Here is a 57417-nt window from a genome sequence, read left to right as displayed (position 1 = left end):
TTGACCGCACCGCAATCAACGGAAACAATATCTCCATCCTTTAAGAGATCATTACCGGGTATTCCGTGCACCACTTGTGCGTTAGGGCTCCAATTTAAGGTGTTGGGAAAGTCGTACATACCCAAAAAGCCTGGTTCAGCTCCTTGTTCCCGAATAAATTCCTCGGCCATTTTATCCAATTTCAGTGGATTGGCACCGGGTTTTATTTCCTTGGCCAACATGCCCAAGGTTTTGGATACTACCAAAGCGTTCTCACGCATCAACTCGATTTCCTCAGCTGTTTTTACTTTAATCATGCCCGCAAAGATAGATTGATTCAAGGGATTTTAGGGAATGTTTGTTTATATCAATGGTTTTTGGGTCATTAATTCCGGTTGTGGAACGCCCAATAATTTGAGGATGGTAGGGGCAATGTCGCCCAATACACCACTTTTCACTTCTTTTATATCATTGTCCACCAAAATCAGTGGAACTGGGTTGGTGGTGTGTGCTGTGTTGGGGCTACCGTCTGGATTGACCATAGTATCACAGTTGCCATGGTCGGCAATTACAATAGTGGAATAGCCGTTCTCCAAACCAGCGGTTATCACATCCTTGGCACATTCGTCCACCGTTTCGCAAGCTTTTATGGCCGCTTCCATTACACCTGTATGCCCAACCATATCTGGGTTGGCAAAATTGAGGCAGACAAAATCGGCATTACCTTTTTTCAATTCTGGGATAATGGCATCGCGAATATCGTAGGCACTCATCTCGGGCTGAAGATCATAAGTGGCCACTTTGGGGGATGGGCAAAGAATGCGTTGCTCGCCTTCAAAAGGTTCTTCACGTCCTCCATTGAAGAAAAAGGTAACGTGGGGGTACTTTTCGGTTTCGGCGATTCTGATTTGTTTCTTGCCGTTTTTGGCAAGGGTCTCGCCCAAAGTGTCCTTGATATTTTCTTTGTTGAATATGATTTTGATGTCCTTGAAGGATTCATCATAATTTGTCATGGTAACGTAATACAGGTCCAGTTTGTGCATATTCTGCTCATGGAAATCCTGTTGGCTCAAAGCTTGGGTCAATTCACGGCCACGGTCGGTCCTGAAATTGAAGAAGATGATCACGTCGCCATCTTTGATTTTAGCGACCGGTTCGTTATTGGTATCCGTTAAAACCAAAGGTTTGATGAACTCATCGGTAACGCCACCATCATAACTTTTTTGCATGGCCTCTCCGATATTCTGGGTTTTCTCGCCTTCGGCATTCACTACAACATCGTAGGCCATTTTAACCCGCTCCCATCGCTTGTCACGATCCATGGCGTAATATCTTCCGATCACGGTTGCCAATTTGGTCTTTTTGTCGGCACAATAGTTGTCAAGATCTACCAAAAAGCCTTTGCCGCTTTTGGGATCAACGTCCCGACCATCAGTAAACGCGTGGACAAAGGAATTTTCCACCCCGCTTTCATCAGCGGCTTTGACCAATGCCTTGAGATGGTCAATGTGACTGTGCACACCGCCATCACTTACCAAACCTAAAAAATGGACGGGTTTATGGTTTGCTTTGGCGTATTCAAATGCTTCTTGAAGCACTTTCTCGTTTCTTAAGGTATCCTCTTTTACTGCTTTATTGATTTTTGCCAAGTCTTGGTACACGATTCTTCCCGCACCCAAGTTCATGTGGCCCACTTCACTGTTTCCCATTTGTCCTTCGGGCAGACCAACGTTCATTCCGTCCGTGTGTAGATCGGCATCGGGATATTTGGTATATAGCGAGTCAATAAATGGGGTGTTGGCTTTTTCAATTGCCGAAACCTTTGGATCTGGGGATTTTCCCCAACCATCCAAAATCATTAGAATAACCTTTTTGTCCATAGTGAAATATTGTACTGCAAAAATAAAATGATCTCGTTGGATGCCCTAGTTTTTCTTTAAAATTCTAATTATGAATCTGTTAATAATTTTATGTTAATATTGAAAAGTTGTTAAAATTTAGTTATTTATCTGTTAATCATGTAACGCATAAGGTTTTGAGAAGTCTATTTTTATAACAAGTAAATTCATTAATCAAAAACAATTCATCATGAAAAAAACAATCTTCACAGTGGCCGCTGTATGTCTGTTGGCCCTAAGCGGTGTTTCTGCCAATGAGCTGAAAGCCAACGAAACAGAATCAACCATTGAAATGGTTTCCCCAGATGCCTTAAGTGCTTTTTGTAAAGCCGTAATGCAAGGCGATGTGGAGACCGTAAAAAAATTCATTGAACTTGGAGAGGATGTCAACCAAAAATCCTTGGGCAAGGCACCTATCCATTATGCTGCCCGTTACAACAAGGCTGAAGTGCTCAAAGTGCTTATTGCCAATGGTGCGGACCTTAAAAAACGTTGTGATGGTGGAATGACCGCCATGAAATATGCCAAACTATCCAATGCTACCGAAGCACAGGCCGTGTTGGAAGCTGCTATGAAAAAATAGAAAAGGAGTTTATTCGTCCAAGAACGAAAAGGGCCCAATCCAATCGGATGGGCCCTTTGCTCATTTTACATATTCAGTGTTCTTGCAAAAGAGTGTATCTCTTAGAATTCAAAACCTGTGAAAGCTCTGTACAAAAATGCATAAAAAGCCATGAATAGCATGACCGCGCAAAATATGGAATATCCTTTCAAAAAGAATACCACAAAGCTAGGTTTGCAATCGTCAAATGCCTCTAAATAGAGATCTTTAAAGTGTACTAGTGTTCCCATGTGTTCTCTCTTTTTTACAGCATAAAAGGATTAAGAGAACTTATGGTTGATTTGGGGTTACTTCAAAGATAAGGAAATAAAGTCGGAATGCCTTTTTTATCGATAAACCGTCAATTCTATCGACCTGAATATTTTTCTATGGCTTCCTTAATTTTTTCAATACGGTTTTCAGGGTCAGGGTGGGTGCTCTGAAATTCGGGAACTCTATCGGGGCCCGCTGCTGCCTTCAATACTTCCATGACCGTGATCATCTCATTGGGATCGTATCCGGATTGAATCATGAACAGGACACCGAGTTCGTCACTTTCCAGTTCGTCTCCTCTTCCGTTTTTAAGTAGTGTATTTTGTCCAATACCTGCTACTACGCTACCCATATCGCCACCTACGGACGCACCTGTGGCCAAGGTCTGCCAAAAATTGCTCTCCGCGATCCGTTCGGCGGAATGTCTTCCGATCACATGACCTATCTCGTGCCCCAAAACCCCGGCAAGTTGGGGTTCGTTGAGTTGGGAGAATAAAGCATAGGTAATGAAAATTTGTCCCCCGGGCAGAGCAAAAGCATTGATGGTACGGTCGTCCGCCAAAAGATGAAATTCATATTGATAAGGGGTTTCCCGAGCTACGCTGCTCTGTACCAATTTGTTGCCCACGGCATCCACCAAGGCCTGCATGCGTTGATCGGGATATAGGCCACCATGTTGTTGCGCCATTTCTGGTGCACTCTGTAGTCCGATCGCGATTTCCTGCTCTGCGGTCATGTTGATGTTCTGGGTTCGTCCAGTGTATGGATTCTCTTCTTGGTTGCTGCATCGGCGGATAAAAGCAAAAGCAACAATGGCCAAACCGATGAGGATGCGTATCCTCCAACTTCCTCTTCTCATGGGTAAGTGTTCTTGATAGTTGAAGATACGAAAAAACCGTTATAGCAGTACAGGGTTGATATCCAAAATATTGTCCTGCACATAAGTTTTTATGAAACCTGTGGTAAAATGTTCGCTTCCCAAAAAATTCTCTTTTTGCATCAACTTTAAAATGTTGAGTTTTCGATACTCCGTAAGCATGGGGATGGATATGGAGGCATAGCTGTAATGCCACGGTTCGTATTTGAACCCTCTCCGTCTTGGGTTGTTGGTGTACACGAGGTAGAATCCATATTTGGTCGAATTTTCATCGAGCCAGCCTTTAAATTCTTCAAAAGGACCGCCTGCTTCAAATTTATCAGGGTCAAGTACCCCGCCCGTTACTTTGGGATTCCCATCGATAATATCGATGTCGGTGCCCCAGTGGTGCCTGCTTGTTCCAGGAATGGTGGAATATTCTATGATTTTATCGATAGCCTCCAATGGGGACATTCCATCTTCGGTAAAGCGGACATATTTGCGTTCCCAAATACGTTCCTGATGGTAAAAATCACGGTAGCTGGATACCATTTGAATGTCAAACCCATCAGCATAGGCAGCTTTTTTCATTTCCAAAAAGGACTCGTATGCTTCTTTTTTCAGGTTGATGCCCTCCCCAAAAAGTTCAATATCTGCCTTGCCCATCAACTCTGCAGTGGAGTAATCCGGGTCATACATGTTTGGAAGAATGGGAGGTAAGGTGCAGGCCAAGCCTGATGCAGAAGCAGTTTTGATGAAAGTCCTTCTTTTCATGGAATGAATTTTGCCCCCAAGTTAAGAAGTATTTTTAATAGAAAAAGATTTACCCGATAGACACTATCGGGGATTCAGTTATAATTGTCATTCCCGTGAAAACGGGAATCCAAACAATTGACTTTTTGGTTTTAGGTGTAAAAAGGAAATAATTATTTATCCAAAAACAAAAAACCCGAATATTCCAGTTCCAAATCATCCAAGGTAACCAGGTAAAAATAGACACCCTCGGGCAGGCCGGCTGCTTGATTGGGAATCATGCTTCCCGTGTTGGCCACTCCCCTGAACTCATTGGTGTAGTTGATTTTCTCAAAAACCTTCTGTCCGTATCGGTTAAAGATCCTCAAACTATTGTTTGGCGATTCCTCCATGCCGTCAATAACCAAAAAATCGTTGGTGCCATCCCCGTTCGGACTCAAAAAGTAATTGCCCAATGTGGGGTTGTCCACAGCAAATGTATCGGTGGGCAGAGGTAGGGTGCCAAAGGTAATGGCGGCATAATCGCTGGGCACAAATGTTTGGGATGTAATAACCCCCAATGAAAGGTCGCCACCAATAGCTGAGTTGCCGATGATTACCCATTGGTTGGACGATTTGTTCCACCCAACCACGATAATGGATTCCAAAGTTGCATTGGGGATATCTCCCAAAGCACTTCTGCTGTTCCAAGAAATCGTTACCTGTGCGGGCACATCACTTTCCACGATCCAAAACTCTTGGTCGGATACGGTGCCAATATCCTTTACTTTTTCTTCGGTGTCAAAGGCTTGTAAAATGGATGATGGGTTCGACGGGTCTTCATAGAAATAGGCACATACGGCCAAAGGGGGCGCGCTTTGCGAATTCAGTGTCAAAGGTCGGAGCTGTTCCGAATCCCCCACCGGAAATGAAAACACCTCACGGTTGTTGATGGCGGCAAAGCCGGTTACTTTGGAAGCATTGCTCTCGCCTGTGAAAAAACCTTGATCCATAAAGTTCAGGTTTATCGTAGGGATGTTGGTGGGGCTTAAGAAATCTCCCAGTATAAAATTGACATTGTTCTGAACCAAGATAGGATTTTGCAAAAAGACATTGCCATCCGCCATGATCTCGGTATCCCAAAACGCAGGGGATACATTCCCGGAAACGATAATGGGGCGGTTTCCGTAAAAACCGACCAATCCCGAAGATGGTTCAAAATTGGCATCGTTGATAAAATCAGTATGCAGGCCTATCTGTGCATTGTGTTGCACGGCAAAGTTGCCACTGTTGTACAGCGCACTTTGGGCTACAGCAAAGCTGACCGATAACAAAAATGCTATGTGGAGGAGGGGTTTCATGGAGTGAATTGAATTACCATGAATTGCCAAGCTGAATTTTGAGGATTACCACTTGTGTCGAAAATGTGTACTTCAAATGAATTGGCTCCTTGGTTCGCTACTTGAATAATCCCTGAGGTAGTGCCATTAACGGTTAATTGAACTATATAATCAGTAGATATTGATGTGTTAAAGGTTACTGTATATACTCCGGGATCTGAAATCCGAGATACATTATTAATAAAACTTGATAGGGTATTTGAGCTTGCATCCGCATTAACATGTCCCATGCCAATCACAATTGAAGTCAAAGGACTTTGCCAAGAAACATTTGCTCCAAGTGTTGTTAGAACCTGTCCGTTTGTTGTGGAAGGTTTTACCCTTAATTGGTCTGTATTAACTTCTATTGTTGAATCATCGACATTTACATCAAGGGCGCCTGTCGTTCCGTTCTGTACGAGCCCGTCCCCTGCAATGTTGCCGTTTATTTCATCGACACCAACGCTGTCATCAATGATCTCATTGGTGCCCACCGAGTTGTCGTCCATCTTTGCATTGTTGATCGCATCATCGACAATTGTGAGTGCTCCCGCATTGTCGATTGTTGCATCCCCGCTTATGGCCACGCCCGTTGCAATGTTAGAAGCGTCTCCCACTAGAATCTGTCCATCATTGAGGGAGGATGATGCGAAGGTTGTTCCATCCACTAGAATCCAGTTTGTTCCGTTCCACTGCATGAGCTGTCCGTTGGTTGTCCCATCGGCAAGTTTGTCTAGGGTTACATTGCCCCCTGCTATTTTGGTTGTGGTCACGGCATTGTTCGCAATATCTGTTTCGGCAATGCCACCGTCAATTATTTCATTGGTGCCTACAGAGTTGTTGTCCATCTTTGCATTGTTGATCGCATCATCGACAATTGTGAGTGCTCCCGTATTGTCGATTGTTGCATCCCCGCTTATGGCCACGCCCGTTGCGATGTTAGAAGCGTCTCCCACTAGAATCTGTCCATCATTGAGGGAGGATGATGCGAAGGTTGTTCCATCCACTAGAATCCAGTTTGTTCCGTTCCACTGCATGAGCTGTCCGTTGGTTGTCCCATCGGCAAGTTTGTCTAGGGTTACATTGCCCCCTGCTATTTTGGTTGTGGTCACGGCATTGTTCGCAATATCCTCCTCACGGATGGTTTGGTTCAATATTTCATCAGTGGTAACCGCGCCTGTTGCAATCTCATAGTCTGTGATTCCATCTTCGGAAACGTCCAAAGTGTAGGGATTAATTTCATCGCCGTCTCCTTCCAGTTTCAAAGTTGAGTCAAAAGGTCCAACTACCTCATTGCCCACAATACTGTCCAGTTGGGTGTTCAGTAGGTCCGAGCGGTTGACATAGTTCCAAGCACTGCCATTGTACATAAAAATGTCACCTGCATTGGTAGCTCCCTCAAGATTGTCCAAGGCAACGGCTTCATCCGCCAGTTTACGATTGGTAACCGATTCATCTTGGAGCTTGGAATCCCCATTTATGGTCGTATTGGCAATATTGGCCCCTCTGATGAGTCCTACCTCATAATTGTAATTGATGCTACCATCGGCATTCTCAGTTTGTGAGATGACAACGGTGCTGTCTTTTGACTGTGCTGGATTGATGGTGCTGAAATAATCCGGTCGGGTACTCACCGTAAACGAATTGTCCAGCTCTTCGCAGATATTGATCCATTCCGTACCGTTATAATAATGCAAACATTCTTGGTCCGTATTGTACACCACGGCGCCCTGTAGCGGGCTAATATTGCTCATTTGGGCGTCAGTTACCCGGGTGATGACCAAAACAAGGTTGTTGCTTTGCAATTCCAATAGGGAAGCTGTGTCCAGATTCTGTGGGTTATCGCCGATTTTAACCTGTGCGTTCAGCGAGTTGATCACAAGTAGGCCCATGATCAAATAGAGTATTGAAGTTTTCACAGTGTTCAGTATTTGAGGATTTTCCAAACGTGAAAAGCAAAACTAAACTTAAGTTTGAATAATCATAATAAATACCGTCAAAACACCCAATTCACGGGTGAATGGAATTCCCTTTGGTATATTTGTGGGAACAGAATTAACAAAAGTTTAGAACGGCTTAATTTTTTATCCCGTCTCCAAGAGTTTTCTTTAACTTGTAATAAAAACACAGAAATGAAAAATGCTTTTTTGATATTGTTCTCTTTATTGGTATCGGGCTGGTCCCTAGCACAGGATTCACGTCAAATGCTCAGGGGGAAAGTACTTTACCGAAGTTCCAATGTGCCCAACGAGAACGTTATCAATTCCACGAGCGGCCAAGCTACCATAACCGACGAAAACGGGGAATTTATGATAAAAGTGAAGGAAGGTGATCAATTGGTGTTTACCGCGATCAACTACCAGTTGGAGGTCATTACCATTTCCCCTGAAATATTGGCCAACAACCGCTTGGTGGTAGAGGTTGACGAAAAAGTGCAGGAGCTGGAAGAGGTGGTGGTAACGCCTGAAAACCAAGAGCGGTTCCTTGAGGTAAAGAATGAGGATTTCAAGGAGTTCGATTACGGTATAGATAGGGGAACCGAAGTGGAGAATGTGGCCAATTCCCAGATTACCCGAGGTATGAAGGATGGACTCAACTTTGTGAACATCTTTAAGGCATTGTTCAAACCACAAGAAGCCAATAATGGGCTACAACGGGCTCCATTAAAAGTAAGCGAAGTGCTACGCCATGTGTACGATGACGAATTTTTCGTGGTCGACCTACGATTGCCCCAGGACAAAATAGATGCTTTTCTATTGTATTGCGATGACAAAATACCTTCCCAGACCTTGCTGAGAAAGGAAAACGAATTTCAGTTGATCGATTTTTTGGTTACCCAGAGCAAGGAGTATTTGGCAACTTTGGATGAGGAATGAGAAAATGCCTGTTCGTATTGGTGATTTTTGCCACCCAATGGGCTTTTGCCCAAGAATGGGATAGTAAAATCTTGCAAGGTAGGGTAACCAGTACGGATAAGGACGTTGTGGGGGTCGTAGTCCAGAATACGACCACACGGGATGCCGTAATTACCGATTTAGAAGGCAACTTTTCGATACGGGTTCGAGTAAACGACACCTTGGTGTTCTCCGCAGTGCATTTTTTAAGGAAATCGCTTCCCGTTACCCAAGCATTGTATCAATCCAGCTTTGTTGAGGTTCCCATGCAGGAATTTGTGAATCAGCTAAGGGAAGTTGTTGTGAGTCCTTATGATTTAACAGGTGACCTCGCCAAGGATATAGACCGGGTAACCTTGGAACAAGATGTGAGCGCAGAAGCATTGAATTTGCCCAATGCCCATCAGCACATACCCACACAGAGCGAGAGAAGATTGGAGCAGGCAACGGCTGGAAAGTTCAATGTGGGAATGTTGTTGAACCCACCAATCGATCCATTGATCAATGCCATTACAGGACGCACCAAAATGTTGAAAAAAAGGGTGGAAGTTGACAAAACGTATGCCCAAACCCAACAGGTGCAGGGCTTTTATGCCGATTCGCTGTTCGTGTCCACACTTAAAATACCCATGCAGAAAATAAATGACTTTATGTATTTCTGTGAAGTGGACGAAGCTTTTCAGGCGGCGGTGGAATCCCAAGATAAGCTTAGGATATGGGATATCATGCTTCAAAAAAGCAGAGCTTATCGGGAAAACAACGATTTGGATTGATTTTTTAGGAGTTAGGAGTTAGGAGTTAGGAGTCATTGGTGGTCTTGCTTTTTTGCTGTAAGTTTTTGGTTTTTAAACTTGATGTTTGAGCCTGAAATTGGGTTTGTCCGAAGGTTGATACCAGAAGTCGGTTCGCAGTAAGTCATATAACTGAATAACAAAATAACCGAAGAACGCAGTCAAAAAGTCTGAAAATAGTTTGGCAGGTAAATTGCAGAAAGTTCCCTAAAACTGTAACATTGTAGCACAATTAAAGTCTATTACCACATGATGAAGCTAAAAAGAGTAAAAATGATGGTCTTGCCCTTGGCAATACTTATGTTTTTGTCGTTCTCATCCACTCATAAATTCTACGTTAGTGTTACCAATATTGTCTATTCCGAAGATGATAGCGCATTTCAGATAACCAGTCGCATTTTTATAGATGACTTGGATAAGCTCCTCAAGGAACGCTATGGTGTTGAAGCCAAACTGGCCACCCCGAACGAATCCAAGATTGCCGACGAGTACATCGGGAAATATTTCAGGTCAAAATTTTTGGTGCAACTGGATGGAGAGGTAGTGTCCTATAACTTTTTGGGAAAGCGCTACGATAACGATGTGGTCATCTGTTATCTGGAAATACCCAACGTGAAATTATCCGAAGTAAAAACCATGTCCATCCAGAACGAGGTACTTATGGATTTGTTCGATGAACAGAAAAATGTGGTGCACATAAAATGGAAGGGAAACAAAAGGAGTTTTGTCCTCATTAGGGAGAATAATAAAGGAATGTTAAATTTGTGATGTATTCTTAACAATTGGTTAAAATATGTTACTTTTCAAAGCTATAAAACCAGATAGAAAATGAACAGAATCAAGTATTGCTTCGCTTCCGTGTTGTTCCTTTTTGGAGCCGTGGTCATGGCACAAGAAGAGGGCGACGTAAAGGAAGAACGTGAGCCCGGTCACTACAACCAGAGTAAATTTAAACAACTTTACGAGGAATTTTCCACTCCCAACACATACCGGTCTGCTTCCGGGGCACCCGGTCCCGATTATTACCAGCAACAGGCAGATTATGTTATGGACATTTACCTGGATGATAAAAATGCAAAGATCAATGGCGAGGAAACCATTACTTATCACAATAATTCGCCGGACGATCTAGAGTTCCTCTGGATACAATTGGATCAGAATGTTCGTGCCAAGGACTCCAAATCGCCATTGCGTAATGGAAATGGTGTAAATATGGCCTATACGGCAGGTAATTTTGCCCAAACCTATATCAGCGAACCATTTGATGGAGGTTTTAATATTGAGTCGGTAACGGACAATAGCGGAAAACCGTTGTCCTATACCATCAATCAAACCATGATGCGTGTCAATATCCCAGAAGCACTGAAAAGTGGGGAGAAGGTTTCTTTCTCGATCAAGTGGTGGTACAATATCCCTGATCATACCGTGAACAGAGCACGTTCTGGATACGAATATTTCCCTGAAGATGGGAACCGTGCCTATGTAATTGCACAATTCTTCCCAAGAATGGCCGTTTACAGCGATGTGGAAGGATGGCAAAACCATCAGTTCTGGGGAAGCGGTGAGTTCGCTTTGCCATTTGGTAACTACGATGTGAGCATTACCGTTCCTGCGGATCACGTGTTGGATGGAACAGGTGTGCTTCAGAACCGTGACGATGTATTCTCAAAAGATATGATGAAGCGTTACAAGAAGGCCCAAAAGTCGTATGACGAGCCTGTGATCATTGTAACCCAAGAAGAAGCGGAAGCTGCTGAAAAAGGTTTCTCCACCGATACCAAAACTTGGAAGTTCAAGGCGACCAACGTTAGGGATTATGCATTCGCTACCTCCAGAAAATTCATCTGGGACATGCAAGCCGTAAAAATCGGAAGCAAAGATGTAATGGCGGTATCGCTATATCCAAAAGAAGGTAACCCGCTTTGGGAAGAGCAGTCCACAAAAGCCGTGGCACAGACCTTGGAAACATACTCAAAACACACTTTTGATTACCCATACCACAAGGCAATCTCCGTTCATGCGAAGAACCAAGGTATGGAGTATCCAATGATTTGCTGGAACTACGGTCGTCCAAACGAGGATGGTACTTACTCAGATAGGGTTAAGTATGGAATGATCAGTGTGATCATCCATGAAGTAGGGCACAACTTCTTCCCAATGATCGTAAACTCCGATGAGCGTCAGTGGGGATGGATGGATGAAGGTTTGGATACCTTTATGCAGTATTTGGCAGAGCAGGATTTCGGGAAAAACTACCCAGAGGTTATTGCCCCAAATGATAAGTACCCATCAAGAAGAGGCGAGCCTTCAAAAATAGTTCCTTACATGGCCGGCGATCAAAGTCATATTTCACCGATTATGTCAAACCCTGAAAACGTGTATCAGCTAGGGCCTAACGCTTATGCAAAACCAGCAACAGCCCTTAATATTCTTAGGGAAACGGTAATGGGCGAGGAATTGTTCGATCATGCGTTCAAAACCTATGCACAGCGTTGGATGTTCAAGCACCCAACCCCTGAGGATTTCTTCCGTACCATGGAAGATGCTTCCGCTGTTGATTTGGATTGGTACTGGAGGGGATGGTTCTACACCACCGATAATGTGGATATAGGCGTGAAAGGCGTTAAAAAGTACTACGTGTCCAACAAGCCTACCAAGGAAATGGAAAAATACATGGCCGATAGAAACCTTACAGAGGCCGACCTTCCACCATTGGTGTACTTGGCCGAAGAGGAGAGCGAGGACTTTTCCCCTGAGTTGAAAGGGAAATCCCCAACAGAGACTTCCCAAAACCTTAAGGAATTTATGATGGATAATATGACCGAGGCCGAGAGAGGCCAGGTCAAAGAGCCCAAGTATTTCTATGAAATCACTTTTGATAAGCCAGGAGGTATCCCAATGCCATTGATCGTGGAATACACCTACGCAGATGGTACCACGGAGAATGTTACCTATCCTCCAGAAATCTGGAGAAAGAACGATGCCGAGGTAAAAAGAGTGATGGCCACTGAGAAGGAATTGGTTGGAATCGTGGTAGATCCAAAAATGGAAACCGCCGATATTGATACCACCAATAACTCATGGCCCAAGAAAGAAGAGAAGTCAGACTTTGATAAATTCAAGGAAAACATCAAAGGAGACAAATAGTATTGAAAACTATGTTAAGAGCCTCGTGATTTCACGGGGCTTTTTTTATTTTGAACCTAAGTTCTGATTATATTTGTGGCATGCAATTTCTATTCATAAGCGGAGCTGAGATTTTTTTCATCCTATTCATAGTGGTGATGGTGTTCGGTGCGGATAAGATTCCCGGAATCGCCCGGGGGCTCGGCAAAGGAATGCGTCAACTCAAAGACGCCACGGATGATATTAAACGTGAAATCCAGAAAACCGCGGATGTGGACACCGACTTTACCAAGAATATCCGTAAGGAAATCGATGACGTAAAGAAGAATGTGGACGAAGTCTCCGGCTCCATCAAAAGAGATCTCAACAAGTAAATTCCTCCTATGTTGGAAAAATTGCTCAAATGGGATAGGGACACTTTTGTTTATCTCAATGGTTTGGGCATAGAGGATTATGATGTGTTTTGGTCAATCGTGACCAGTTTTGCCACTTGGATTCCCCTTTTTATTCTTTTCCTGATATTATTTTACCTTAAGTTTTCAAAGAAAGAGGCCTTGTATAAATTTTTGACCGTCCTCGGTTTGGCGATTTTCATTACCCTGATTACACATATCACAAAAATTTCGGTAGCCAGATTAAGGCCAAATAACACGGAGGAAATCAACACTCTTATCCGTATTCTAAAAACCCCAACGGACTATAGTTTTTTCTCAGGACATGCCTCCAGTTCGTTTTCCATAACCATGTTGGTGTTCCTTTTCTTAAGGCATAAAGTGAAATGGGCGATTTTGTTTTTCATCTGGCCTATCCTATTTGCCTTGAGCCGCATTTATGTAGGGGTTCACTTTCCTATTGATATTCTAGTGGGCATGGTGGTGGGATTATTGTCAGGATGGCTTTTTTATGGACTCTACCAGCGTTTTATAGCACCCTGCTCAACGTTAGCCCGTCCCTGATTGGCAGTAAAACCGTTTCTATCCGCGGGTCTTCTTTCAATTTTTGATTGTATTGCAGTAGCGCAATTGTGGCCTTGTCCGATTTTTGTATAGGCTCCACTACTTTTCCTGACCAAAGCACATTGTCCGATAGAATAACACTGCCCGGTTTGGCTTTTTGGATCACAGCTTCAAAATAGGCATCGTAGTTTACCTTTTGTGCATCAATGAAAACAAGGTCAAAAGTATGGTCCAAGCCGGGAACAATGTCCAGGGCATCCCCAATATGCTGTTTGATTTGAGAACCCAATCCGCTTTTGTCAAAATACTTGCGCTGCATTTCATGAAGTTCCTCGTTTACCTCAATAGTGTGTAGTTCCCCATCTGTTTGAAGCCCTTCCGCCAAACACAATGCTGAATAACCCGTATACGTTCCAATCTCTAAAATGTATTCGGGGTTGATGATTTTGGACAACATACTCAACACCCTACCCTGAAAATGTCCTGTGATCATTCGGGGCTGAATCACTTTTAAGTGTGTTTCTCGAGTAAGCTCCTGTAGCAACGTGGGTTCATCCTCCGAACTGTTGGCAATGTAACTCTCCAAAATGGGCGATAGGAAATGCATGATATATTTTTCGCAAAAATATAGAAAAGAACTACATTGGAACAGTTGATAAACCAAAACCATTCCATGGCATTACCAAAGGTAAACATACGAACGGCAACACTGGGCGATCTTCAAGTGCTGCTACATTTTGAACAAGAGATCATAAAGGCCGAACGACCGTTCGATGTCACTATAAAAGAAGGCCCCATCAGCTACTACGATATTGGCGAAATGATCAAAGACCTTAAATCCCATGTGGTGGTCGCAGAGGTAAACCATAAGATAGTCGCTTCGGGCTATGCCATTTCCAAAAAGGCCAGACATTATCTGGATCATGAGCTGTATGCTTACCTAGGGTTTATGTATACCGACGAGAATTATCGTGGGATGGGCATCAATGCCTTAATTGTTGATGAACTCAAGCAATGGTCACAGCAAGAAGGTTATAAAGAAATCAGACTGACTGTGTACAATGAAAACCTGCCCGCCATCAAGGCCTATGAAAAAGTGGGTTTTAAAAAGCACATCATCGAAATGCGGTTGGTATGATTTTCATTACATTACTTCCACAAATCGTATTTTTGATGCAAACCTAAAGAGAATGACCTTCGAGAATACGCTTGAATTTGCCAAAAAGCTCGATGCTTCCGATGCATTGGCTCCTTATAGAAATGAATTTCACTACCCACAGGTCAACGGAAAGGATGTGATCTACTTTACAGGGAATTCCCTTGGGCTTCAGCCCAAACGGACCCAAAAATTCGTGGATGATGTGATGAAGGATTGGCGGGAATTGGCTGTGGAAGGTCACTTTTATGCCGATAAACCTTGGTGGGACTACCACGAAAGACTTGCCGAAGGGTTGGGCAAAGTAGTCGGGGCCAAGCCCAAGGAAATTTCAGTGATGAACACGCTTACGGTCAATCTTCATTTGTTGATGGTATCGTTCTACCGACCCACCGAAAAACGTTTCAAGATCATCTGTGAGGAAAAAGCATTTCCCTCAGACCAATATATGCTGCAAAGTCAGGTCCGTTACCATGGGTTGGACCCCAAAGATGCCATTGTGGAAGTGAAAAAACGAGAAGGGGAACATGCCTGGCGCACGGAAGACATCATTCAAAAAATAAATGAGGTAGGGGATGAGCTGGCCCTTGTGCTGATGGGTGGCGTCAACTACTACAATGGTCAGGTGCTTGACATGGAGGCCATTACCAAAGCAGGAAAAGGAGTTGGTGCCTTTGTTGGTTGGGATTTGGCACATGGAGCAGGAAACATCAAACTGGACCTGCATGATTGGGGTGCTGATTTCGCCGCATGGTGCAGTTACAAATATATGAACAGCGGTCCTGGCAATGCATCCGGAATCTTTGTTCACGAAAAGCATTTGGGCAAAGATGATATTCCCCGTTTTGAAGGCTGGTGGGGCACCAAAAAGGAAACCCGTTTTTTAATGAAATCCGAGTTCGATCCTATTAAAAGTGCCGATGCATGGCAATTGAGCAATCCACCAATACTGTCCATTGCACCTTACTTGGCATCCTTGGAAATATTTGATGAAGTGGGAATGGATGCCCTGATCGAAAAACAAAAGACCATTGTGTCCTATTTGGAGTTTGTGCTTCATGAAATCGATAAGGAGGTGGACAGTACATTTGAGATCATTACCCCGGAGGCCAGAGGTTGTCAGCTTTCGGTGTTTTTGCATGGAGAGGGCAAGACCATCTTTGATTATTTAATGAAAAACGGTGTGATCACCGATTGGAGGGAGCCCAACGTCATTCGATTGGCCCCTGCGCCCCTATATTGTTCATACGAGGATATGTACCGCTTTGGGCAGATTTTAAAAGAAGGAATACAGGGCAAATAAGCAGCACTAAAATGAACCAACTAAACACGACCATTCAATGAAATCCTTATGGCTTATTCTGTCCAATCCAAGGTATTTTGGAGTGGCATGGGTCTTTACCAGTATCAATATTTGGTTTGGTACCTGGGCTATCTATATTCCCACCGTGAAGGAAAAACTGCATATAAACAAAGCCGATTTGGGGATAGCCCTATTTTGTTTGTCGTTGGGTGTTTTTACTATTTTCCCGGTAGCCTCCAAGATCATCAATAAACTTGGGGTGGGAAGGGCCTCTTGGTATGGAGTGGTGTTTGCCTCCGTAACGGCCATGTTGCCGCTTATGGCGCCCAATTATTATTTGTTGATGGCGGCCCTCTATCTTTTTGGTGCCAGTAATGGGTTTATCGATATTGCCATAAACACCTTGGTCACGGAGATTGAAAAGGAGGACAAGCAAAACTTTATGTCCGCGGCCCATGGCTTCTTTAGTTTGGGCGGTATTTTGGTGGGACTGGGGAGTTTCTTGATTCCCGTCATTGGAAACCCGGTACTGCATATGGGTATTACGGTGGTTTTGGTGTTCATCATCAATTTTTTTCTGAAGAAACATTACATCCACGTAGTGGCCGCACCAGTGGAAAAAGAACCCTTTAGTCTAAAATTGTTTAAGCCTTTATTGTTATTGGGCATTATCGGTTTTGTGTCCTTCGGGAGTGAGGGCGCCATTATCGATTGGAGTGCACTTTACCTTAAGGAAATGACCATGGCCCCGGAGTTGCTCATTGGAGCTGGATTTTTGGCATTTTCCACAACCATGACCCTGGGACGATTTCTAGGGGATGGGATCAGTGCCAAAATAGGACCCATTAAAATAGTGGGACTGGGTGCGCTTATTGCCGCAGTTGGTTTTGTTTTGGTGTTGACCCAGCACACGGTATGGTCCATTGTTGGATTTGCCTTTAACGGTCTTGGCTTTTCCGTGATCGTACCTGAATTGTTTCGAATTGGGGGCAATGTAAAGGGAGTGGATTCTTCCCAAGGAGTTGCCTTTATCGCAGGGGCAGGGTATATGGGGTTTTTGTTGGGCCCGGTAATCCTTGGGTTTATTGCCGAAAGTGCCTCACTGAACTATAGCTTTATCTTGTTGTTGTGCATGGCCCTCTTGGTTTTTGGGATTACGTTTTTCTTGCGTAGGAGGAAAAACAGTTAGGGTGCAATCGTTTTTTATGGAATACGATTTTTATTGATTGGCCATTAATTTTTCCAATTGCATTTTTGCCCCTTGACCGGGTCGTTTTGCATAACCGTTGACTAAGTCTCCTTCATCATTGTAAATCAAATAATGTGGAATTGTTTTGATTCCCAAATCTTCTATGACCATAGAAGTATTTCCGTTTTCTATAAAATAGTTTTGGCTATCTGAGATTTCGTGGTGTTCTATCGCTTTTTTCCATTTTTCTTTTTTATCGTTCACACTCAAATACACAAACTCGATATTTTCTTTTTCCAGCTCGGATTTCAGAATTTTGGACTCAGGCATTGTTTCACGGCAAGGTTTGCACCAACTGGCCCAGAAATCAACATAAAGCCACTTCCCTTTGTTGTTGTTTAAAACTTCGGAAAATGTAAGTGTATCATTTTTCAAAGTGGTCAAAACCAATTTGTCCGATTTGCTAAAATCAATTTTATATGCTTCGACCACTTGGTTCAGCTTCTCCAAATTGGAGGTGTTCTCTTGTAATTTTTTAAAATAGCGTTCTTTGTCCTTTACCCTAAAATTTCTACCTATTCCATCATATGCATCAAACAATAGATAGTTCTTTGCAGTGTGGTTGAATCTTTTGTCCTGCAGAATTGAGTCGAACCTTATTCGTGAATCAATATAAAATGCTCCGGAATTTCCATTGTTTTCTTCGATCATATCCAAATCATATTTTGAAATTTGGATTAAATAATCCCTGAAGAAGGAAAACTTCATCAAAGAATCGGTTTTGGATAAATCAAATCCATATACCTGCTCGATAATTTCCTCATTTTCCAACGACTTTTGTCGTGCTAGCCAATTTTTAATGTTTTTCAGCTTTTTATGTTTTTCCATTAACATGTTTAAGGCGTCTTTGCGATAGTGGTAGTTTATTGGAGAAATGATGTTGTTGCGTTTTAAAGAATCCAAAAGGTCAATTTCCTTCTCAAAGTCCTTGTTTGCCTGTAGATAGTATTCAATTGAATTTTTCTCATAATTTTCTCCACCAGAAATAAACAAATTACCAAATACCAAGTAGTGACTGGTATATTTGTTGTCAAATAGCTTCTTTAGTCTAAAACCATTGTAATTTAATTCGACATCATTCACATTTCGATTTGTGATTTTTGCTTTGGGAATATTGTCCTCAAAATCAAATATGATGGTGTCTCCATTTTTTACCAGAAAACTTTTCTTGATACGTGTAAAGAAATCATTAGTGGATAATTCAAGATAGTCGCTATAACACTCTATTGCCAATGTATCGTTTACCTTGGGTTTTGGAAGCCAGGTCTGTACATTGTTCATATAATCTAAGTATGTAAAACCATTGTTTTGGTAGAAAGCCTTTCTTCCCGAACTGTCTTTTACTACTTTACCAACACTGTCCTGTTTCATTAAATGCATATATGTTTTTGGTGCATTTACGCTAATCAGTACAATCTTGTTTGGTTTTGATTTCTTGGGTTCAACAATTTCATTTTTACAGGAAAATAAAACGATAAGGATGATGAATGGAAGTGTATGTTTATGGGGTTTCATTCTTTAGCTTTTTTTTTCAAATTCTTGAGGTTAGAAAAATATTTAGTTAGCACTAAAGGGGATAAAAATGATCGCAGATTAAATTTTTGATGCCATTGATTAGTGCCTTGTGAAAACTCAATCACGCTTGGTCAGTTCCACATCAATCAAAGTCAGGATGTAATCGATTATTTTGGACATTCATTTCTGCCTGGAACGTGTACTATCGTTGTTTTTCCAATTCCTTTTCAATTTTAGATAAAATTGTACTGATTTTTTTTATTCTTCCCCAAAAAAAGGTCACTATTTGCTTGTTCTTTACTATGCTGAACGAGTCTATTTTTATATTATTCAAAGGTATCAATCTCGTTGACCACACTTTGCCCCAGTAGTTTTAATTGATTGTACTGTGCAACCATGGCATCAAATTGCCATGCTGCTAAACTGATCACATTCCTATAGGTTGCAGATTGAGTGTACTCCTTAAAGACCGCCACATAATCGGATTGTGGTGTTCGATAAGTATTGAGTGAATCTTGTGGCAAGAAAGCAGATGCCAAGATCAAAGACCTATCAAATTGGGTTGAAAGGTAGGCCTCTTGGTTGATCACGTACTCATTGTAACTGTTCTCATTTTCAGCAATATCATCCAATAAATTATGGTATTTAGTCAAGAGCGAATCTAAAGTGGTGTTATTGATCTTTCCAAAATAGGAGGAATTTCTCAAAGCTTCATATCCGCTTATATTGGGTTTGAATGCATAATCTGCAAAAGCAGCCCCACATTGCATAAATAGGCTTAAATCCTCGTCTTCTGTTTTATTTAGGATTCGTACACGAGCTTGTTTGCATAGTTCGCCAATATATGTTCTACCATAGGTGATCTCTTCCAATTGTTTCAAATCTTCATTGGTGTGGGCTTTGACTTTCACCAAATACTCTTTTAAGGCTTTTTTGTCCTTATTGGCCTGGTTCCAGTTGTTTATTTGCAAAGCAATCAAAATCCCAATGACCACCAGTACAATTTCACCAATGGCGTATTTAAAGTACTGTGTGGTTTTACCTTCTGATAGTAGGGCTCGCCTTATTTTTCTAAAGAATGTTGCCATGGGTTTAAGATTGGTGATCAAGTCTATGTGGCTTAACTACGTAAAAAGAGAACGAACATTTTTTTGGAGCCATTTTGCACATAGTGTTTTTTATAGTTCCTGAACTAATTGAATGTTATTCCCGCAGGTGTCATTGAAGATCGCATATTTTACATTTCCCATTTCAGTGGGTTTTACACTGAACTCCACACCTAGCTTGGTCAACCGTTCATATTCAGAGTCTACGTTTTCAACGTCAAATTGCGTCCATGGAATGCCAGCTTCCATCAACGCATCTTGATACACCTTGGATGGTTCAAAATGGTTTGGGGCTGGTTCCAGTAATACTTCCGGTCCATCCTGCCAGTCTTTCGATACTAGGGTCAACCATCTGTTTCCACCTCCCAAAGGTTTGTCTTTCTTTTTAATGAAACCCAACTTCTCCGTATAAAACTGCATAGCCCTTTCTTGGTCTCGAACGGGAATGCTGATCAATGTTACTTTCATTTTCCATGCTTTTTATATTGCTGCTAACATGTTTATCTCGATACCAAAAAATAAAAAAATAAGATTATAGCCGATGCATCATATCATCTTTTAATATGTCTGGGGGAATTTAAATGCCTCTTTTCCAGTTTTACCAACTCTACTAGCTAATACTTTATTCCTTGCTTACCGTAAGCCCGGTAAAATATAAATTACTGCCACCATCGGGTCGGTTGTGCTGTTGGGCCAGTTGTAGGCCTTCCATGGCCACATAGTCTTCCCAAGTGGAGACCAAACTGGGCTCTTCTTGATTGGATTTTCTATAAGCCCACTCCCGGATAATATAATCGTCTTTAAAATAAAAGTCATACGCATCGCCAGGGGTGTAGCCTCCTTCGTTGGCATACACAATGGTAAGTTTTTGCATGGGCTCTTCGCTAATGGGCGCTGTGGCCTCTTCGGTATGCTCGTAGGTATAATTGTTGGAGTCCCATATCAAATTAAAGGGTGCCATCAACCAATACCTGTCATTGATGAAACCGCTATTGGTCCTTAAGGCAATGCTGTCCATGGAATTTCGGTTGTAGGTAAGGGTGTCGGGTCCAGAAATGGCAGTGACCGTATTGCTCTTGGGCTCCCAGTTCCAGCTACGCTCAAAATGCATGGAATCCCTGTCCACATTAAAGGTAAAAGTGATTTCCGTCACATCTGACCAGTTGTCGAAACCGTGCGCTTCCGCTACACGTTCAGGAATGGATTTTTCAATTTCGGATGGCTCGGCAGCTTCTTCGGTTTTTTTTGGCTCGGTTTTGCAGGCAGTAAAAAATATGAAAGTTAGCAGTGCAACGAGGTAATTGGTCTTCATGACTGGTTTTTAACCAAATATACTAGGAAAATCTCTTATTTTGCGCCCCGTTTTAAAAAGCCTGACCAAATAAATCTGTTTCCGGAGTGACTTTTTTTAAAAACTTGTTTCTAATACTTGTAAGTAACCCCGACAAAGCGTTTTTGGAAAAGGAAGACTTATACGTACAACTTTCTGATGAGGAATTAGTGAAACAGATTGTGGCGGACAACGACCCTATGCTCTTTGGGAAGTTGTATGACCGTTATGCAAAATTGGTGTACAACAAATGCTACGGATTCGCAAAATCCGAGGATGAGGCGGAGGATTTAATGCAGGATGTGTTCCTCCAACTTTTTATCAAACTTCGCACTTTTAAGGGGAAATCGAAGTTTTCTACTTGGCTGTATTCTTTTACCTATAATTTTTGTGTCAATTATGTCAACCGGAACAAACAACGAAAAATACGGGACAAGTCCGTACAGGTTGAAAACTCCGAATATAAGCTTACCGAAGAGGTGCCCGATGAGAGTCTATACGAAATGAAGGCGGATAAGCTCAAAAAGGCATTGGAACAGATATCCCCAGAAGAGAAATCCATTTTGTTGCTCAAATACCAAGATGGAGCTAGTATTAAAGAACTGGTAACTTTAATGGAACTAGGGGAGAGTGCAGTGAAAATGCGGCTCAAAAGAGCGAAAGAAAGATTATTGGAAATCTATAATACCCTGGAATAGATGGCAAAGAAACACAAAAACCCATTTAAAGAGCTGGAGGCCTCCCTGCACGAGGCACCGCCCGAAATGAAGCAAAAAGTCATGAACGATATTGCTGCGGCAAAGTTGATCATGGACATGGCTTCATTGTTCTCGATCAATTTGGGAAGTGCCTTGCGTAAACTGTTCCGAACCATGGGAGACAACTAATCAACTAACAGAACACTATAAATAAACAACAACTATGGAGACTATTAATGAATGGAAAAATGTGACCCTGGAGTCCCTATCCGGTATGGGCAAAGAGATAGCTTTGGCCTTTCCCAAAATCTTGGGTGCTATCGTTATTTTAATTTTAGGTTGGATCGTCATCAAAATTGTACTTTTTCTCCTCAAGAAAATTCTGAAGCTGGCCAAAGTGGATATGCTCAATGATAAGATCAATGGTATGGATGTAACGGGCAAGGGCGACCTTAATGTAGATGTCATAAAGATCATACTGGGTTTTGTTCGGTGGTTTTTGATCTTGGTCTTTCTGATCGTGGCCGCGGATATTTTGGATTGGAAGATTATTTCACAGGAAATCGGTAACCTTTTGCATTACCTTCCTAAATTCTTTAGTGCATTGGCACTGCTGATGCTTGGGTTCTATATCGGGAACTTTGTGAAGAAGACCATCAAACGGTTGTTCGATTCATTGGAGTTCGGTGGTTCCAATATTGTGAGCAACCTGTTTTTCTACGTGATCGTGATCTTTATGTCCATTACTGCATTGAACCAAGCAGGGGTGGACACAACCATCATTACCAATAACATTACCTTGATTTTGGGCTCTTTCCTTTTGGCATTCGCCTTGGGAGTTGGTCTGGGATCCCGCGAAATCGTTGCGGATATCCTCAGGGCATTTTACACCCGAAAAACCTATGTGGTAGGTGATAAAATTGTAATCGATGGGAATGAGGGAACCATAAAAGCCATTGAGAACAATAGCCTTACCCTTGAAACACAAGAGGGCAAGTTCGTGATACCGATCAAGGATGTGGTATCTCAAAAAGTACAGATAAAACCATAATGGAACTATTGTGAAAAACAAGTGCGGAAACTTCCTTGGAATTTGATTATTTTTGAAGTCTTACAACACGTAAAAAATGAGTTCAAAAAAAGGAAAAGTTCAGGAATTGATCCAAGAAAAACTGTTAGAAGACCGCAAAGTGTTTTTGTGGGGCCAAGTAGATGATGATTCTGCGAAGCACGTAATCGACAGGTTACTGTATTTGGATATGTTGAACAATAAAGAGATTCAATTGATCATCAATAGCCCAGGTGGGTACGTAACCTCTGGTTTTGCTATTTACGATACCATTAAACAGATAAAAAGCCCCGTATCCACGGTGTGTTCCGGCTTGGCGGCCTCTATGGGTTCCATCCTTCTATCCGTAGGGGAAAAGGGCAGAAGATTCATTCAGCCGCACGCCCGTGTAATGATCCACCAACCAAGCGGTGGAGCAAGGGGGCAGGCTTCCAATATTGAAATCCAGGCAAGGGAAATCATCAAGACCAAGGAATTGGGTGCCAAAATCCTATCAGAGAATTGTGGACAGGACTACGATAAGGTTATGAAGGATTTTGATCGTGACTACTGGATGAGTGCAGAGGAATCCGTGGAATACGGTATCGTCGATGAAATCTTGAAATAGGACAGCGATATTTCTAAAAAGTGAAAAGTCCTTCGCAAGTGTTTGTGAAGGACTTTTTATATATAGGCGCCGTAGCGGAATATTTTAGAATATATACGTCGAAAATCAGAGCTATGGATTACACTAGAAACAAAAAGAGTGGAATGGGGGTGTAAATACCACTTTGAGGGATGTGTGTGTCTCTTATGGTTGAACCAAAAAAAATTAAAATTCCGTATTTTAGCTGTTTAACTTGAATTGGCCCAGAGGGCATTTATGGCACAGACTCCAAAAAATATAGCCATCATCGGTTCCGGATTGGTGGGTTCCCTATTAGCAATATATCTTCGAAGAATTGGGCATACGGTTACCGTCTTTGATAGAAGACCGGATATTAGGACCATCAAGTTTTCGGGAAGGTCTATCAACCTTGCCATGAGCAATAGGGGCTGGCGTTCCTTGGATGAGGTGGGCATTGGTGGTAAAATCAAGGATTTGGCCATACCCTTGGATAAACGAGCCATGCATGTGAACGGTAAACCCATGTATTTTCAGAAATATGGAAAGGATGGAGAGGCTATTTGGTCCATTTCTAGGGGGGTCCTGAACAAACGAATGATCGATTTGGCAGAGGAGGAAGGTGCAGAGTTTCGATTTAATGAAAAAGTCTGGGACGTGAATTTGCCCGAGGCCAAAATCTATACAGGAGAAACGGAAAAAAGTGAGTGGAAGGAATATCAGTATGACCTAATTTTTGGCTGCGATGGTGCTTTTTCACGTGTCCGCCATAAAATGCAACGTCGCAGTAGGTTCAATTATTCCCAAAACTTTATCGATGTGGGGTATAAGGAGCTTACCATACCCGCCAACGAGGACGGAACCCATAAGTTGGACAAAAACTCGTTTCATATTTGGCCACGTGGGGAGTTTATGCTCATTGCCATGCCCAATATTGACGGTAGTTTTACCTGTACCTTGTTCTTGCCATTTGAGGGAGAGGTTTCTTTCGAGAGCATAACTTCGGTGGATGATGCCAAGGAGTTTTTCAAAAAGTATTTCCCGAACGTTCGTAAGGAAATAGAAGATTTGACCAAAGACTTTTTTAATAATCCGACCAGTGCCATGGTTACCATGAAGTGTTACCCATGGACGTATTGGAACAAAGTGGCTCTTGTGGGCGATTCGGCCCACGCTATCGTCCCATTTTATGGACAAGGAATGAACGCCGGTTTTGAGGATATCTACGTGCTAAACCAATTAATGGAGAAGCATGGGGATGATTGGGATACCATTTTCTCCGAATACCAAGAAGAACGGAAGCCAAATGCTGACGCCATTGCAGAGCTGAGTTATAGAAACTTTATGGAAATGAGCAGTAAAACGGCTGACCCAAAATTTTTGTTACAGAAAAAGATAGAAAAGCAGTTTGCTGCCAAGCATCCAGAAAAGTGGGTGCCCGTGTACAGTCGTGTCACTTTTTCGGATAGACCTTATTCAGAAGCATTGGCGATTGGTGATAGGCAGGAAGAAATTATGCGACGGGTAATGCAAATGCCTGATATTGAGAAAAAATGGAACTCCATAGAAGTGGAAGAAATGATTCTTGGATTATTGGATGATAAATAATATGTGCCATTTCGACCGAATGGGAGAAATCTTTTTTCAGGGTTTCCAGGATAACACTAATTTCCCGAATTATCTCTGAGAAAATGATTTCAAAAGGTCACTGAGCGTAGTCGAAGTAGACCTTTGCACTTTATATATAAATTAACTTACTTCTGGGAATAAGCTAGGTTGTCATGTCGAGCGTAATTGAGACATCTTAAGTAGGAAAAGATTTCTCAATCGCTTTGCCCAATTGGAAATGACAACATAAAAAAAGCCACCTTTTAAGGTGGCTTCTAATTCTTAACCTGAGCTATTGGATTAAAGCTTGGCAAAAAGTTTTTCCATTCTTTCCTGCTCTTCTTCAGCCAAAAGAGGATCCACCAAAATTCTTCCACTGTGCTCGTCGGTAATGATTTTTTTGCGGGATGCAATCTCAACCTGTACCTGTGGAGGAATTGTAAAGAACGAACCACCGGAAGCACCACGTTCTACAGGAACCACGGCCAAACCGTTTTTCACATTGAGACGGATTCTTTTGTAAGCTTTGACCAATCGCTCTTCGATTTTGTCTTCGTATTCCTCGGATTTTTTCAAAAGGGCTTTCTCCTCTTTTTCAGTTTCTGAAAGAATAGCGTCCAATTCCCCTTTCTTGTGCTTCAAGTGACCTTCACGCTCGGATAATTTCTCCTTGGTCTGTGCAATCACTTCTTTTTTCTGCTCAATCTGGGCTTTGAACTCTTTGATGTTCTTTTCGGCCAATTGAATCTCCAACTCTTGGAACTCCACTTCCTTGCTCAAGGAATTGAACTCGCGGCTGTTCCTTACATTTTTTTGTTGCTCGCTGTATTTTTTGATAAGCGTTTTGGACTCATCGATGAGATTTTTTTTGGCAGTAATCTCAAAGTTGATGGTCTCAACATCCGTTTTCAATTTGTCCATTCTGGTTTTAAGACCAAGAACTTCGTCTTCCAAGTCCTCTACTTCCAAAGGCAATTCGCCTCTAACGTTGCGGATTTCATCCACTCTGGAATCAATGAGTTGTAAATCGTACAATGCTCTCAACTTGTCTTCCACAGTGCTTTCTTTCTTATTCGCCATATATTTTATAAATACTTGATGGGATTCGTTATACTCTCCGATAAAGAGACTGCAAAATTAGGAATTTTTTTCGTAAGATAATCAACCAATAAATCTTTTGTAAATTGCTCAGTTTCAAAGTGCCCAATATCAGCGATCACCAGTTGGTTTTCGGCTTGGTAAAAATCATGGTATTTTAGGTCTGCGGTAACAAGAATATCTGCTCCCGCCTTCTTGGCAGCACCTATGGCAAAAGCTCCGCTCCCCCCTAAAACAGCTACTTTACTTACCTTCCTGCCCAGTAGTTCGGAATGCCGTACGGTGGAGGCCTTCATTCGCTCTTTGACCATGAGCAGAAACTCTTTTTCTTCCATTTCAATATCAAGGTGGCCCACCATGCCCATGCCCAAATCCTGATTGGTGTTTTCAAGAGTGAGCACTTCGTAAGCCACTTCTTCGTAGGGGTGGGCATCAAAAAGGGCTTTTAAAATGGGTTTTTCCTTCTCAAAGGAGTAGATGACGTTGATCATGGTCTCTTTTTCAAAATGAACCTCGCCCACTTTTCCGACAGCAGGATTGGCGCCGTCTTCTGCCTTGAAACTTCCTACACCTTCCAAACTGTAGCTGCAATTGCTGTATTTGCCAATTTCCCCGGCACCTGCTGCAAAGAGGGCCATTTTTATATTTTCTGCAGTGGCATTCGGGGCATAGGTGGTCAATTTTTTAATGCTTTTTGTCCTCGGAATCAGGATTTCTGGATTTTTGAGTCCCAAAACATCACAGATTTTGGCATTTACCCCAATTTTGCTGTTGTCCAATGCGGTATGCATACTGTAAATGGCAATGTTATTGGTAATGGCTTTGAGTACCACACGTTCCACATAGTTGCTTCCTGTCAACTTTTTTAAGCCTTTGAAAATGATGGGATGAAAACTCACGATGAGGTTGCACTTTTTTTCAATGGCTTCGTCCATTACGTTTTCCAGTGTGTCGAGGGTGACCAGGACACCTTTTACCTTCATATTGGGGTCGCCCACCAACAGGCCTACGTTGTCAAAGCTCTCTGCGTGTTCCAAAGGTGCCAATTCTTCCAGCGTTTTTGCTATCTTGTTAACGGTCATTTTAAAAATGTTAAGTGGGCTAAAGATAAAATATTATATTTTCGTTCAATGCTTCAATTGCTTCGGAAAATAGCGTTCCCCATTTCGTTGATCTATGCCTTGGTGGTCTATGTTCGAAACTTCTTGTTCGATATAGGTGTTTTTTCATCCAAATCGTACCAAACACCGACCATTTGTGTGGGAAACTTGAGTGTTGGTGGTACGGGCAAGACACCGATGACGGAATATTTGTTGCGAATATTATCTGATCGAGATGTGGCGGTGCTGAGCAGGGGATATAAGCGTAAATCCAAAGGGTTCTATTTGGCCAATGCCAAAAGCACTGTTTTGGAATTAGGGGATGAACCTTATCAAATCCATCAAAAGTTTCCAGAAGTAGCCGTTGCTGTTGATGCCGATAGGCGAAAAGGCATAGAGAAATTGGAAAGTTTGATCAAACCGGATGTCATTGTTTTGGATGATGCCTTTCAACATAGAAAAGTAAAGCCGAGTTTTTCAATTTTGCTTACCACTTATCGTAATTTATATGTGGATGATTGGTATTTGCCCACGGGTAGCCTTCGGGATGCCAAGAAAGAGGCAAAACGTGCCGATTTGATCATTGTGACCAAATGTCCCAAGGAGTTGCTGGAGGATGAAAAGCATGCGATTACTGCAAAACTAAAGCCAAGAAAGCATCAAAAGGTGTTGTTTGCTTCATTGCGGTATCATGATTGTGTGACTGATGGAGGAGAGGAGAAAATACAATTATCCCAATTAAAGAACAAACAAGTGGCTTTGGTAACAGGAATTGCTTCGCCTGAACCTTTGGTTGAGCATTTAAAAACCGTAGGAGTGGACTTTGAGCATTTTGAGTTTGGGGATCACCATCACTTTACCCATAAGGAAATTGAACAGTTCCAAGGATATGAAATGGTGCTGACGACTGAAAAGGATTTTGTTAGATTGAAGGGGAGGGCGGAAAATCTGTATTTTTTGGAAATTGCGCATAGCTTCTCCAGTGATGATGAGGTGGTTTTGAAAAATGCTGTTGAAGGATCGCTTTAGACGGAACCTTCCATTTTGCTCCTAAAAATGTTTTCCCCGATTTTTTGGTAGAACACTTCTGGTTTAAATGGCTTGGTGACCACATCGTTGCATCCTGCTTCGTAGAAACTGTCCAGACTATCGTCCAATGAAATGGCCGTAAGTGCGATAATGGGGATGTTCTGGTCGAATTTGCGTATTTGTCGAGTGGCTTCCTCGCCGCTTATACCTGGCATGTGGATGTCCATTAAAATGGCATCGTAGGTGTTGTTTTTGGCCAAATCAATGGCTTCGTTCCCATTGTTGGCTATATCGCAGGTAATCTCTTTTTTGGTAAGCATTTTTTTGGTGATCACCTGATTGATTTTGTTGTCTTCCACAATCAAAATGTGCAGCCCTTTAAATTGGAATTCTTCTGGATTGAGTTCAAAGGCGATATCTTCCCCCTCTTTGCTTTCATAATCCATATCCATTTCAAAGTAGAAGGAGCTTCCGTGGTCCAGTTCGCTTTCCAAGTGGATGGAACTTCCAAATAGGCCCACTAGGCTTTTTACAATGGTCAGTCCAAGTCCTGTTCCCCCATACTCCCTATTGATCTGAATAGATCCCTGCTCAAAGCTGTCAAAAATGTTTTTCTGTTGTTCCTCGGAAATTCCAATTCCGTTATCCCTTACTTCAAAATAGAGCTTTACCTGATCTTCATCTTTTTTCAGCATCTTGGCTATGACCTCTACTTTACCGTTTTTAGTGAATTTAAGGGCATTGCCAACAAGGTTCATGAATATTTGGGATAGCTTGATGGGGTCTCCCAATAATTTTTTCGGAATGGTCGGGTCATAATCCAAGACCAATTGCGTCTTTTTCTCGTTTGCATTTTGCTGGAGCGATTCCACCACGTCTTCCAGTACCTTGTGCAATTTGAATTCTATACTGAGCGGCTCCAGTTTTTCGGCATCGATTTTGTTGATTTGAAGAATATCATTGATGAAATTAAGCAGGTATTCCCCTGAAAATTTCAATGATTTCAAATGCTCCTTCTGGTGTTCTGACGGATTTTCCTCCAACAAAAGGTGTGTGAGCCCCGTGACGGCATACAATGGTGTTCGCAGTTCGTGGGTTACCGTGGACAGGAAATTGGTTTTTGCTTCCATGGCCGAAACCGCAGCATCCCTTGCCAGCTCCAATTCCTTGTTTTTGGTATAGAGAAGATCGTTGGTTTTAAGTTTGATTTGGTTGTTCCTGAACAAGGATACCGCCAATAGCGAGATAATGGTCAAAAAGGCCGATGTTAAAATGGCCGTGATCTCTGAGCGGTTTTTGGATTCGCTCAACTCCTCATTCTTGGCTTGGAGCTTGTTCATTTCGTTCATTTGGTGCTCATTGCGTACCCTTGCGCCTATATCCACATCCAATTTGGCCTTTTCTGTATTGAACACGGAATCCTTGATTTGAGCCAACTGTTTGGCATAGCCCAATGATTCCTTATAATTTCCGTTGGCTTCATAAATAGTGGCCAATTGTTCATAGGAGTTTTTGATCTCTTTGGCAAAACCATGTTTTTGTGCCAGCTCCAAAGAAGCTTTGGAGTGTATGATGCCCTCCTCCAAATCGTCCAATGTCACACTTATTTTGGCCAATTGCAGATTGGCCTTGGTTGCTAGGAAAGCTCGTTCCTTGTCATCTGCGTTCACAATAAGTGCGTGCAGGTTTTTTACCGCATCATCGTATTTCTCGATATTGGTGTAAATGTTGGCCTCCAACAATAGTATATTGTTGGTAAGGTTTCTATTATTGCTAAGTTTCCTGGATTCTTCCAGCTGTTTCAATGCTTGGAAGTTGTTGCCTTCGTCATACCTGAGTGCGGCATCCAAATACAAATGGAATGCTTCCCCGTATGGGTAGGAGGTGTCTTTTAGTAGAATACTGGCCCTGTCCCAGTAAAATGTTGCTGATTTGCGATCACCTTCCTCTAGAAACAATCTTGCATATTGATGATACGTATCCAATAAAAGTTTGGAGTCTTCATTGGTTTCGGCAATATTGGCGGCTTCTTTCAGGGTTTCCAAAGCCTTGTCCACTTTGTTTTCGTGGCGATATTGCATGAATTCATCAAAAACGGCCTTGACCTTGGAGGTTGAATTCCCTTCGTTTTGAGCAAAAGCGAGTTGTGTGCATATGGCCATGCACAAGAGTAGCAGCAAATTTTTGCCTATCCTTTTGTTTGTCGGTTTTAAGGTCAAACGTAATTTTTCTTTATCAGCAAAGCTATTAAATCAATGATTCTGGAGCAATATCCAGTTTCGTTATCGTACCATCCAATGATTTTCACCATTTTACCGATCACGGAGGTCATCAATGAATCAAACGTACAAGAGTAAGAACTATTGTTTATATCGATAGAAACAATGGGGTCTTCGGTGTAGCTTAATATGCCTTTTAGATTACTGTCCGCTTGCTTCTTAAAGGTAGCATTTATTTCTTCAATGGAGGTTTCTTGGGTAACATTGAAGGTAATATCCGTAAGTGAACCATTGGGTACGGGCACTCGGATACCACATCCTCCTATCACATCGGACAATTCGGGGAAAATACTTGTGAGTGCCTTTGCCGCTCCTGTTGTGGTGGGAATTATGGATTGACCTGCTGCCCGGGACCTTCTTAGGTCGCGGTGGGGGCTATCGTGCAAACTTTGGTCGGAGGTGTAGGAGTGCACCGTGGTAATGTAGGCTTGCTCTATCCCACAGAGATCATTGACTGTTTTGATCATTGGGGCGGCATTGTTGGTAGTGCAGGATGCATTGGAAATGATTTGGTCCCCACGTTCGATAATTTCCTCATTGACACCCAAAACCACCATTTTGATGGAATCGTCCAGTGGAGGAACGGAGAGAATCACTTTTTTTGCTCCATTTTTCACATGGTATTGCAAATCTTCCCTTGTCTTGAATTTTCCGGTGGATTCGACTACAATATCAACATCATGCGATTTCCAGTCAATTTCTTTGGGATAGGTGTGGTTGAGAACGGGTATTTCCCTGTCATCGACCAGAATCAGATTGTCCTTGTGGGATATATTATTGTTCAATACCCCATGAATGCTGTCATATTTGAGCAGATGGGCCAAAGTTTCTGCATTGGCCAAATCGTTTATGGCCACGATCTTGATGTTCGGATGATTCAGCAAAAGTCTGAAAAGGGTTCTACCGATACGGCCAAAGCCATTGATACCAACAGTGATGTTTTTCATAATCTGGGGGAGAGGTGGATGGTTGTGGTGTTAGTGTATATGCTTGTGCGCTTTGTACGATGAGCGGACCAAAGCTCCACTTTCCACGTGCCTAAAGCCCATTTTCAACCCTATTTCCTCATATTTTTTGAACTGTTCCGGCAAAATAAACTGTTTCACGGGAAGGTGTTTTTTGGAAGGTTGCAGATACTGCCCAATGGTGACCACATCCACATCTGCCTTTCTGAGGTCTTCCATGGTGGCTATGACCTCGTTTTCTTCTTCCCCCAAACCTAGCATGATTCCTGATTTGGTCCTTTTTGCCCCATTTTTCTTTAAATAGTCCAGTACTTCAAGACTTCTTTCATATTTTGCCTGAATCCTGACTTCGCGAGTGAGTCGTTTCACGGTTTCCATATTATGGGAAATCACTTCAGGAGCCACGTTTATGATTCTATCCAAATGGGTGGGGATTCCCTGAAAATCGGGAATCAAGGTCTCCATGGTGGTCTCAGGGTTCATCCGTCTAACGGCTTTTACCGTCTCCGCCCAAATTATGGAGCCCATGTCCTTGAGATCGTCACGGTCTACGGATGTGAGCACGGCATGCTTAATGTTCATGATTTTTATGGAACGAGCCACTTTTTCGGGCTCTGCCCAGTCCACGGTTTCCGGACGACCTGTTTTTACGCCGCAAAACCCACAGGAACGGGTGCAGATGTTTCCTAAAATCATGAATGTTGCGGTACCTTCTCCCCAGCATTCGCCCATATTCGGGCAACTACCAGAGGTGCAAATGGTATTTAGGTCGTATTTATCCACAAGCCCCCTTAACTGTGTGTATTTTTTGCCCGTTGGGAGCTTTACCCTTAGCCATTTTGGCTTTCCTTTGGGTGGAATTACGTTTTCTGCTACGCTTGTGCTCATACAACAAATTTATGATTTACAAAGATACGAAACTGGTAAGGAAAGTTTGTGCCTTGGAGCGGGTCACTTTTTTTTGATGATTTCGGCCAAAAGTTTTTTCGCCCGAAGCAGTTTTACCTTCACATTGTTCACAGGTTCATTGAGTTCTTTGGCAATGTCGGCATAACTCATTTCCTGAAAATAGCGCAGGTTGATGACCTTTTGGTAATGGGGCTTCAATTTTTTGATGTCTTGAAGAAGGTGGGCAAGGTTCTGCTCAGTGATCAATCGATCTTCTACCGTGGGGGTTTCATCCAGAACCCTTTTCACTTCGTCACTGCGTGATTCCATTTCGTTCATGAGGCTTCTCTTGCGTTTTCGGAGAAGGTCTACATGGAGGTTTTTGGAAATAGTGATGAGCCAAGTCTTGAACTCGTAGTTTTCGTCGTAGGTGTCGATTTTATCAAACGCCTTTGAAAAGGTTCGTATGGTGATATCCTCTGCGTCATTCTCATTTTTTGTGCGAAGTACCTGAAAACCGTAAACATCGTTCCAAAAAGTGTCCAAGAGTGTACTGAAGGCAATTTGGTTTCCTGCTTTTGCCTTTTGTATAATCTCCTTGATGGAATCTTCGGTTTTTTCCAAAAAATGAGTCTTACCTAAAAATTAAGGGTTATTGGGTATTTGTAACTGTGTCTTTTTTGCAATCTTGTTCTTCAGGGAGTTTACCGCAAAAACCGCAAGCTTCCCCATTTTTGTTCAAAAACGGACTTTGACTTGCACAGGTTCCGGCGAACTCACCGTTCTTTTTTCCCCAGATTTTAATGGCGATTCCTGCAAATGCAAGTGCCAACAATCCAATGGTGACTAATGCTAACTTCATATTCCAACTTTTGTACAAAGGTACAAAATACCTTGCTAAAGGATGGGGTGTTTAAGGTTTCTTTAAAGTAAACCTTAATATTTGATGTTGGCAACGATATTGTCCACCGAAGGTGTATTGTTTCCACCTTCAGGTTCTATGGTAATGTAACCCACGGCGTTGTCGGCATAAGGCAATGCGAGAAGCTTGTCCTTTTCGTCAAAGTTTTTGATTATGCCCAAGTTGACCAATTCCCCATTTACTTCGGCCCACATCTGGAAACACTTGTTCTCGGGAAGTTCGGGAACATTGCTCACATTGATATATGAAAGTTTTTTCACAGGGTTGATATAGGCAATGGCCTTGAGTTCCTTGGCTTCACGTTCGCCTTTTACCTGGTGTTTTTTTGTAGCAGGGTTGTTGAGAACGATAAACTGGTTTCTCATGTCGGCCAACTGGTCTTTCATGTTATCCTCCAAATATTTGATTTGGTTGGTTACCATGGTGTTTTCCTGTTGTAACGTCTGGTTCTGATTCCAGAAGAAAAGGGAGGAGCCGGCAAAAATCATTATGGCAATACTTGCTGCAACGGCGTATCTCATGAATCTTTTGCTAACCATGGTTTCCTTTTTGGCACTGGCAAGTATGATCTCTTTAAGGCCTTCAGGGGTTTTTCTGGCGTACAAATTGGCGAAGGTCTCCAGATTTTTCTGGAGCGTATCGTATGTTTCCCTTACCTCGGGGTACATGGCAATGTACCTTTCGGCTTTTTGTGACTCTTCTTTGGTGGTATCTCCCAAAAGATACTTTTCCAAGATGTCCGATTCTAAAAATATTTTAACTTTCTCCTTCATGATAATAGATTTAATAACAGGAGCAAAGACATGGAGGTGCCGTAAATCTTTCCAAGTTCCCTAAGTCCGATTTTCAATCTGGACTTTATGGTTCCCAAGGGAATATCCAATTCATCGCTTGCCTCCTGCTGTGTCATTCCCTCAAAAAACAGGGCTTCAAGAACAATCCTATACTTATCCTCAATCTTGTCCAAGTTTTCCTGGATGTCCAGATGTTCGGGGTTTATGCTCTTTACTCCTACATTATATACGTCCGAAACGTCGATTTGGATCTCTTTGTCCGATTTATTGTTAACACTTCTTAACTTGTCTATGGCGGTGTTGCGTACTATTCGGAACAACCAAGTAAAAAGCTTGGCTTTTGAAGCATCATAAGTGTCCGCTTTTTTCCAAATTTTGATGAAACTTTCCTGAAGCACATCTTGGGCCAAATCTTCATCTTTTACCACCTTGTGAGCAACTCCAAAGAGCGTATCACCATAATTTTCATAAAGTAGAGAAATAGCCTTGTCGTCTTTTTCTGCAAGGAGTGAAACAATATGTCTCTCGATCAATGTGCTCATTTATGATGCTTTTGGTAAAATTTTTTAGGGGGCCAAAATCTAAAATAGGATTTATCTCGTATATAAGACAAAGCTAAGACAGAAAAAGCATTTTGTGTTAGTTGATTTTGAAAAGAAACAAGGGGTGTGATAACCCTGACAATATATTATAAATTTGGTTAGTTTGGTTTGGTATAACCCTCGTTATTGGTTTCAATGCGAGGGTTATTTTATTATGTTCACCTCTGGTTGAATCTTTATTTTGAAGGTTTTTTGTACCTCTTCCTGAATTTTTTGGGCCAATTCCAAAATTTCCTTACCCGATGCATTCCCGTGATTTACCAAAACCAAGGCCTGTTTCTCGTGTACACCGGCATCTCCGAAACGCTTTCCTTTAAAACCACATTGCTCTATGAGCCAACCAGCTGGGATTTTATAGTGATTCTCATCCATCTCATAAGAAGGGGCATTGGGATTTTTTTTGATGAACTTGTCAAAGGCCTTTTTGGAAATGATCGGGTTTTTGAAAAAACTGCCACTGTTTCCAATTTCCTTGGGGTCGGGCAATTTACTTTTTCGAATGGCGATTACAGCATCTGAAATATCCTGAATGGTCGGATGAACGATTCCTCTGTTCTTCAGTTCATTTTCAATGGAACCGTAGCCTGTATGGAGCACATGATTTTTTTTGGTCAGCTTTAAGACCACTGATGTAATAATGTATTTCCCTTTGGCCTTGTTTTTGAAAATGGAATCCCTATAGCCAAACTCGCAGGCTTCGTTGTCAAAACCTTCCAGTTCCCCTGTTTTCACATCCATGGCGGCGCAGCTCACAAAAACATCTTTGAGTTCCACACCGTAGGCGCCAATGTTTTGGATGGGGGCCGTACCCACATTACCGGGAATCAAAGAAAGATTTTCCAGACCACCATAACCATGTTTCAAACTCCACATGACCAGTTCGTGCCAATTCTCGCCGGCCATTACCTTGACTTCAACGTTATCCTCATCTTCCTCGACAACGGTAATGCCTTTCAGTTGGATGTGCATTACCAGCGCATCAATATCTTGGGTAAGTAGCATATTGCTTCCTCCGCTGATGATGAACTTTTTGGGATATGCCTTGAGTTCCAGTGCTTTTTGGAGTTGGACCAATCCGGTAATCTCAACAAAAAACCTTGCCTTTACATCAATACCAAAGGTATTGTGGCTTTTTAAGGATATGTTTTCCTGAATGTTCACTGGGCGTTGTACTTGGTTAAGGCCTTGCCCAAAATTTGGACGGCCTTTACAAGTTGCTCTTTTTCGAGCACATAGGCAATTCTTATTTGATTTTTTCCCAATCCAGGCGTAGCGTAAAAACCTGCTGCTGGGGCTACCATTACGGTTTTTTCATCAACTTCAAAACTTTCCAGTAACCATTGTGCAAAGTGGTCCGCATCTTCAACGGGAAGTTCGACGACACAGTAAAAGGCACCTTGCGGGGTGGCTACTTTTACGCCTTCCAACTTGTTCAGCTCTGTTATAAGGAGATTCCTTCGGGCAACATATTCCTCGATTACATTGTCAAAATACTCCTGAGGTGTTTCCAAAGCAGCTTCGCTTGCAATCTGGGCAAAGGTCGGAGGGGACAATCGGGCCTGGGCAAATTTCATGGCAGTATTGATCACTTGTTTGTTCTTGGAGATCAAACAACCGATTCGAGCGCCGCACATGCTGTATCTTTTGGAAACGGAGTCAACTACAATGGCATGTTCTTCGAGTCCATCAACCTGAAGAATGGAGTAGTGTTCCCTTCCATCATAGGTAAATTCCCTATACACTTCGTCGGCAACAAGAAAAAGATCGTGTTTTTTGACCAAATCCGCCAATTGATGAATCTCTTCTTTGCTGTACAGGTATCCCGTGGGATTTCCAGGGTTGCAAATTAGAATAGCCTTGGTTTTTGGGGTAATGAGTTCCTCGAACTTGGAAATGGGAGGGAGCGCAAAATTATTGTCAATGGAGGATGCTATGGGTTTTACGTTTACTCCCGCTGCAGTGGCAAAACCATTGTAGTTGGCGTAAAATGGCTCTGGAATTATGATCTCATCCCCATTGTCCATTATGGTTCCCATGGTAAAAGACAGTGCTTCCGATCCCCCTGTGGTCACGATAATATCTTCCGCATCAACCAAAATGTCCTGTTTGGCGTAGTAAGCGGCAATTTTTTGACGATACATCTCTGAGCCCTGGGTCATGCTGTACTCAAGTACTTCGATATTGTGGTTGCGAACAGCATCCAAAGCCACTTTAGGTGTCTTTATATCGGGCTGTCCAATATTAAGGTGTATTACCTGGGTTCCCCGTTTTTTGGCATCCTCTGCGTAGGGCACCAATTTACGGATGGGCGATGCGGGCATTAGTGTCCCTTTCTTGGAGATACTTGGCATGTACTAAAGTTTTGGCAAAAATGAGAAAACCAATTATTGAAAACAACAACTTTATTGAATAATTATGCGGTTGTCGAAATGTTAAAATACTATCTGGTATACAGCTTAATTTGTATATTTAATAAGTATGACTAGCTGAAATTTGGTATGTTGAGGAAAAATGTCATCTTTTTTGCACTTCTTTTAATTGTGCCGCTTATGGTTATGGCACAAGGGTACAAACTGCCAAAAGGTGAAAAACACCAGAAGATTAGGTTTGAGTTGATCAACAACCTTATTATTATTCCGGTGGAGATCAATGGTACGGAATTGACTTTTATTTTGGATTCCGGGGTCAGTAAGCCTATCCTTTTCAATTTGTCCAAGTCGGATTCCATTTCCATCAACAATGTAACCGAAGTGACGGTGCAAGGTCTAGGGGGCGGAGAGCCTATGAAGGCATTGAGTTCCAAAGGAAACATATTTGAACTCGGGGACGCCAAGAATTTTTCCCAAGACCTTTATGTGGTCTTGGACAGGGATATAAACTTTTCCACCTCTTTGGGTATTCCCGTTCATGGAATCATGGGATATGATTTGTTTAGGGATTTTATTGTTGAAGTGAATTATGCTTCAAAAAGAATAATACTGCACAACCCAGAACGATATACATACAGGGATAGACGAAAAACACAGACCATTCCCTTAATGGTCGAAGGGCGGAAGGCGTATATGCAAGCCACCGTCTTAATGAAGGATACTGCAAATGTCCCGGTCAAATTATTGGTTGATACCGGGAGTAGTGATGCCTTGTGGTTGTTTCATCAGCCCACCAAAGGACTTGAGGTACCGGAAAAAAATTACGAAGATCTTTTGGGGCATGGCCTCAGTGGGGATATTTTTGGAAAACGCAGCAAGATCAATGGGATTCGGATAGGGGATTTTGAATTGAATGAAGCTAAAGTGGCTTTTCCCTACCGTGAATCTTTTAAGGGCCTGGACAGCCTGAGTGATCGTAACGGAAGTGTTGGGGGAGAGTTGTTGAAACGCTTTAATATGGTTTTCGATTATTCTCGGGGCTTGATCACTTTAAAAAAGAACGGGAACTTTAAAGAGCCCTTTCAATACAATTTGGCAGGGATAGATTTACAGCACAATGGACTTAGGTACATTGCAGAAAGTATTGCCAATGGGAATGGTGTGGTTAAAAGCGATGAACAGGATGCCTTTGGGAATGTCCAAATCCTATTGGAAAACAAAACAAGGCTGAGTCTTGTGCCCGAAATTGTGGTATCTGGTATCCGTGCAGGAAGCCCTGCGGCAGAAGCGGGTCTCCGTGAGGGGGATGTGATTCTCGCAGTAAACGGAAAACGAGTGCACCGATACAAACTCCAAGAAATCCTTAAAATGTTGAACGAACGGGAAGGAAAACGGATAAAGGTACTGATTGAACGATACAACAGGGACCTACTGTTTACCTTTGTCCTGAAAAAGATGTTTGACGATGACTAAAAAGTAAAAGCCCCAAAACCAACTGGTTTTAGGGCTTTAAAATATAATTTTCTTTTTACTTACTTCGCTCCTGGATTCTTAACGGTACCTTTGATTTTAAGGACTTTCGTCGGAGTATCCGCATTGGAGGTCACAGTGATGGCCTTTCTGATCGGGCCAACTCTGTTGGTGTCATATTTTACTTCGATTTTACCTGTTTTTCCAGGCATAATCGGTTCTTCCGGTTTTTTGGGGATAGTACACCCACAGCTCGATCTTACATTGCTGATGACCAAAGGGGCATTACCAGTGTTGGTAAACTCAAAAACACGAATACCATCACTTCCTCTTTCGATTTCTCCGTAATCAATGGTCTCGCTCTTAAATTCGATTTTAGCAGTTTCCTGAGCGTATACCCCTAAGGATAAAAGCCCTACAAACAGCATGAGTACAGTTTTTTTCATCATTTTTGGTTTTTGGGTAAATTTCAAATGTAGATGTTTTGATACCTGCATCCAAAATTCTTTTGTTATAGAATAACGTTACTTATTTTTGTTTCGTATTTCTGGATTGGCTCTAATCCGAAGAATAGCGAAAAATTAACATTTGGCTTCCCCTTCAAAAATCCAATCACAGTTCAATTAAACAAAAACTGTACCGAAAAATGGAAATCCCATCAAAATATGACCCAAAAAGGGTTGAAGAACATTGGTATGCCTACTGGTCCGAGCACGATTATTTTAGCTCCAAACCAGATGAAAGGGAGCCGTACACCATAGTAATACCTCCCCCAAATGTTACTGGAGTGCTCCATATGGGGCACATGCTCAATAATACCCTACAAGATGTTCTTGTCCGTAGAGCGAGACTATTGGGGAAGAATGCCTGTTGGGTCCCGGGAATGGACCATGCATCCATAGCCACTGAGGCCAAAGTGGTTGCTAAGCTAAAGGCCGATGGCATCGACAAGTCAAAATTATCCCGTGAAGAATTTTTGAAACATGCTTGGGATTGGACCGATGAATATGGAGGCGTAATCCTTCAACAGTTGAAAAAATTGGGGGCGTCCTGTGATTGGGACCGCACCAAGTTCACCATGGACGAGGACATGTCGGCCTCCGTGATCAAGGTTTTTGTTGATCTATACAAAAAAGGACTGATTTACAGGGGATACCGAATGGTTAACTGGGACCCTGAGGCCAAGACCACTCTCTCTGATGAGGAAGTGATCTATGAAGAAAGACAGGGTAATCTATACTATTTGTCCTACGCCATTGAAGATTCTGAAGAAAAAGTGACCATTGCCACCACTCGTCCAGAGACTATTTTGGGCGATACCGCGATTTGCATCAACCCAAATGATGAAAGATACCGTCATTTGCGTGGCAAAAAGGCCATAGTGCCCATTTGCGATAGGGTGATCCCCATTATTGAGGATGAATATGTGGATATGGAATTTGGTACGGGATGCCTTAAGGTTACACCTGCGCACGACGAGAACGATAAAAATCTTGGGGATAAGCATAACCTTGAAGTGGTTGATATTTTTAATGAGGACGCTACCCTGAATTCATTCGGACTTCATTACGAAGGAAAGGACCGTTTTGTGGTTCGGAAAGAAATTTCCAAGGAGTTGGAAGAGAAGGGGTATTTGGTAAAAACCGAACAGCATATCAATAAAGTAGGCACATCGGAAAGGACCAAAGCAGTAATCGAGCCAAGACTTTCGGACCAATGGTTCCTAAAAATGGAAAATCTGGCCAAACCTGCCCTGGAAAGCGTATTTACTACAAACGACATCAAATTTTTCCCGAAAAAGTTTGAAAATACTTATCGCCATTGGATGGAAGGCATTCGTGATTGGAATATTTCACGTCAATTGTGGTGGGGTCATCAAATTCCCGCATATTATTATGGCGACGGCAAGGAGGATTTTGTGGTTGCCGAATCTCCAGAAGAAGCATTGAAACTGGCAAGAGCCATAAAACCGAACATAGAAGCAACCGACTTGCTACAAGACCGTGATGTACTGGATACTTGGTTTTCTTCTTGGTTATGGCCCATCAGTGTGTTTGGGGGAATCTTGGACCCTGACAATGAAGAAGTAAATTACTATTACCCTACCAATGATTTGGTAACGGCCCCTGATATCATATTCTTTTGGGTGGCCAGAATGATTATGGCAGGGTATGAATACAGGGGAAAACGACCTTTTGAAAATGTCTATTTTACGGGGCTTGTCAGGGATAAACAACGTAGAAAGATGTCCAAACAATTGGGTAATTCCCCCGATGCTCTTAAACTCATTGAGGATTTTGGGGCAGATGGTGTACGCGTTGGACTATTGTTGAGCTCATCGGCTGGAAATGATATCATGTTCGATGAGGCACTTTGCCAGCAAGGAGCAAATTTTGCCAATAAAATATGGAACGCCTTCCGTTTGGTAAAAGGATGGGAAGTGGCAGATATCCCGCAGCCTGAAGCGGCACAAAAGGGAATTGAGTGGTACAAGGCCAAGTTCAATCAAACTTTGGTGGAAATAGAAGACCATTTCTCCAAATACCGTATTTCCGATGCTTTAATGGCCACATATAAATTGGTATGGGACGATTTCTGCTCTTGGTTGTTGGAAATTGTGAAACCTGAGTATCAAAAGCCCATCGACCAAAAAACGTATGATGAGGTATTGGGTCTTTTTGAAGAAAACTTGAAATTGTTGCATCCATTCATGCCGTTCTTAACGGAAGAAGTCTGGCAGCATATCGCCGAGCGGACACCAGAGGATGCCTTGATTGTGGCCAAGTGGCCAGAAGCCAAAGAAGTGAATTCAGCCTTGATAGCGGATTTTGAATTTGCCTCTGAAGTGATTTCGGGAATACGGACCATCAGAAAGGAAAAAAACATCCCTCAAAAGGATGCATTGGAACTCTTTATGCTGAATGCCGAAGGGATGGGAACGCAGATGGATGCCATTATCCTGAAATTAGGAAACCTCTCAAAGATGGAGTCGGTCGGTGCCAGTTTGGACGGAGCCCTTACTTTCAGGGTAAAAAGTAACGAATACTTTATTCCGATAAGTGGTGCTATTGATGTTGAAGCTGAAATTGCCAAGATTACAGAAGAACTCAATTATACCAAAGGATTTTTAAAATCTGTGGAAAAGAAGTTGAGCAATGAACGTTTTGTGAACAATGCACCGGAAAAAGTAGTGGCTATGGAGCGTAAAAAAGCCGCCGATGCCGAGGCAAAAATCGAAACTTTGGAAAAGAGTTTGGCGAGTTTGCAATAACCAAGAAATACATGGTATGTTGATTTTGAAAAGGGAAGTGCGCTTCCCTTTTCTTTTTATTTTTCATACTTTGGAAGGCATAATAACCAATTGACTTTAAAACCAATGAAAAACCTCGATAGAAGAAGTTTTATCCAAAAAACTTCGTTGACCGCAGCTGCAGTTTCCATAGCCCCAACCTATTTAAAAGCCAATTCTGAAAGACCTTTTTCTTCGACTTATATGGGCGGATATTCGGCTCCCAAATTGGAAAAGGTTCGTGCTGCATTCGTGGGAGTAGGTGCCAGGGGAGGAACCCATGCCAAGTTCTTCGCCGCTTTGGAAGGGACCGAAGTGGTTGCCATCTGTGATCTTTATGAGGATTTGGTAAAAGAAAAGACCCAATGGGTAAAGGATGCCACGGGGGATAATCGACATAAAAACATCGCCCAATATTGGGGAGACGAAGATAAATGGCGGACCATGCTAAAGGAAGTAAGGCCCGATGTGGTGTTCATTGCCACCAACTGGGCCAATCATGCACCGATGGCCATTGGTGCCATGGAGCATGGGGCGCATGCGTTTGTCGAGGTGCCCATGGCCACCACCATTCAGGATATGTGGGATATTGTGGATGCCAGTGAGCGCACCCAAAAGCATTGCATGATGTTGGAAAATGTCAACTACAGTCGAGATGAATTGATGTTTCTCAATATGTGCCGACAAGGTGTGATTGGGGAAATCTTGCATGGTGAAGCAGCCTATATCCACGAATTGCGCTGGCAAATGGAAGAGCAGGAGCGAGGTACGGGCTCTTGGCGGACATACCACTATGCCAACCGTAACGGAAACCTGTACCCCACCCATGGTTTGGGACCCGTGGCCCAATACATGAAATTGGCAAGACGGGAGGATACTTTTGGTAGCTTGGTTTCTTTTTCCACACCAGCAAGAGGGAGGGCGTTATATGCCGAGAAAAATTATCCTGCGGATCATAAATGGAACCAACTCGATTTTAAAGGTGGGGATTTGAATACATCGATTATTAAAACCACCATGGGCAAGACCATAATGGTACAATGGGATGAAACAAGCCCACGACCCTATTCCCGATTGAATTTGGTACAAGGAACCAAAGGCACACTGGCTGGATTTCCTACGCGGGTTGCTTTGGAGGGGGGTGTTTTGGGCATTACCAAGAACCACCACTCTTGGGTGCAAGGAGAACAGCTCGAAAAATTGTACGAAAAATATGATCATCCCCTCTATAAACGACTGAATGAAGCAGCTAAAGGCAGTGGACATGGAGGTATGGACGGAATCATGGTGTACCGCATTGTGGAATGCCTGCAAAAAGGCTTGCCGTTGGACCAAAATGTTTATGAAGGATGTTTGTGGAGCGCTGTTTCCCCATTGAGTGAACGTTCCGTGGCCAGTGGCGGTGCACCACAACCTTTTCCCGATTTTACCCGAGGCAATTGGAAGGATACCGAACCGTTGCAAATTGTAAGCTAAGTAGACCGGACCAATGATTGAAATAAAAGTACCCGCCCGAATCTGTTTTTACGGCGACCATCAGGATTATTTGGAACTGCCCGTTATCGCGGGAACCATTGACCGATACATCAATATAAAAGCAAGTCCCAATACCGATAATGCATACCTTTTAAAGTTGTTGGACCTCGAAGTGGAAACCTCCATTGCACTGGATGATGATTTGATCCGGATTCAAGCCGATGATTACTTTAGATCGGTAATGGCTGTATTAAAAAGGCAAGGTTTTCAGTTTGATCAAGGTTACTATATAGAGATTTCAGGAAACATCCCTGTGAATGCTGGGCTTTCCAGTTCCTCTGCGTTAGTGGTGGCTTGGATTCGTTTTTTGATCGCAGCACAAGGAAAATCCGAAGAAATCAGTGATCATCAAATTGGGAGATGGGCCTATGAGGCAGAAGTGTTGTTCTTTGATCAGCCTGGAGGTTTAATGGATCAGTATACCATTGCACAAAAGGGATTGATCTATATTGATACCCAGAGTGGAGAAACTACCCGCCTCAGTGCCAATTTGGGAAAGTTGCTGGTGGCGGAGTCCGGCGTGCCCAAAAAAACCTTGGAAGTATTGAAAAATGCTAGGGTGTATGCACAAAAGGCTGTGGCTGCTGTTAAAAACGTTTATCCGGAATTTGATTTGGAGCATGCCGTCTTGGAGGATTATCAAAAATATGTCAATCTAGTGCCCAAGGAGCTTCAAGGATATTGGTACGCCACTATTTATAACTATCACATCACATTGGAAGCAAAAAAAGAATTGTTGAATCCAAATCCGAACATCCAACTTTTGGGGGATTTAATGAACCAGCACCAAATCATTCTCCAAAATGAAATCAAAAATACACCTTTGGAAATGGTGGGGATGATGGATGCTGCCCGTGATGCTGGCGCTTTAGGAGCAAAAATCATCGGTTCTGGAGGTGGTGGCTGTATGGTGGCCATGATAACGGAGGATATGGAGAATAACGTGAAACAGGCATTTTTGGACAAGGGCGCCAAGGCAGTCTACTCAGTGGAATTAATAAGTTGATTACAATGGAGAATACGAGTTTGATTATTATGGTAGGTGGCGCATCATCACGAATGAAGCGTAGTTTAAAAGCTAGGGAGGACCAAAAAGGGATCATGGACAACATTCCCCACAAAAGTTTGATTCCTGTAGGGGAAAATAGCAGGCCTTTCTTGTACTATTTGGTCCAGAATGCAGTGGAAGCGGGATATACCAAACTGTATTTGATTACAAGCCCAGAGAATGGAGCCTTTCAAAATTTGAAAGAGCAAGGCGGTCTTCCGAAGGGACTGGAGGTTTTTTTGGCCGTACAATCCGTGCCAGCGGGAAGAACAAAACCATTGGGCACTGCCGATGCCCTTCAGCAATGTTTGGACCAATACCCTGAATTGAAGCAGACCACGTTTACGGTTTGCAATGGGGATAATCTTTATTCCGTTGGTGCTTTGAAAGATTTAAGGGAAGATAGAAAAGCTCCCCATGCTTTGATCAGTTACGGCAGTTCAGGTTTTGATTACACCGAGGAGCGCATTGCCAAGTTTGCCGTGATGGATATTTCTTCGGATGGTTTTTTACAGCAAATCATAGAAAAACCCAATGTGGAGGATGTTCCAAAGTATAGGGATGAGTCTGGGGAACTGCGGGTAAGTATGAACATTTTTAGTTTTTCGGGCAAAGAAATCTATCCCTATTTAAAAAACTGTCCCATTGACCCTGTACGCGATGAAAAGGAGTTGCCCAAGGCCGTAGCTGTTTTGGTTGGCGAGGAATCCCAAAGCGTCCTTTGTATACCCCGCTCCGAGCACATTCCCGATTTAACGGATGCAAATGATATTCAATTATTTAAAAATTTAGAGTAACTTAAAGGCATGTAATCCCATACTTGCATCGAGCAAACTTTAAATTTTTGAAATGGAATCGTATGCAACGGCATTATTATATGCCACACCATTTTTTATTGGCTTGGTATTGATTGAGGTTCTTTACGGCCGATTTGTGAAAGATCAGAAACACAACCTCATGGATACCGTGAGCAGTCTTAGCTCCGGTTTGACCAATGTGGTCAAGGATTCGTTGGGATTGGTACTTATTCTGGTAAGCTATCCCTTTTTATTGGAGCATTTGGCGTTATTGGAAATCAAAGCTACGTGGTTGGTTTGGGTAGTGGCCTTTATAGCTTTGGATTTTGCTGGCTATTGGAACCACAGGTTGAGCCATCACATTAATTTTTTTTGGAACCAGCACGTGATTCATCATAGCAGTGAAGAATTCAATTTGGCATGTGCACTTCGCCAGCCTATTTCCAACTTATTGGGATATTACGCACTTTTGCTGATTCCAGCCGCCCTGTTGGGGGTTCCCAATCAAGTGATAGCGATATTGGCGCCCATCCATTTGTTTGCCCAATTTTGGTACCATACCCAGCATATTGGAAAAATGGGCTTTTTGGAGTACGTGATAGTGACCCCTTCTCAGCATCGGGTCCACCATGCCATTAACCCGGAGTACATTGATAAAAACCTTGGACAGATATTCTGTGTTTGGGACAGAATGTTTGGAACTTTTCAGGAGGAGTTGGAAGAGGTGCCCCCACAATACGGTGTATTGAAACCTGCCAATACCTGGAACCCCATAATCATCAATTTTCAGCATTTATGGCGATTGACTCAAGATGCATGGCGTACCAAAAGTTATTGGGACAAATTACGGATTTGGTTTATGCCAACGGGTTGGCGGCCCAAGGATGTGAAGGAAAAATATCCTGTTGCCATCATAGAGAATGTCTACAATTTTAGAAAGTACCAGCCTGAGGCCTCCAATTCGTTAAAGGGCTATGCACTGTTCCAATTGATTGCCACTACGGTTTTAATGCTCTTTATGTTCTACAATTATTCGAACATTGGATTTGATGGACTTTTACTCTTCGGTGCTTTTATTTTTGTGGGTATTTATGGCTACACCACTCTTATGGACCGCAAGAGCTATGCAGTTTGGATTGAAGTGGTTCGAGGAGTGGGTGGATTGGCACTGATTTATTTTACCAATGATTGGTTTGGAATCAATACATACTTTTCGATAGGAAGCTATCTAGTGGCCCTATATTTTTTGGTAACGATTTTCGGGGCTATCTACTTTACGTATTTTGAGAAGTCATTCGCGACCCCGGATTTGGTTTCTTAGAGCGATTTAAGTTCTTTTTCCACCAATTCCACATATTTTTCCATGGCTTCCTCCACGCTTATTCTTTTGGCTTGAAAAAGGGCATTTGCCTTGAATGCATTGATGAGTGGTGTCCTACTGCCAGGATTGTCAAAGTTTTTGTTGGCAATCTTAAAATAGGCGTACAACTTTAACAGAAGGTCTGCGGGTAGGGGATCCGTGTAATCGTTAACAAAGTTAACGGCATCATTGAACCTTTTATGTAATTCTTCGTTAATCATCCAACGGTCTTACGGAAGCAATGCAAGTGCGTGCCCCAACTACTTTTTGATTGAGTTTTACAGTGATGTCACAGTCAAGCGGCAACAATAGATCCACACGCGATCCAAATTTTATAAAACCAGCATCCTCCCCTTGGGTTACTTGTTCGCCTTCTTCGGCATAGTTTACGATTCTACGTGCCATGGCCCCAGCTATTTGCCGGTAACCGATTTCCCCAAATTTTGGGGTGTGCAGGATTATCGTGGTGCGTTCATTCTCGGTACTGGATTTTGGGTGCCAGGCCACCAGATATTTTCCTGGATGGTATTTGGAATAGGTTACCGTGCCGCTGGCAGGGTATCGGGTCACGTGTACATTGGTAGGTGACATGAATATGGATACCTGCTTTCTTTTCTCCTTGAAGTATTCGGGCTCGTCAACTTCCTCAATGACCACTACTTTGCCATCAACGGGAGCCAATATTTCATCAAAATTGGGTGTGACCAATCGCTTTGGATTCCTGAAAAACTGCAATATGGCTATCAAAAGCAATAAAGCGGCAATTTGAACCGCAAACCGAATCCATTCGATATCAATCAAGTACTGTGCGGCCAAAACGGCTGCTACCACAATAAAAAAAGTGGTAATGATAATTTTTTGCCCCTCTTTATGAAACATAGGAGAATATAGTTAAAATCAAATAAGCAAAAGGCGCAGCAAAAACCAAACTATCCAATCGGTCCCAAATTCCGCCATGTCCAGGCAAGATAGCTCCGCTATCCTTAACTCCTGCCATACGCTTGAATTTTGATTCCAATAAATCGCCCAAACTCCCTGCAACCACTATTAAACAGGCCATTGCCATCCACTCCGTTACCGTGAGCCTTGTTTCGTACCACGATAAAAAATAGGCGGCTATCAATGCAAAAATAAGACCTCCTACGGAACCTTCAATGGTTTTTTTTGGTGAAACTGCAGGAAATAGTTTCGTGCGTCCCAAAGTTCTTCCCACCAAGTAGGCAAACGTATCATTGACCCATATCAAAATAAATATGCCCATAATCAAAAACTGGGCGAATTCATCGATTTTGTAGGGAATCATGGTCAAGAAAATGCATCCCCCCCCAATATAAAAGAGTCCAATGAAAAATTTCTGAAAGCTTGTAAAATTCCCGGGTTTTTTGGAAAACAGGAACATGAGCAATGCGATGTCCACCGTTATGGTCAACAGCATCAGTAGATTTACCACTATAGTGTCGTTGGTCAGGTAAATAAAAATCCACCACAATGCCAAATAGGCCACAAAGATGTAATAGCCTTTGAGCCTTACGATTCTTTTGAACTCATACAAACATGCCAGTCCAAATGCCATGAACAGGAAATCGAAAGCATCCGAACTTAAAAATACAGCGCCTAGGAGTAGTAATACATAAATCACCCCTGTTATGGAGCGTCTTAAAATTTCTCTCATGTATTTAGAAATCTTCTAGGAGTAAAAGATATACATTTTTTGAGGCACTTCCGTAGGAAAGGAAGTCATCCTTGTTTTCGGCCGTTTGTTGAAAGTGCTTTAGTGTGGTAATGTTGTTGGGAATATCTTTTTGATAGCGTTCTTTAATGATTTTGAGTGCTTCGCTTATGGAATCCACTAGCTGACTCGTAGTGGCGAAAACCACCAAGTTGGAAGGTAGTTCGTTCAACTTCTTTTCCTTGATTTGATTGGAGCAGACCAAAATGGAACCGTTGTGTGCAACAAGGTGCTCACAGGTGGTAAAGAAAATTTCGCTTTCGTCGCGGTTATTGGTAAAGTCAATTTTCTCAGAAGCAAAACGGGTTTCCAACCTTGGGTCCATGGAATAGAAAAGATGGTTTTGCCAATCATTTTCCGAAATAATGTTTTTGAGTGCTTCGGAAACCTCTGCAAAATCTTCACAGTAGATAAACTTGCCACCATTTTTTTTGAAGTAGATGGTAAATTTCTCATCTACGGGAATTTTTAAATCGGGCATGTGGTCACCACGGGTTTCCGCGGTTTCCTTGGAAACCTTTTTTCCTCCTCCGAAAAGTTTTTTAAAAACTCCCATTTATGGTATCGCGTTCTTTTCTACTGAATCAATACAATTCTTTTGATTGGACTTTGCTAAATGATTTTATTCGGCAGGCTCTAGCTTCTCCTCTTCTTTTTCGAAAGGTCTTTGGCCAAAAATCTTCTCCAAATCGTCTTTAAAGATAACTTCTTTGTCCAAAAGTCTTTCGGCAAGTTCGGTAAGCTTGTCCTTGTTTTCTTCCAAAAGTTTAATGGCCCTTTCGTATTGCTTTTCAATCATTTTGGATATTTCCTGATCGATTTTCTGGGCAGTCTCTTCACTGTATGGTTTAGTAAACCCATACTCGTTCTGTCCTGAGGAATCGTAGTAGGTAATATTACCCAATTCATCATTAAGTCCGTATATGGTGACCATGGCACGAGCTTGTTTGGTTACTTTTTCCAAATCGCTCAATGCTCCAGTGGAAATCTTACCGAAAATTACCTTTTCTGCTGCTCTACCTCCCATAGTGGCGCACATTTCATCCAACATTTGTTCCGGACGGACGATTAAACGCTCCTCTGGTAAATACCATGCAGCTCCCAGGGATTGTCCCCTTGGTACAATGGTCACTTTAACCAGTGGTGCGGCATGCTCCAACATCCAGCTTACGGTTGCGTGTCCCGCTTCGTGGAAAGCGATGGTCTTCTTTTCATCTGGTGTGATGATTTTGTTTTTCTTTTCCAATCCCCCAACGATTCTGTCCACGGCATCCAAGAAATCTTGTTTGGTCACTGCTTTCTTCTCTTTACGTGCAGCGATCAATGCGGCTTCGTTACAGACATTGGCAATATCGGCTCCAGAGAAACCAGGGGTTTGCTTGGCCAAAAAGTCCAAGTCCAATGTTTCCGCGGTTTTTATGGGACGAAGGTGTACTTCGAATATTTGCTTTCTTTCGTTAAGGTCGGGAAGGTCAACATAGATTTGGCGGTCAAAACGTCCTGCACGCATCAATGCCTTGTCCAGTACATCTGCACGGTTGGTGGCAGCCAATACGATTACGTTGGTATTGGTGCCGAAACCATCCATTTCCGTCAATAGCTGGTTCAATGTGTTTTCACGCTCATCATTGGAGCCTGTAAAGTTATTTTTGCCCCTTGCACGTCCAATGGCGTCGATTTCATCGATGAATATGATAGCTGGGGATTTGTCCTTCGCTTGTTTGAACAAATCACGGACCCTTGATGCTCCCACACCCACGAACATTTCAACAAAGTCGGAACCTGAGAGGGAGAAGAAAGGTACTTTTGCCTCGCCCGCTACTGCTTTTGCCAAGAGGGTCTTACCTGTACCTGGAGGGCCTACCAAAAGGGCTCCCTTGGGTATTTTACCTCCGAGAGAGGTGTATTTGTCCGGGTTTTTCAAGAACTCTACAATCTCCTGAACTTCTTCTTTGGCTCCTTCCAAACCTGCAACATCTTTAAAAGATGTACGGGTATCGGTCTTTTCGTCAAACAATTTGGCCTTGGATTTTCCAATGTTGAAAATCTGTCCGCCTGCACCGCCTCCTGCACCGCCTGACATTCTACGCATCAGGTAGATCCAAATACCTATTATGAGGGCAAATGGCAACAGGGTAAGGAATATTTCGCCGAGGACGTTGGATTCCGTGTCAAACTCGACAATGGTGTCTAGGTTGTTCTCTTTCTTGATTTCCGTTATCTCATTCTGGAAAATCTGCAAATCCCCGTAATCCAGCACATATTGCGGTACTAGACCAGTGGATGGGAACAAAGGTTTTTCGGCCACTCCTTTGTGGACGTCCTTGTTCAGGGCTTCCTCGGTAAGATATACCTTGGCTTGGCGCGTATTGGTAATGATGACGATTTTGGAGATGTCACCATTGCGCAAAAATTCCTGTAATTCGGAGGTTGTGGTTTTTTCAGTGCTGGAAAAACTGCTTCCACCAAAAAATTGGAAGCCGATGATCAAAGCGATGACCACACCATAAATCCACCACGAGCTAAAACGTGGCTTCTTCGGAGTATTATTATTTGGGTTGTTTTCTTTTGCCATTTTTTCTTAAGAATTGTAACTACTTTCCACCATAGTGACCTTGGCATCTCCCCAAAGTCCTTCAATGTCATAAAATTCCCTAATGTGTTTTTGAAATACATGCACCACAACGTTCACATAATCCATCAGTACCCATTCGGCGTTCTCGGAGCCTTCGACATGCCATGGCTTGTCGTGTATGGCCTTGCTTACCTTTTTTTGGATAGAGGATACAATTGCGTTTACATGTGTGTTGGAAGTACCGTTGCAGATGATAAAATAGTCGCAAACTGTATTTTCGATTTCCCTAAGGTCCAGTAGATTTATATCAACTCCTTTAACGTCTTCTATTCCTTCCAGGATCAAGGCAATCAATTCATCTGCGCTAGCTTTCGTTTTCTGCATTCAAAAAGTTTAGTTTTTACAAAGTTATGTTTTTTTTGTTTTCTTAGCCCTAGTTTTTAACAAATCGTAAAGGCTTGTCACATTGGGAAAACATTTTCAATTACTCAAACTTGATGCCACGGATTCCACAAATTCATATTTGAAGGATTTGTTGCGTTCCGAAAATCCATCTGACTATACTGTTGTTGTTGCTGAAAGACAATTAAAAGGAAGGGGGCAAATGGGAATGGTTTGGCAATCGGAAGGCGGTAAGAACCTTACATTTAGTATGTTGCGAAGGTTTGATGCGTTGAGTGTCAAGCATCAATTTGTATTGAACATTGCCGTTTCCATAGCAGTTTGTGATGTGTTGAATGAACTTTTGGTGCCGGATGTGGCGGTAAAATGGCCCAACGACATTATGTCAGGTTCCAAGAAAGTTTGTGGCATTTTGATTGAAAATGTGCTCAAAGGTAATAGGGTGGGGCAGTCCATTATCGGAATTGGCCTTAATGTGAACCAGACTGATTTTGCGAATTTGGACAAGGCTTCCTCTTTAAAACGAATTACAGGACGAAATTTTAATTTGGATGAACTGCTCCATAGCTTACTGGAGCGTATGAGGTTCCACTTGGATGGCATTGAGGTAAAAACCGTTACACAATTGTTGCCTTCCTACGAGAAACTACTTTTCAGAAAGGACAAGCCTTCCACTTTTACCAATGACAAAGGTGGATTGTTCATGGGCTATATCCGTAAAGTATCGCCGTCGGGCAAACTGGTGCTCGAACTGGAAGATAGGATATTTAAAGAATTTGACCTAAAAGAGGTAAGCTTGCTTTACTGACCTATTTTGTCCATGTTGTTGGACAGCGTTCCCATAAAGTTGGTAATCGGTGCTTTGATCATCATGGCCATCATGGCATTGAACTCTCCTTCAAAACTCAATGCAACTTCGCTTTCGTTTTCTCCCAGCGTGTTTATGTCCGCAGTCAATGTAAAGGGGAGTTTGTCACTGGCGGCGCCCAAAACCACTTTGTCATGTGGGTTTTGTTCTTTCAATCGGAGTACAATTTCAGGCATGCCTTTCAATGCAAACTTAAAGGTGTTTTCGTCCAATACTTCAAATTTGTCAATGTTGTCAGGCATTAGTGTTTCAAAGTTTTTGATGTCCGTTAAGAACTCAAATACTTCTTTGTCGCTTTTAGCTACTTGTTTTTTTGGGGTTTCAATGTGCATGGTAAACTATTGTTTCTTCCATTCTTGTGGATTGGATCTCCACTCCAATAGGGTCTGTAATTGATTTTGTTGGATGTAATTGGTCTCCGAGGCTTGTTCGATCAGGTTTTCGTAATCGGACAGTGTATGGAGTTCCACTCCTTCTTTCTCGAAATTTTCTGTGGATACGGGAAAGCCGTAGGTAAAAATGGCGATCATCCCCTTAATATCGGCATTTTGTTCTTTCAAGGCCTGCACGGCATTCAAACTGCTGTTGCCCGTACTGATGAGGTCTTCGATGACCACTACGCTCTGTCCAGCTTCAAAATAGCCTTCAATCTGGTTTTGTCTTCCATGCTCTTTTGGTTTTGGCCTTACATAAACAAAGGGGAGTCCCAGTGCTTCGGCGACCAGAATACCGATTCCGATGGCGCCGGTGGCCACCCCTGCAATTACATCGGGCTTACCATAGAGGTTCTCGACCTGTTTGGCAATTTCTTCCCTGACAAAATTTCGTACTTGGGGGTAAGAGAGCATGATCCTATTATCGCAATAAATAGGCGATTTCCAACCCGAAGCCCAAGTAAAAGGATTTTCAGGTTCCAACTTAATTGCATTAATTTGTAATAACAGCTCGGCTGTTTTTTTTGCGATTTGCTTATCTAAAACCATTGCGCAAATGTATGAAGTTTTTGTTAATGAGGCTCCACTGATTTTAACAAACGAGCGCCCCCAGGATTCCAATGGTAATTTGTTTTCTTTGGATGGTGATTCCATTGTTGAGGCTATCAAGCTTTTGTCGAAAAAGAAGCTGAAAAAGGCCTACCTGTATCATCCCGATGATGAAAAAATCCTGAAACTTTTCATGCACAAGATTCCCGTAGTGGTTGCTGGCGGTGGATTTGTGGTCAATAAAAAAGGGAAGGTCCTGTTCATTTTCAGAAATGGAAAATGGGATTTGCCCAAAGGAAAGGTGGACAAAGGCGAATCCATAGAAAATGCCGCAATTCGTGAAGTAGAGGAGGAAACGGGTGTGAAAAACCTTAAAATAGAACGATTTCTCCATACCACTTTTCACATTTTTAAAAGAAACGGTGAATACCGATTGAAGCAAACGCATTGGTTTATCATGACCACCGATTACAAAGGGAAATTGGTGGCGGAAAAATCCGAAGGCATCAAAAAAGTGAAGTGGAAAGGTGCCAGAAAGACGAAAAAGGCGTTAAAAAATTCTTACCACAACATTAAGGTTCTGTTCGAGGATTGGCCCTTTAATTAGGCAATAACCCCGAAGCGTCACTGCCTTTCGCAATGCGATAAATCGGGTAGGTAAGATAGGCCTCTTCAAAATGCTCTGAGCGTTCAAAAATCCAATTGAGCTGTGCATACCAGTTGTTGACAAAATTGAGTTCAGCTTCTTTTTTGGCTTCGAATTCCTGTAACAACAGTGAATCACTTTGCAACATTTCCAGTGCAACATCTTCAAAAACGTAAGGGGAGAAGCCTTCTTTACGCTGCAATACGGTATCAAAAAAGTTCCAGTTGAAGAAGGAATCGGCCCCTTGTGGTTCCAAGGTTTCCATAAGATATCTAATTCCTGGTTGGCGCGTAGGAACCAATAAATCCCCCTCTCTAAAATGGACCTGCTTGTTGCTTTTTGTGACTTGGGTGTTTGAGTGGAGGTAATGACCTTCGTAGGGAGCGTTTCGTGTATCGTAAGTTGCTATTTTGTATACTTCTACTAAAAGTGTGGTGTCTTCTTTGATAGGGGAATATTGAATTTTATTGACATCCAATCGCTCTATTACTTTTTTCCAACTTTTTTTGATGATATAGGCATCAGGCACCTCTACGGTATCAGCCGGATAAAAATAATCGTTGTAAACGGTTTCTTTGGTAAAAGGCTTGTCCCTGTTGTATTTCAATCTTGGTAGACCGGTAACCTCACTTGTCGGATGTTCTGCTTCAAAACCTTTAAAATTTAGAATTGAGCTTTGTGTAGTGTCCACCTGCCAGTTAAAGTAATACTCGCTTAGATCCAAGTTGTTTTCCAAGGTTCTCTTACGAAGCGATTTTATGTTGTCGTGTTCTGTTTCTACCACCTCGATAAGGCTCTGCATAAGGTCATACGTGCCTTCAACCCGCTGTTTGTAAGGTTTTAGCATGTGTGTTTCCACCATTAGGCCCAAGGTGCTCCAGAGTGTAGTGTATCCTGTGGAGTACCGGGGGTAATCCATGAATTGGCTGAACCCCTGTTCTGGAGGCCTATTGAACACATTGACATAAGGAGTGATGTCCCATTCTTTTTCAATCAATGAATTCTCAAGGCTTGGCATTAATGTATCATGCAGATATTCGCCCATTTCGCCTCCCAATTTATTGTGTTGGGTAAAAAGATGGGTCAGTACGTATTGATAATCCGCCCCGTTGCTCACATGGTTGTCTATGAACACATCGGGTTTTACCATATGGAATATCTGTGCAAACGTCTTAGCATTTTGGGTGTCCATTTTGATGAAATCCCGATTCAAGTCGTAATTGCGGGCATTTCCCCTGAATCCATATTCGGCGGGGCCATTTTGATTGGCCCGAGTTGTGGAATTCCTATTCAAGGAGCCGCCTACGTTGTAAATGGGAATGGTGACCAATACCGTGTTCTTTGGCATTTCCAGTTTGCCGGTGGCCAAATCCCTGTAAAGCATCATGGTGGCATCTATTCCATCGCTCTCACCTGGATGGATGCCATTGTTTATAAGGATGATCGATTTTTCCTTGCGGATATTTTCATAGTTAAAGTCCCCATCGGGATTAAAGGTAACGGTGTGCAACGGTAGGCCACTATCGGTTTTGCCAATGGTGTGAATGTTTATCTCTGGAAATTCACGGGCAAGGGTAATGAAGTAATCAATGGTCTGTTGATAGGTTGCCGTTTCCATTCCTTCTGATGATTCGTAACGGGTAGGGTAAGAGGATTTCTCATCTTGTGTTTCAGATTCACAGGATGCAAAAAGATAAAGGGCGGCGAAAAAAAATATGTACTTCAACACTATAATCGGGGATTTTGGTTCACAAAACACTTGTTTGGCTGTACCAAAAATACGGATTATTCTAATTTATGAAGCAGCAGTGATACAGCCAAGGTCGTTTGGCTCAATTTTAAAAATAGGTTTGTTCTTGAAGTTAAGGATGTAAGGACACCTGTCTTTGAAATCCGCCCATTTTTTGTAGTCCAACGGATCTATGGAAGATGTGATCATATTGATCACTACATGTTCGGTAATGTTCAGCTCGATCATTTCATCCAAGAAGTCCCATCCATCCATGATGGGCATATTGATGTCCAGAAAAATAACTTCTGGAATAGGTTTTCCCAAGTTTTGTCTTTCAATAAGGGCGTCATAGGCCTCTTTGCCATTTTGAAAAATTTGTATGTCCTTGCAATCTGCGACAGATTTCAACATTTTTTTGATGCCAAACACTGTAATCGGGTCATCGTCCACAATAAAAATACAACTAACTTTCTTCATTAAAATACACATTGAATGTAGTGCCTTTGTCAACTTCACTCTGCACTGTTATACTTCCGCCCATGGCTTCAATCTGGTTCTTTATCAAATAAAGACCAAAGCCTTTGGCATCTTCTCTGTTGTGGAATGTCTTGTACATCCCAAAAATTTTGTCCCCGTACCTGTCCAAATCCATTCCCAATCCGTTGTCGGAAATGCTCAACAAAACACCTTTGTCGGACTTGATGGCATTTATGGTAATTATAGGTGGTCTGCCCGGACTTTTATATTTGACCGCATTGGAAACAAGGTTTAGAATAATGCTGTCCAAGTAAGTCGGCACGCATTTCACTACCATGTCATCTGCTACGTTGTTTATGATTTGGGTATCATTGTTTTCCAAAAATGCGGAAAGGTTGTGCAATACGCCCGTAATGCTCTTTTTGAGGTTAAGTGTTTTTTTTGTTTCGGATTCCTGGGTGTTGATATCCAACACTTGGTTGAGGTTTCCCAAGGTTTCCAATAAGTTGTCCGAAGCCTGAGTCAGCATTTTGATGATACGCTTACGTTCCTCTTGGTCTTTTTCGGAGTTTAAGAATCCTAAAAGCATGGAAAAATTAGCGGAGTGAGATCTTAGGTTATGTGATACAATATGTGCAAAACTGATGAGTTTTTGATTTTGCATCGAAGTTATTTTAATCAAGTCACATAATTCCTCTTGCTTTTTTTTCATGGAAGTGATGTCCAAACCCATACCAATGACTCCACATACTTTCCCTTCCAAATCAAAATATGGGATTTTTGATGTTAGGAAATGGGTTGTTTTGCCATTGAGGCAGCTAACGGTCTCTTTACCTATAATCGGGGTAAGGTGTTTCATTACCTGAATGTCTTCTTCTCGGGAAATTTGAGCAATCTCCCGGTCATAAAGGTCAAAGTCAGTCTTGCCAATGAGTTCTTCAGGTTTTTTGTGTAAATAGGAGCACTCACCCTTGTTTACCAATACCTTTCTGGATTCCAAATCCTTTACATAAACATTTAAAGGGAGGCTGTCCACCAAGGTGGTAAGCAACTGTTGGTGTTCTTTTACCCTATGCTCGGCAATTACTTGATTGTGGATATCCTTGATGGTTCCAAAGATCTTGGCCACTTTACCTTCCTTGATAAAAGGTTTGCCGGTTATGCGAACCCATCTTTCCTCGCCATTGAAGGTCACTATCATAACCTTGGTGTCGTAGGATTGATAATCCGTTATAGCCTTGTGAAACAGCATGGATACTTTGTTTTGGCTATATCCGGACTTATAAAATTCTATCGCCTCGATTACAGTGGGCTCATAGCAGTCGGGAACTTGATG

General features: G+C 42.4%; 59 protein-coding genes (2 of these 59 only partly in view). 24 read left to right on the top strand and 35 right to left on the bottom strand.

What is annotated here, in order from left to right; genetic code table 11:
* Positions 1-296, bottom strand: the 5' end (the start) of a protein-coding gene (gene map / locus PY092_RS05440) for a type I methionyl aminopeptidase (protein WP_275614832.1). The gene continues 523 nt to the left of window position 1, outside the view; 296 of the gene's 819 nt are visible here — the first part of the coding sequence; the start codon lies at positions 294-296; its stop codon lies off the left edge, out of view.
* Between the two features lie 45 nt (positions 297-341).
* Positions 342-1859: a 2,3-bisphosphoglycerate-independent phosphoglycerate mutase gene (gene gpmI / locus PY092_RS05435; protein ID WP_275614831.1), complete on the bottom strand. Its 1518-nt coding sequence runs from the start codon at positions 1857-1859 to the stop codon at positions 342-344.
* Between the two features lie 208 nt (positions 1860-2067).
* Here gpmI and PY092_RS05430 point away from each other — a divergent pair, with 208 nt between their 5' ends.
* Complete coding sequence (locus PY092_RS05430) at positions 2068-2460, top strand: ankyrin repeat domain-containing protein (protein ID WP_127138435.1); 393 nt, start codon at positions 2068-2070, stop codon at positions 2458-2460.
* Between the two features lie 101 nt (positions 2461-2561).
* On the opposite strand, the gene PY092_RS05425 is transcribed toward PY092_RS05430, so the two are convergent.
* The 5 genes from PY092_RS05425 to PY092_RS05405 all read right to left on the bottom strand — a co-directional run bounded on the left by PY092_RS05425 (position 2562) and on the right by PY092_RS05405 (position 7637).
* Positions 2562-2729: a DUF6747 family protein gene (locus PY092_RS05425; protein WP_275614830.1), complete on the bottom strand. Its 168-nt coding sequence runs from the start codon at positions 2727-2729 to the stop codon at positions 2562-2564.
* A gap of 116 nt (positions 2730-2845) precedes the next feature.
* On the bottom strand, positions 2846-3610 hold the full coding sequence (locus tag PY092_RS05420; protein ID WP_275614829.1) for a M48 family metalloprotease: 765 nt from the start codon (positions 3608-3610) through the stop codon (positions 2846-2848).
* Between the two features lie 39 nt (positions 3611-3649).
* Positions 3650-4381: a M15 family metallopeptidase gene (locus PY092_RS05415; protein ID WP_275614828.1), complete on the bottom strand. Its 732-nt coding sequence runs from the start codon at positions 4379-4381 to the stop codon at positions 3650-3652.
* Positions 4382-4533: 152 nt separating this feature from the next.
* Positions 4534-5700: a gliding motility-associated C-terminal domain-containing protein gene (locus tag PY092_RS05410; protein ID WP_275614827.1), complete on the bottom strand. Its 1167-nt coding sequence runs from the start codon at positions 5698-5700 to the stop codon at positions 4534-4536.
* Positions 5697-7637: an autotransporter outer membrane beta-barrel domain-containing protein gene (locus tag PY092_RS05405; protein ID WP_275614826.1), complete on the bottom strand. Its 1941-nt coding sequence runs from the start codon at positions 7635-7637 to the stop codon at positions 5697-5699. Before PY092_RS05405 ends, PY092_RS05410 begins: the two co-directional genes overlap by 4 nt.
* Positions 7638-7850: 213 nt before the next feature.
* Between PY092_RS05405 and PY092_RS05400 the strand changes: the two genes are divergently transcribed.
* The 6 genes from PY092_RS05400 (at position 7851) to PY092_RS05375 (ending at position 13485) form a co-directional block, all read left to right on the top strand.
* Positions 7851-8594 carry a carboxypeptidase-like regulatory domain-containing protein gene (locus PY092_RS05400; RefSeq protein ID WP_275614825.1) on the top strand — a complete coding sequence of 248 codons (744 nt, stop codon included), beginning with the start codon at positions 7851-7853 and terminating at the stop codon, positions 8592-8594.
* Positions 8591-9385: a carboxypeptidase-like regulatory domain-containing protein gene (locus PY092_RS05395; protein ID WP_275614824.1), complete on the top strand. Its 795-nt coding sequence runs from the start codon at positions 8591-8593 to the stop codon at positions 9383-9385. Before PY092_RS05400 ends, PY092_RS05395 begins: the two co-directional genes overlap by 4 nt.
* Before the next feature lie 267 nt (positions 9386-9652).
* Positions 9653-10171: a DUF6702 family protein gene (locus PY092_RS05390; RefSeq protein WP_275614823.1), complete on the top strand. Its 519-nt coding sequence runs from the start codon at positions 9653-9655 to the stop codon at positions 10169-10171.
* A 60-nt stretch (positions 10172-10231) separates the two neighbouring features.
* On the top strand, positions 10232-12550 hold the full coding sequence (locus PY092_RS05385; protein ID WP_275614822.1) for a M1 family metallopeptidase: 2319 nt from the start codon (positions 10232-10234) through the stop codon (positions 12548-12550).
* An 80-nt stretch (positions 12551-12630) separates the two neighbouring features.
* Entirely contained in the window at positions 12631-12903 is a 273-nt protein-coding gene (locus PY092_RS05380) for a Sec-independent protein translocase subunit TatA/TatB (RefSeq protein ID WP_127138444.1), read from the top strand.
* A 9-nt stretch (positions 12904-12912) separates the two neighbouring features.
* The gene (locus PY092_RS05375; RefSeq protein ID WP_275614821.1) at positions 12913-13485 is read left to right on the top strand and encodes a phosphatase PAP2 family protein; all 573 of its coding nucleotides are present in this window, start codon (positions 12913-12915) and stop codon (positions 13483-13485) included.
* Here the strand turns inward: PY092_RS05375 and PY092_RS05370 are convergent.
* A complete protein-coding gene (locus PY092_RS05370; protein WP_275614820.1) occupies positions 13451-14092 on the bottom strand; it encodes an O-methyltransferase in 642 nt (213 codons plus the stop codon). The genes PY092_RS05375 and PY092_RS05370 overlap by 35 nt on opposite strands.
* Before the next feature lie 66 nt (positions 14093-14158).
* Here PY092_RS05370 and PY092_RS05365 point away from each other — a divergent pair, with 66 nt between their 5' ends.
* Genes PY092_RS05365 through PY092_RS05355 form a run of 3 tightly spaced genes read left to right on the top strand, consistent with a single transcriptional unit; the run spans position 14159 to position 17133 of the window.
* Complete coding sequence (locus tag PY092_RS05365) at positions 14159-14623, top strand: GNAT family N-acetyltransferase (RefSeq protein WP_275614819.1); 465 nt, start codon at positions 14159-14161, stop codon at positions 14621-14623.
* Positions 14624-14675: 52 nt separating this feature from the next.
* The gene (gene kynU, locus PY092_RS05360) at positions 14676-15944 is read left to right on the top strand and encodes a kynureninase (protein ID WP_275614818.1); all 1269 of its coding nucleotides are present in this window, start codon (positions 14676-14678) and stop codon (positions 15942-15944) included.
* A gap of 37 nt (positions 15945-15981) precedes the next feature.
* Complete coding sequence (locus PY092_RS05355; RefSeq protein WP_275614817.1) at positions 15982-17133, top strand: MFS transporter; 1152 nt, start codon at positions 15982-15984, stop codon at positions 17131-17133.
* 30 nt (positions 17134-17163) lie between these two features.
* Here PY092_RS05355 and PY092_RS05350 read toward each other — a convergent pair whose 3' ends face one another.
* The 4 genes from PY092_RS05350 to PY092_RS05335 form a co-directional block, all read right to left on the bottom strand.
* A complete protein-coding gene (locus PY092_RS05350; protein WP_275614816.1) occupies positions 17164-18708 on the bottom strand; it encodes a TlpA family protein disulfide reductase in 1545 nt (514 codons plus the stop codon).
* Positions 18709-19034: 326 nt separating this feature from the next.
* Positions 19035-19796, bottom strand: coding sequence for a DUF6090 family protein (locus PY092_RS05345; protein WP_275614815.1), 762 nt, complete (start codon positions 19794-19796; stop codon positions 19035-19037).
* A 90-nt stretch (positions 19797-19886) separates the two neighbouring features.
* Positions 19887-20282, bottom strand: a complete 396-nt coding sequence (locus PY092_RS05340; protein ID WP_275614814.1) for a VOC family protein — start codon at positions 20280-20282, stop codon at positions 19887-19889.
* 154 nt (positions 20283-20436) lie between these two features.
* On the bottom strand, positions 20437-21126 hold the full coding sequence (locus PY092_RS05335) for a hypothetical protein (RefSeq protein ID WP_275614813.1): 690 nt from the start codon (positions 21124-21126) through the stop codon (positions 20437-20439).
* A gap of 113 nt (positions 21127-21239) precedes the next feature.
* On the opposite strand from PY092_RS05335, the gene PY092_RS05330 reads away from it, so the two are divergent.
* The 5 genes from PY092_RS05330 to PY092_RS05310 all read left to right on the top strand — a co-directional run bounded on the left by PY092_RS05330 (position 21240) and on the right by PY092_RS05310 (position 25123).
* Positions 21240-21842 carry an RNA polymerase sigma factor gene (locus tag PY092_RS05330; RefSeq protein WP_275615003.1) on the top strand — a complete coding sequence of 201 codons (603 nt, stop codon included), beginning with the start codon at positions 21240-21242 and terminating at the stop codon, positions 21840-21842.
* Complete coding sequence (locus tag PY092_RS05325; RefSeq protein WP_108247190.1) at positions 21843-22031, top strand: hypothetical protein; 189 nt, start codon at positions 21843-21845, stop codon at positions 22029-22031.
* A gap of 34 nt (positions 22032-22065) precedes the next feature.
* On the top strand, positions 22066-22893 hold the full coding sequence (locus PY092_RS05320; protein ID WP_275614812.1) for a mechanosensitive ion channel family protein: 828 nt from the start codon (positions 22066-22068) through the stop codon (positions 22891-22893).
* Positions 22894-22969: 76 nt separating this feature from the next.
* A complete protein-coding gene (locus tag PY092_RS05315) occupies positions 22970-23518 on the top strand; it encodes a ClpP family protease (protein ID WP_127138456.1) in 549 nt (182 codons plus the stop codon).
* A 237-nt stretch (positions 23519-23755) separates the two neighbouring features.
* On the top strand, positions 23756-25123 hold the full coding sequence (locus PY092_RS05310; protein ID WP_335341888.1) for an FAD-dependent oxidoreductase: 1368 nt from the start codon (positions 23756-23758) through the stop codon (positions 25121-25123).
* A 300-nt stretch (positions 25124-25423) separates the two neighbouring features.
* Here the strand turns inward: PY092_RS05310 and PY092_RS05305 are convergent, their stop codons facing one another.
* Both PY092_RS05305 and PY092_RS05300 read right to left on the bottom strand, forming a co-directional pair.
* Positions 25424-26203: a zinc ribbon domain-containing protein gene (locus PY092_RS05305; RefSeq protein WP_275614810.1), complete on the bottom strand. Its 780-nt coding sequence runs from the start codon at positions 26201-26203 to the stop codon at positions 25424-25426.
* A 5-nt stretch (positions 26204-26208) separates the two neighbouring features.
* On the bottom strand, positions 26209-27303 hold the full coding sequence (locus PY092_RS05300; protein ID WP_275614809.1) for a Nif3-like dinuclear metal center hexameric protein: 1095 nt from the start codon (positions 27301-27303) through the stop codon (positions 26209-26211).
* Positions 27304-27351: 48 nt separating this feature from the next.
* On the opposite strand from PY092_RS05300, the gene lpxK reads away from it, so the two are divergent.
* Positions 27352-28350, top strand: coding sequence for a tetraacyldisaccharide 4'-kinase (gene lpxK, locus PY092_RS05295; protein ID WP_275614808.1), 999 nt, complete (start codon positions 27352-27354; stop codon positions 28348-28350).
* Here lpxK and PY092_RS05290 read toward each other — a convergent pair.
* The 9 genes from PY092_RS05290 to PY092_RS05250 all read right to left on the bottom strand — a co-directional run bounded on the left by PY092_RS05290 (position 28347) and on the right by PY092_RS05250 (position 37151).
* A complete protein-coding gene (locus PY092_RS05290; RefSeq protein ID WP_275614807.1) occupies positions 28347-30512 on the bottom strand; it encodes a tetratricopeptide repeat-containing hybrid sensor histidine kinase/response regulator in 2166 nt (721 codons plus the stop codon). The genes lpxK and PY092_RS05290 overlap by 4 nt on opposite strands.
* A gap of 53 nt (positions 30513-30565) precedes the next feature.
* The gene (gene gap / locus PY092_RS05285; protein WP_275614806.1) at positions 30566-31576 is read right to left on the bottom strand and encodes a type I glyceraldehyde-3-phosphate dehydrogenase; all 1011 of its coding nucleotides are present in this window, start codon (positions 31574-31576) and stop codon (positions 30566-30568) included.
* A 30-nt stretch (positions 31577-31606) separates the two neighbouring features.
* Complete coding sequence (gene lipA, locus PY092_RS05280) at positions 31607-32482, bottom strand: lipoyl synthase (RefSeq protein ID WP_275614805.1); 876 nt, start codon at positions 32480-32482, stop codon at positions 31607-31609.
* A gap of 63 nt (positions 32483-32545) precedes the next feature.
* Positions 32546-33106 (bottom strand): RNA polymerase sigma factor, encoded by a 561-nt coding sequence (locus PY092_RS05275; protein WP_275614804.1) that lies wholly within the window; start codon positions 33104-33106, stop codon positions 32546-32548.
* Positions 33107-33134: 28 nt separating this feature from the next.
* Positions 33135-33344, bottom strand: coding sequence for a membrane or secreted protein (locus PY092_RS05270; protein WP_100817452.1), 210 nt, complete (start codon positions 33342-33344; stop codon positions 33135-33137).
* Between the two features lie 74 nt (positions 33345-33418).
* On the bottom strand, positions 33419-34177 hold the full coding sequence (locus tag PY092_RS05265; RefSeq protein WP_275614803.1) for an anti-sigma factor: 759 nt from the start codon (positions 34175-34177) through the stop codon (positions 33419-33421).
* Positions 34174-34740, bottom strand: coding sequence for an RNA polymerase sigma factor (locus PY092_RS05260; RefSeq protein WP_275614802.1), 567 nt, complete (start codon positions 34738-34740; stop codon positions 34174-34176). Before PY092_RS05260 ends, PY092_RS05265 begins: the two co-directional genes overlap by 4 nt.
* Positions 34741-34944: 204 nt before the next feature.
* The gene (gene murB, locus PY092_RS05255; RefSeq protein WP_275614801.1) at positions 34945-35961 is read right to left on the bottom strand and encodes a UDP-N-acetylmuramate dehydrogenase; all 1017 of its coding nucleotides are present in this window, start codon (positions 35959-35961) and stop codon (positions 34945-34947) included.
* The gene (locus PY092_RS05250) at positions 35958-37151 is read right to left on the bottom strand and encodes a pyridoxal phosphate-dependent aminotransferase (RefSeq protein WP_275614800.1); all 1194 of its coding nucleotides are present in this window, start codon (positions 37149-37151) and stop codon (positions 35958-35960) included. Before PY092_RS05250 ends, murB begins: the two co-directional genes overlap by 4 nt.
* 147 nt (positions 37152-37298) lie before the next feature.
* Here PY092_RS05250 and PY092_RS05245 point away from each other — a divergent pair, with 147 nt between their 5' ends.
* Positions 37299-38642, top strand: coding sequence for an aspartyl protease family protein (locus PY092_RS05245; protein ID WP_275614799.1), 1344 nt, complete (start codon positions 37299-37301; stop codon positions 38640-38642).
* Between the two features lie 59 nt (positions 38643-38701).
* Here PY092_RS05245 and PY092_RS05240 read toward each other — a convergent pair whose 3' ends face one another.
* Complete coding sequence (locus PY092_RS05240) at positions 38702-39088, bottom strand: DUF1573 domain-containing protein (protein WP_417958147.1); 387 nt, start codon at positions 39086-39088, stop codon at positions 38702-38704.
* A 197-nt stretch (positions 39089-39285) separates the two neighbouring features.
* On the opposite strand from PY092_RS05240, the gene PY092_RS05235 reads away from it, so the two are divergent.
* The 5 genes from PY092_RS05235 (at position 39286) to PY092_RS05215 (ending at position 46630) form a co-directional block, all read left to right on the top strand.
* Positions 39286-41910 carry a valine--tRNA ligase gene (locus PY092_RS05235; protein WP_275614798.1) on the top strand — a complete coding sequence of 875 codons (2625 nt, stop codon included), beginning with the start codon at positions 39286-39288 and terminating at the stop codon, positions 41908-41910.
* Positions 41911-42015: 105 nt separating this feature from the next.
* Positions 42016-43404: a Gfo/Idh/MocA family protein gene (locus PY092_RS05230; protein ID WP_275614797.1), complete on the top strand. Its 1389-nt coding sequence runs from the start codon at positions 42016-42018 to the stop codon at positions 43402-43404.
* A gap of 13 nt (positions 43405-43417) precedes the next feature.
* Positions 43418-44470 (top strand): GHMP family kinase ATP-binding protein, encoded by a 1053-nt coding sequence (locus PY092_RS05225; protein WP_275614796.1) that lies wholly within the window; start codon positions 43418-43420, stop codon positions 44468-44470.
* A 5-nt stretch (positions 44471-44475) separates the two neighbouring features.
* On the top strand, positions 44476-45309 hold the full coding sequence (locus PY092_RS05220) for a sugar phosphate nucleotidyltransferase (RefSeq protein WP_275614795.1): 834 nt from the start codon (positions 44476-44478) through the stop codon (positions 45307-45309).
* A 52-nt stretch (positions 45310-45361) separates the two neighbouring features.
* Positions 45362-46630: a sterol desaturase family protein gene (locus PY092_RS05215; RefSeq protein ID WP_275614794.1), complete on the top strand. Its 1269-nt coding sequence runs from the start codon at positions 45362-45364 to the stop codon at positions 46628-46630.
* Here the strand turns inward: PY092_RS05215 and PY092_RS05210 are convergent.
* From PY092_RS05210 to rsfS, 6 genes are all read right to left on the bottom strand, one after another.
* Positions 46627-46890, bottom strand: a complete 264-nt coding sequence (locus PY092_RS05210) for an acyl-CoA-binding protein (RefSeq protein ID WP_275614793.1) — start codon at positions 46888-46890, stop codon at positions 46627-46629. The two genes, PY092_RS05215 and PY092_RS05210, sit on opposite strands and share 4 nt — an antisense overlap.
* Positions 46883-47548, bottom strand: a complete 666-nt coding sequence (locus tag PY092_RS05205) for a phosphatidylserine decarboxylase family protein (protein ID WP_275614792.1) — start codon at positions 47546-47548, stop codon at positions 46883-46885. The genes PY092_RS05210 and PY092_RS05205 overlap by 8 nt, the downstream gene beginning before the upstream one ends.
* On the bottom strand, positions 47538-48341 hold the full coding sequence (locus tag PY092_RS05200) for a phosphatidate cytidylyltransferase (protein ID WP_275614791.1): 804 nt from the start codon (positions 48339-48341) through the stop codon (positions 47538-47540). The genes PY092_RS05205 and PY092_RS05200 overlap by 11 nt, the downstream gene beginning before the upstream one ends.
* Positions 48342-48345: 4 nt before the next feature.
* The gene (locus PY092_RS05195; RefSeq protein ID WP_275614790.1) at positions 48346-48954 is read right to left on the bottom strand and encodes an LUD domain-containing protein; all 609 of its coding nucleotides are present in this window, start codon (positions 48952-48954) and stop codon (positions 48346-48348) included.
* Between the two features lie 66 nt (positions 48955-49020).
* Positions 49021-50973 (bottom strand): ATP-dependent zinc metalloprotease FtsH, encoded by a 1953-nt coding sequence (ftsH, locus tag PY092_RS05190; protein ID WP_275614789.1) that lies wholly within the window; start codon positions 50971-50973, stop codon positions 49021-49023.
* Positions 50974-50979: 6 nt separating this feature from the next.
* Complete coding sequence (gene rsfS / locus PY092_RS05185) at positions 50980-51357, bottom strand: ribosome silencing factor (RefSeq protein WP_100817468.1); 378 nt, start codon at positions 51355-51357, stop codon at positions 50980-50982.
* A gap of 82 nt (positions 51358-51439) precedes the next feature.
* Between rsfS and PY092_RS05180 the strand changes: the two genes are divergently transcribed.
* Positions 51440-52183: a biotin--[acetyl-CoA-carboxylase] ligase gene (locus PY092_RS05180; protein WP_275614788.1), complete on the top strand. Its 744-nt coding sequence runs from the start codon at positions 51440-51442 to the stop codon at positions 52181-52183.
* Here PY092_RS05180 and PY092_RS05175 read toward each other — a convergent pair.
* Positions 52177-52575: an SRPBCC family protein gene (locus PY092_RS05175; RefSeq protein ID WP_275614787.1), complete on the bottom strand. Its 399-nt coding sequence runs from the start codon at positions 52573-52575 to the stop codon at positions 52177-52179. The genes PY092_RS05180 and PY092_RS05175 overlap by 7 nt on opposite strands.
* A 6-nt stretch (positions 52576-52581) precedes the next feature.
* The gene (gene pyrE, locus PY092_RS05170) at positions 52582-53226 is read right to left on the bottom strand and encodes an orotate phosphoribosyltransferase (RefSeq protein ID WP_275614786.1); all 645 of its coding nucleotides are present in this window, start codon (positions 53224-53226) and stop codon (positions 52582-52584) included.
* A gap of 7 nt (positions 53227-53233) precedes the next feature.
* On the opposite strand from pyrE, the gene PY092_RS05165 reads away from it, so the two are divergent.
* The gene (locus PY092_RS05165; RefSeq protein WP_275614785.1) at positions 53234-53833 is read left to right on the top strand and encodes an NUDIX hydrolase; all 600 of its coding nucleotides are present in this window, start codon (positions 53234-53236) and stop codon (positions 53831-53833) included.
* On the opposite strand, the gene PY092_RS05160 is transcribed toward PY092_RS05165, so the two are convergent.
* From PY092_RS05160 to PY092_RS05150, 3 genes are all read right to left on the bottom strand, one after another.
* Positions 53826-55598, bottom strand: a complete 1773-nt coding sequence (locus PY092_RS05160) for a M14 family metallopeptidase (protein WP_275614784.1) — start codon at positions 55596-55598, stop codon at positions 53826-53828. The two genes, PY092_RS05165 and PY092_RS05160, sit on opposite strands and share 8 nt — an antisense overlap.
* A gap of 69 nt (positions 55599-55667) precedes the next feature.
* A complete protein-coding gene (locus PY092_RS05155; protein ID WP_275614783.1) occupies positions 55668-56081 on the bottom strand; it encodes a response regulator in 414 nt (137 codons plus the stop codon).
* On the bottom strand, positions 56068-57417 hold the 3' portion of the coding sequence (locus PY092_RS05150) for a PAS domain-containing protein (protein ID WP_275614782.1). Its footprint extends 477 nt past the window's final position; 1350 of the gene's 1827 nt are visible here — the last part of the coding sequence; its start codon lies beyond the right edge, outside the window — the gene reads right to left on this strand; its stop codon occupies positions 56068-56070. The genes PY092_RS05155 and PY092_RS05150 overlap by 14 nt, the downstream gene beginning before the upstream one ends.

It is taken from the genome of Flagellimonas yonaguniensis (assembly GCF_029193885.1).
GTDB lineage: Bacteria > Bacteroidota > Bacteroidia > Flavobacteriales > Flavobacteriaceae > Flagellimonas > Flagellimonas yonaguniensis.
This window is presented reverse-complemented; position numbering and strand designations above follow the sequence as displayed.

What these genes read in the sequence shown, in the direction of transcription:
- PY092_RS05335 (WP_275614813.1), bottom strand. Translation starts at nt 21,126, where the DNA reads ATGAAGACCAATTACCTCGTTGCACTGCTAACTTTCATATTTTTTACT.
- gap (WP_275614806.1), bottom strand. Translation starts at nt 31,576, where the DNA reads ATGAAAAACATCACTGTTGGTATCAATGGCTTTGGCCGTATCGGTAGA.
- PY092_RS05250 (WP_275614800.1), bottom strand. Translation starts at nt 37,151, where the DNA reads ATGCCAAGTATCTCCAAGAAAGGGACACTAATGCCCGCATCGCCCATC.
- lipA (WP_275614805.1), bottom strand. Translation starts at nt 32,482, where the DNA reads ATGAGCACAAGCGTAGCAGAAAACGTAATTCCACCCAAAGGAAAGCCA.
- PY092_RS05320 (WP_275614812.1), top strand. Translation starts at nt 22,066, where the DNA reads ATGGAGACTATTAATGAATGGAAAAATGTGACCCTGGAGTCCCTATCC.
- kynU (WP_275614818.1), top strand. Translation starts at nt 14,676, where the DNA reads ATGACCTTCGAGAATACGCTTGAATTTGCCAAAAAGCTCGATGCTTCC.
- PY092_RS05230 (WP_275614797.1), top strand. Translation starts at nt 42,016, where the DNA reads ATGAAAAACCTCGATAGAAGAAGTTTTATCCAAAAAACTTCGTTGACC.
- PY092_RS05410 (WP_275614827.1), bottom strand. Translation starts at nt 5,700, where the DNA reads ATGAAACCCCTCCTCCACATAGCATTTTTGTTATCGGTCAGCTTTGCT.
- PY092_RS05400 (WP_275614825.1), top strand. Translation starts at nt 7,851, where the DNA reads ATGAAAAATGCTTTTTTGATATTGTTCTCTTTATTGGTATCGGGCTGG.
- PY092_RS05340 (WP_275614814.1), bottom strand. Translation starts at nt 20,282, where the DNA reads ATGAAAGTAACATTGATCAGCATTCCCGTTCGAGACCAAGAAAGGGCT.
- PY092_RS05210 (WP_275614793.1), bottom strand. Translation starts at nt 46,890, where the DNA reads ATGATTAACGAAGAATTACATAAAAGGTTCAATGATGCCGTTAACTTT.
- PY092_RS05315 (WP_127138456.1), top strand. Translation starts at nt 22,970, where the DNA reads ATGAGTTCAAAAAAAGGAAAAGTTCAGGAATTGATCCAAGAAAAACTG.
- PY092_RS05290 (WP_275614807.1), bottom strand. Translation starts at nt 30,512, where the DNA reads ATGGCCATATGCACACAACTCGCTTTTGCTCAAAACGAAGGGAATTCA.
- PY092_RS05200 (WP_275614791.1), bottom strand. Translation starts at nt 48,341, where the DNA reads ATGAGAGAAATTTTAAGACGCTCCATAACAGGGGTGATTTATGTATTA.
- PY092_RS05420 (WP_275614829.1), bottom strand. Translation starts at nt 3,610, where the DNA reads ATGAGAAGAGGAAGTTGGAGGATACGCATCCTCATCGGTTTGGCCATT.
- PY092_RS05325 (WP_108247190.1), top strand. Translation starts at nt 21,843, where the DNA reads ATGGCAAAGAAACACAAAAACCCATTTAAAGAGCTGGAGGCCTCCCTG.
- PY092_RS05425 (WP_275614830.1), bottom strand. Translation starts at nt 2,729, where the DNA reads ATGGGAACACTAGTACACTTTAAAGATCTCTATTTAGAGGCATTTGAC.
- PY092_RS05240 (WP_417958147.1), bottom strand. Translation starts at nt 39,088, where the DNA reads ATGATGAAAAAAACTGTACTCATGCTGTTTGTAGGGCTTTTATCCTTA.
- PY092_RS05345 (WP_275614815.1), bottom strand. Translation starts at nt 19,796, where the DNA reads ATGGCAACATTCTTTAGAAAAATAAGGCGAGCCCTACTATCAGAAGGT.
- PY092_RS05195 (WP_275614790.1), bottom strand. Translation starts at nt 48,954, where the DNA reads ATGGGAGTTTTTAAAAAACTTTTCGGAGGAGGAAAAAAGGTTTCCAAG.
- PY092_RS05175 (WP_275614787.1), bottom strand. Translation starts at nt 52,575, where the DNA reads ATGCACATTGAAACCCCAAAAAAACAAGTAGCTAAAAGCGACAAAGAA.
- PY092_RS05165 (WP_275614785.1), top strand. Translation starts at nt 53,234, where the DNA reads ATGTATGAAGTTTTTGTTAATGAGGCTCCACTGATTTTAACAAACGAG.
- PY092_RS05395 (WP_275614824.1), top strand. Translation starts at nt 8,591, where the DNA reads ATGAGAAAATGCCTGTTCGTATTGGTGATTTTTGCCACCCAATGGGCT.
- PY092_RS05370 (WP_275614820.1), bottom strand. Translation starts at nt 14,092, where the DNA reads ATGCATTTCCTATCGCCCATTTTGGAGAGTTACATTGCCAACAGTTCG.
- PY092_RS05390 (WP_275614823.1), top strand. Translation starts at nt 9,653, where the DNA reads ATGATGAAGCTAAAAAGAGTAAAAATGATGGTCTTGCCCTTGGCAATA.
- ftsH (WP_275614789.1), bottom strand. Translation starts at nt 50,973, where the DNA reads ATGGCAAAAGAAAACAACCCAAATAATAATACTCCGAAGAAGCCACGT.
- pyrE (WP_275614786.1), bottom strand. Translation starts at nt 53,226, where the DNA reads ATGGTTTTAGATAAGCAAATCGCAAAAAAAACAGCCGAGCTGTTATTA.
- PY092_RS05365 (WP_275614819.1), top strand. Translation starts at nt 14,159, where the DNA reads ATGGCATTACCAAAGGTAAACATACGAACGGCAACACTGGGCGATCTT.
- PY092_RS05265 (WP_275614803.1), bottom strand. Translation starts at nt 34,177, where the DNA reads ATGAAGGAGAAAGTTAAAATATTTTTAGAATCGGACATCTTGGAAAAG.
- PY092_RS05260 (WP_275614802.1), bottom strand. Translation starts at nt 34,740, where the DNA reads ATGAGCACATTGATCGAGAGACATATTGTTTCACTCCTTGCAGAAAAA.
- PY092_RS05270 (WP_100817452.1), bottom strand. Translation starts at nt 33,344, where the DNA reads ATGAAGTTAGCATTAGTCACCATTGGATTGTTGGCACTTGCATTTGCA.
- PY092_RS05220 (WP_275614795.1), top strand. Translation starts at nt 44,476, where the DNA reads ATGGAGAATACGAGTTTGATTATTATGGTAGGTGGCGCATCATCACGA.
- PY092_RS05205 (WP_275614792.1), bottom strand. Translation starts at nt 47,548, where the DNA reads ATGTTTCATAAAGAGGGGCAAAAAATTATCATTACCACTTTTTTTATT.
- PY092_RS05430 (WP_127138435.1), top strand. Translation starts at nt 2,068, where the DNA reads ATGAAAAAAACAATCTTCACAGTGGCCGCTGTATGTCTGTTGGCCCTA.
- PY092_RS05215 (WP_275614794.1), top strand. Translation starts at nt 45,362, where the DNA reads ATGGAATCGTATGCAACGGCATTATTATATGCCACACCATTTTTTATT.
- PY092_RS05380 (WP_127138444.1), top strand. Translation starts at nt 12,631, where the DNA reads ATGCAATTTCTATTCATAAGCGGAGCTGAGATTTTTTTCATCCTATTC.
- PY092_RS05235 (WP_275614798.1), top strand. Translation starts at nt 39,286, where the DNA reads ATGGAAATCCCATCAAAATATGACCCAAAAAGGGTTGAAGAACATTGG.
- PY092_RS05300 (WP_275614809.1), bottom strand. Translation starts at nt 27,303, where the DNA reads ATGACCGTTAACAAGATAGCAAAAACGCTGGAAGAATTGGCACCTTTG.
- PY092_RS05355 (WP_275614817.1), top strand. Translation starts at nt 15,982, where the DNA reads ATGAAATCCTTATGGCTTATTCTGTCCAATCCAAGGTATTTTGGAGTG.
- PY092_RS05350 (WP_275614816.1), bottom strand. Translation starts at nt 18,708, where the DNA reads ATGAAACCCCATAAACATACACTTCCATTCATCATCCTTATCGTTTTA.
- PY092_RS05415 (WP_275614828.1), bottom strand. Translation starts at nt 4,381, where the DNA reads ATGAAAAGAAGGACTTTCATCAAAACTGCTTCTGCATCAGGCTTGGCC.
- PY092_RS05155 (WP_275614783.1), bottom strand. Translation starts at nt 56,081, where the DNA reads ATGAAGAAAGTTAGTTGTATTTTTATTGTGGACGATGACCCGATTACA.
- lpxK (WP_275614808.1), top strand. Translation starts at nt 27,352, where the DNA reads ATGCTTCAATTGCTTCGGAAAATAGCGTTCCCCATTTCGTTGATCTAT.
- PY092_RS05305 (WP_275614810.1), bottom strand. Translation starts at nt 26,203, where the DNA reads ATGGCGAATAAGAAAGAAAGCACTGTGGAAGACAAGTTGAGAGCATTG.
- rsfS (WP_100817468.1), bottom strand. Translation starts at nt 51,357, where the DNA reads ATGCAGAAAACGAAAGCTAGCGCAGATGAATTGATTGCCTTGATCCTG.
- PY092_RS05385 (WP_275614822.1), top strand. Translation starts at nt 10,232, where the DNA reads ATGAACAGAATCAAGTATTGCTTCGCTTCCGTGTTGTTCCTTTTTGGA.
- PY092_RS05225 (WP_275614796.1), top strand. Translation starts at nt 43,418, where the DNA reads ATGATTGAAATAAAAGTACCCGCCCGAATCTGTTTTTACGGCGACCAT.
- PY092_RS05245 (WP_275614799.1), top strand. Translation starts at nt 37,299, where the DNA reads ATGTTGAGGAAAAATGTCATCTTTTTTGCACTTCTTTTAATTGTGCCG.
- PY092_RS05375 (WP_275614821.1), top strand. Translation starts at nt 12,913, where the DNA reads ATGTTGGAAAAATTGCTCAAATGGGATAGGGACACTTTTGTTTATCTC.
- gpmI (WP_275614831.1), bottom strand. Translation starts at nt 1,859, where the DNA reads ATGGACAAAAAGGTTATTCTAATGATTTTGGATGGTTGGGGAAAATCC.